We start from the raw sequence: 57,671 nt of genomic DNA, 5'->3' as shown, positions 1-57,671 counted from the left end.
AACTCCGGTGGGTTCGCCAGCCGGTTGTTGATCTCGACGAACTCCTCGTGGCTCATCCCCAGCCCGCGGTCCTCGATCTCGACCGCGAAACCGTTCCCCACCATCTCGCCGCGGACGGTGACCTGGGTATGGGGTGGCGAGAAGATCGTGGCGTTCTCCACGAGCTCGGCGACGAGGTGGATGACGTCCGCGACGGACGGACCGACCAGCGACGCCCGCGGGACCCCGGCGACCGTGACGCGGGTGTAGTCCTCGACCTCGGCCACCGCGCCTCTGAGCACGTCGACCAGAGGTACGGGCTTGCGCCAGCCGCGTCCCGGGGTGGCGCCGGACAAGATGATCAGGCCCTCCGCGTGACGGCGCATACGGGTGGTGAGGTGGTCGAGCCGGAACAGGTCGTCGAGCACCTCGGGCTCGTTGGCCTTGCGCTGCATGCCGTCGAGCTGGGTGAGCTGCCGGTGCAGCAGCGACTGGTTGCGCCGGGCCAGGTTGAGGAAGACCTGGCTTACGCCCTTGTGCAGCTTGGCCTGCCCGACCGCGGCCTCGATGGCCGTCCGCTGCACCGCGGTGAAGGCCCGGCCCACGTCGCGGATCTCATCGGTGTTGCCCAGCGAGATCGGGGGCGCCTCGACCCCGATGTTGACGTCCTCGCCCGTCTTGAGGCGGTCGACGACCCGGGGCAGCCGGACCACCGCGAGCTCCAGCGCGGCGTCCCGCAGGCTCGCGAGCTCCAGGATGATCCGCCGGCCGAAGCGCACGGAGAGGAAGATCGAGGTGATGACCGCGACGAGCCCGAGGAATCCGGCGATGGCGATGCGGATGCCGATGTCGATCGCGATGGTGAGGGAGCGGTCGGCGAGGTACTTCGCCGAGGGGACGTGGATCCGGTCGATCGACTGCAGGACCGCGTCCGCGGTGAGACGCCAGGCGCCGAGCTCCCTGGGCAGCCCGGCGGAGCCGCGCTCCCCGATCGCGTTCTCGACCTGCGAGAACTGCCGGTAGATCGGGGACTCGATCAGCTCGTCGTAGGGGTTGCGGAGTTCGGACTCCAGGGCGGGGATCTCCTGATCGAAGATGTACCGCCGGGTCGCCGTGAAGCCGTCGATCACCGCGGTCTCCGGCAGGGAGAGCCGGCCTTCGATGATGGCGCCGGAGATCAGGGCGTGCTCTCTGGACATGATGTCCCGGGCGCGGTTGAGCTTCGCCAGCGCGTGTGCCTGCTGATACAGGGATATGTCGAGGTTCGGGATGATCTGGTCGGACATCAGGGAGATGGTGTCGAGCATCTTGTTGTACTCGAGCACGGCCTGGAGGCGATTCACACTCCGGGTCTCCACCCTGCTCCGAAGCTCGCTGAGCTTGTCCAGCTGAGAGAACATCTGCTCGACGAAGGGAATGAGCTGCTTGGTGGTCGCGGCCCGGGCGTCCGGGGAGGTGGCCTTGCCGCGGAGGTCGGCCAGCGCGGCGTTGGTCCTGGTCTTCTGGGCGCTCAACTCGTTGTCGGGGAGGAGCGGGGTGCTGAGGAAAAAGGCCGTCAGCAGGCGCTCATTCTGGAGCTCGATACTCAGAGCGGTCGAGGGCTCGGTGAAGTGCTCGTCGAGTCTGCTGATATTGAGCAGCTTTAGACCGTCGCCCAGCGTGACGCTGGCCGCAAATCCCCAGAGAGCGATGAGCGAGGCGAGGGGGACCAGGAGCAGCGCAAAGATCTTGAACCGGATCGGCCGGTTGCCAGAAGCCATACCACCTCGTCCCGGAGCACTTTATGGAGGCTCGCATACCATTGTCATGAAATGCACCTCCAGAGATCGCAGAGAGGGTAACACCGAAGGGGGGTTGTGCGCCCGAGAGACACTCCCTTAAGTGTGGTATCTCGCTCAAGAGGCAGTCTGTGTTGTCGCGAAAATGTCGAAATTATCAGACACTAGCGTCGTGATCCATAGCCGTTTGGTGCTGGAGTCGCCGCCGCCGCTCGGGAAACCCGTCACGATGTGTTGGTTTATCTAGCCCTCTGGATAGTTATGTCCGATATTTGGGCATCCGGGGTCGCGGTGAGCGCGGTGACCACGGCCGCCGCGACGCTGTCCGGGTCGATGTACACCTCGGGCGTGTAGTCGCCGCCCTCCTGCCGCCGGACTTCGCGCTGCATGGGCGTCGCGGTCCGGCTCGGGCTCACCGTCGTCACGCGAACGCCGTACGGACGCTCCTCGGCGCGGAGCGCGTCGGCCAGGGCGCGGAGTGCGAACTTGCTCGCCGCGTACGCCGCCCAGCCCGCGTTCGCGTTGATCCCCGCCGTGGAGTTGACGAAGACCACGGTTCCCCGGGCGGCCCGCAGCGAGGGGAGCAGGAGCCGGGTCAGCTCGGCGGGCGCCTGGACGTTGACCGCCATGGTCCGCGCCCAGGTCGCGGCGTCGGTCTGCTCCGTGGTGCCGAGGATCGCGATCGCCGCGCTGTGGACGAGACCGTCCAGCGGGCCGATGTCCGCTCCGACGGAGTCGGCGATGGCCGCCGGACGCTCCAGGTCGACGATGAGCGCCGCGCTTCCCGGCAGGCGCGCCACGGCGGCCTCGAGCCGCTGCGGTGACCGGCCGGCGAGGATGAGCCGGTCGCCCCGGTCGGCCAGCCGGTCCGCGACCGCCTGTCCGATCCCACTGGTCGCGCCCGTGATCAAATAGGTGCCCATGGAGCATGGCCCTTTCCAGTCTGCCGGCCGGAGTGTCGTCGGCCCCGGTGCCGATGGAATCCGTTCAGGTAACGCTAAGGTCCGGTGAGTATTCTCGATGGCCGTCCCTGCCCCAGACTCCCCGGGTTCCATGACTCAGACAGCCGAGCCACCCGCCGCAGCTGTGCCGGCGCGCCCCGCCAAGGTGCGCGATCCGTTTCTCGACAACGCCAAATTCCTCGCGATCATCTTGGTGGTCTCCGGTCACCTGATCGAGGATCTTCGGGATGTGGAGGCCGCGCGGGCGGTCTATCTCTGGGTGTACATGTTCCACATGCCCGTTTTCATCGTGATAACTGGGTATTTGTCGCGCAGCTTTACGTTTTCGTCGGGTAAGGCGCGTAAGCTCATCACAAACCTGCTCCTGCCCTTCGTGATATTCGAGCTCGCGTACTCGATTTTCAATTGGCTGGCGGGAAACGGCTCGCTCCGGGTGAGCCTGCTGGATCCGTATTATCTGACCTGGTTCCTTATGGCGCTGTTCGCCTGGCGGCTCTCCACCCCGGTGTGGCAGCAGGTCAAGTGGCCCGTCGCGGTGGCCGTGGTGATCGCCCTGCTCTCCGGGACGAGTGAGCTGCCCCGGGAACTGGAGCTCAACCGGGTGTTCGGACTGCTCCCCTTCTACGTCCTGGGCCTCTTCCTCAAACCCGAGCACCTGGAGCTGGTGAAGCGGCCGATCGCGAGGTACCTCGGCATCGCGGTGCTCCTCGGCGCCCTGGTGGTCGCCGCGTTGGTCCACCGCCGGATGAACATCGTGTGGGTCTACTGGCGGCACAGCAACGACTTCCTCGGCGTGAGCGACCTGGTCGGCACACTGATGCGGATGGGGCTGCTGCTGTGCGCCATGATCCTGGTTTTCGCGTTCCTCGCGGTCGTCCCCACCGGGTTCACCTGGTTCAGTTCGCTCGGTTCGGCGACCCTCTATGCCTATCTTTTGCATGGTTTTGTGGTAAAGGCGTTTGACTATTTGGGCTGGTATGACCTTCGGTGGCTGCATACCGAACTCGGAGTGGCCTCATTGTGGATGCTCGGGGTCGCCATCTCCATCGGCTTCTGTACAAACCCGGCCAAACGCGCCTTCGGCTGGGCGGTCGAGCCGAAGATGCCGTGGTTCTTCACCCCGCTCACCAAGCCCAAGCGGAATTGACCGAGGCCGCAGGCACCGCACCCACCCGCGGCGGCCTGGGTTTGACGGCTGAGCCGGCCGCTAAACCCCCAAAATGCCTTTGTCATATAAATACCCGTATATAAGACTCTAAAAGTCTCGTATCGGGTATGTATGGTTTATGAACGCTGTGGGGTACTGGGTGATCCTAGGGCCGATCATCATGGCGGTCGCGATGTTCGTCATGGGGTTCGGGCCCCTGATCGGCCGTCTGCTGGGTCCATGGGGACCCGCGCGAGCGGAACGGATGCGCGGGCCCGCCGTCGGCGGCATCCTGGAGGAGGACAACGAGGCTCAGCGGATGAGCGAGTCGGAGTCCGAGCCCGCCTCCCGTGAGGACGTGTGGGAGCGATCCTGAGACGCCTCACATCCGGTTGACCCCGGTGACGTGCACCACGGCCTTGCCCGCCTCGTCCGAGGCGGCCAGATCGACCTCGGCGTCGACACCCCAGTCGTGGTCACCGGCCGGATCGTCGAACACCTGGCGTACCCGCCACAGCCCGGACTCCTCGGTGATGAGAAGAAGCTTGGGTCCGCGCGCGTTCGGGCCGGTGCCGATGTCGTCGTGCTCGGCGAAGTACTCCTCCAGCGCCTCCGCCCAGCGGTCGGCGTCCCACCCGTTCTCCTCGTCCATCTCGCCCAGCTCCGCGTACCGGCCGAGCGCCGCCAGCTCGACCCTGCGAAACATCGCGTTGCGGACGAGCACCCGGAAAGCGCGGGTGTTCGCCGTGACGGGGGTCGGCTTCTCGTCCAGCGGCGTCTTCGCCTCGTCGGCGGGGTTCTGCAGCTGCTCCCACTCGTCCAGGAGGCTGGAGTCGACCTGGCGGACGAGTTCGCCGAGCCATTCGATCAGGTCCTTGAGCTCGTCGGTCTTGACGTCCTCCGGCACCGTCTGCTGGAGGGCCTTGTACGCACTCGACAGGTAGCGCAGAACCATGCCCTCCGTCCTGGCCAGCTCGTAGTACCCGATGTAGTCGGTGAAGGTCATCGCCATCTCGTAGAGGTCGCGGGCGACCGACTTCGGGCGGAGCGGGTGGTCGGCGACCCAAGGGTGGCTGCGGCCGTAGACCTCGTACGCATGCGAGAGCAGCTCCTCCAACGGCTGGGGGTAGGTGATTTCGCTGAGGAGCTCCATTCGCTCCTCGTACTCGACACCGTCGGCCTTCATCTGGGCCACCGCCTCGCCCTTGGCCTTGTTCACCTGGGAGGCGAGGATCTGGCGGGGGTCGTCCAGGGTCGCCTCGATGACCGAGAGGACGTCGAGCGCGTAGGTCGGGGATTCCCGGTCGAGGAGGTCGAAGGCGGCCAGCGCGAAGGTGGAGAGCGGCTGGTTCAAGGCGAAGTCGGCCTGCAGGTCCACGGTGATCCGGACGTGCCTGCCCTCCTCGTCGGGCTCCGCCAACGTCTCCACGATCTCCCCGGCGAGCAGCGAGCGGTAGATCGCGATCGCCTGCCGGATGTGGCGCCGCCGGGCGGCGGGCTCCTCGTGGTTGTCGGTGAGGAGCTTCTTCATCGCCTGGAAGGCGTTGCCCGGGCGGCCGATGACGCTGAGCAGCATCGCGTGGCTCACCTGGAACCGGGAGCGCAGCGGCTCGGGCTCGGCGCCGATGAGCCGCTGGAAGGCCTCTTCGTCCCAGGACACGAAGCCTTCGGGGGCCTTCTTGCGGACGACCTTGCGACGCTTCTTCGGGTCGTCGCCCGCCTTGGCGAGCGCCTTCTCGTTCTCCACCACGTGCTCGGGCGCCTGGGCCACCACGTAGCCGATGGTGTCGAACCCGGCGCGGCCCGCGCGTCCCGCGATCTGGTGGAACTCCCGGGCCCGCAGGCGCCGTACCCGCGTGCCGTCGTACTTGCTCAGCGCGGTGAACAGGACGGTACGGATCGGGACGTTGACCCCGACGCCCAGGGTGTCGGTCCCGCAGATGACCTTGAGCAGTCCGGCCTGGGCGAGCCGTTCCACCAGCCGCCGGTACTTGGGCAGCATCCCGGCGTGGTGGACCCCGATGCCGTGGCGGACGAAGCGCGAGAGGTTGCGCCCGAACCGGGTGGTGAACCGGAAATTGCCGATCAAGTGGGCGATCGCATCCTTCTCCGCCCGGGTGCACATGTTGATGCTCATCAGCGATTGGGCGCGCTCGATCGCCGCCGCCTGGGTGAAGTGCACCACGTAGACGGGGGCCTGGCCCGTGCCCACCAGCTCCTCGATGGTCTCGTGCAGCGGGGTGAGCCGGTAGGAGTACATAAGCGGTACGGGCCGGGTCGCCGAGGAGACCACCGTCGTCGCCCGCCCGGTCCGGCGGGTGAGGTCGCTTTCGAACCGCGCCACGTCACCCAGCGTCGCCGACATCAGGAGGAACTGGGCCTGGGGCAACTCCAGGAGCGGGATCTGCCACGCCCAGCCTCGATCCGGTTCCGCGTAGAAGTGGAACTCATCCATGATGACCATCTGCACGTCCGCCCGGGCGCCGTCCCGCAGGGCGATGTTGGCCAGCACCTCCGCCGTGCAGCAGATGATCGGGGCGTCCGCGTTGACGCTGGCGTCCCCCGTCATCATGCCGACGTTCTCGGTACCGAAGATCGCGCACAGGTCGAAGAACTTCTCCGAGACCAGGGCCTTGATGGGCGCGGTGTAGAAGCTGCGGTCGTCCCGCGCCAGCGCCGTGAAGTGGGCGCCCGTGGCCACCAGGCTCTTCCCCGAACCGGTCGGGGTGTTGAGGATGACGTTGCTGCCCGTCACCACCTCGATGAGCGCCTCTTCCTGCGCGGGGTAGAGCGTGATGCCTCTTTCTCCCACCCAGGTGGCGAACGCTTCGAACACGGTGTCGGGGGTGACATCGTCAAGGTCGGGGAGTCGATCGGTGAGGTTCACCTCTCCATCTTGCCGGTAGGAGCGTGGTGAGTGGCAATCGTCGGCGCTTGCCCGGGCTCGGCGGGCGCCCGATGCGGCCCACCGAGGGTTTCACCTGCGCGGACGCGGGGAGTTCCCAGATGTCGCCGATCGCGGGGGCGATACGGGAGGCGCGATGGGGGAGTCACGGGGCGATCCGGCGCGCGATGAAGCCGGGCCGGAAGACGCCCCCGATCCGCCGGGCGGACGGCTCGGGCTTCCCGCGGCGACCGCGCTCGTGGCCGGCAACATCGTCGGCACGGGCATCTTCCTGCTGCCCGCCGCGCTTGCCGAGTTCGGAATCGTCGGCATCGTGGCGTTCGGCCTGGTGACGATCGGGGCGCTCACGCTCGCGCTGGTCTTCGGCACGTTGGGGCGCCGCATCCCGCGGGCCGGCGGACCTTATGTGTACGCCAGGGAGGCTTTCGGGGAGTTTCCGGGGTTTCTCACCGCCTGGTCGTTCTGGATCACCTCGTGGGCGGGGAACGCGGGAATCGCCTACGCCTGGACCGGCTACGTCGTCTACTTCCTTGAGGGCCGGAGCCTGTTCGGGCTGTCGTGGACCGGGACCACCGGGCAGATCGTCATCGGGCTGATCGGCATCTGGCTCGTCGCGCTCATCAATCTGACCGGTGTGAAGAACATGGGGCGCTTTCAAGTCGTCACCGTGGTCCTGAAGTTCGCTCCCTTGCTCTTTGTCACGGTCGTCGGGTTGTTCTCGATACGGATGGGCAATTTCGGGCCCTTCAACGCCACCGGGCAGTCGGTGCTGGTGGCGGTCTCGGCCGCGGCGGCGCTGGTCCTCTTCGCCTACTCCGGGTTGGAGAGCGCCACCGTCGCCGCCGAGAAGGTGGCGGATCCGCGGCGCGACATCGGCAGGGCCGGGTTCTACGGCTGCCTCGCCTGCGCCGTCCTCTACCTCCTCAGCACGATCGCGATCTTCGGCACCGTCCCGCACGAGGAGTTGATCAATTCGAAGACGCCGTTCACCGATGCCGTCGAGAACATGTTCGGCGTCGGGATCTGGGGTGGCGTCATCGCCGCCTGCGCCGTCGTCTCCGGGATCGGCGCGCTCAACGGCTGGACCATGCTCGTCGCCGAGATGCCGATGGCCGCCGCCAGGGACGGCCTCTTCCCCCGGGTGTTCACCCGGATGAACCCGAGGAACGTCCCTTACGTGGGAGTCATCGTGGCGAGCGTCCTGACCTCGCTCACGCTGGTGCTGGCGTACGGCGCCACGAACGCCTTCGACACGATTCTGCTGCTGGCGACCTTCACCACGGTGATCCCGTACCTCTTCTCCACGGGGGCGCGGATCTTCTGGCTGGCGACGGGCCGGCGGGAGATCGCGCTGCGGGGGTTCGCCTGGGAGATGACGATCGCCGCCGTCGCCATGGTCTTCTCCTACTGGATGGTGGTCGGCGCGGGCGGGGACGCCGTCTTCCGCGGCACGCTCATGCTGCTGCTCGGGATTCCGGTGTATGTCTGGATCAAAGTGGCAAGAGGCGGGTACGGCGCGCCCGCGACGAACCGGGATCCAAGCTGACACCGATCCTCCCCAAGGGAGTTAAACACCCCGGGCCGCCTAATTAGCCGTTTCGAGCTGATTTATCGGGGCTCGACGAGGCGAGAACAATCCTGGATGGTAAAGCCAACGGTTTATGACCCCACCGTGAAAACGGTCGTTCACCGGTACGTGTTGCCGCCATCCAAAAAAGGGGGAAGGGGAAGACGTGGAGACGGCCCCATTCACCAAAAGGCTTTTCCGTACCAAACCCACAGCACAGATCGTCGCCGAAGGCGGGCACGGTGAGGGCGGCGAGCTCCGCCGCTCGATGGGCCTGGTTCAGCTCACCCTGTTCAGCGTCGGCGCCACCCTCGGCACCGGAATCTTCGTCGTCCTCGGCGAGGCGACCCCCCTGGCCGGCCCCGCGATCGTCGTCTCCTTCGTCCTCGCCGCGCTGACCGCGCTGTTCTCCGCACTCTCCTACGCCGAACTCGCCGGGACGATCCCCGTCTCCGGCTCGTCCTACTCCTACGCCTACGCCACCCTGGGCGAACTCGTCGCCTGGGTGTGCGGCTGGTGTCTGCTCCTGGAGTACGCGGTATCGGTCTCCGCGGTCGCGGTCGGCTGGGGGCAGTATCTCAACCAGTTCCTCGGCAGCACCGTCGGATGGACCATCCCCGAAGCCGTCTCCGGCCCGCCCGGCGAGGGCGGAGTGATCAACCTCACCGCGATGGCGGTGGTCTTCCTCGCGGCCGGACTGCTGCTGCGCGGCGCCTCCGAGAGCGCCACGGCCAACGTCGTCATGGTGTTCGTCAAGGTGGCCGTGCTGGTTTTCTTCTGCGTCCTGGCGTTCACCGCCTTCGACTCGGGGAACCTCGCCCCCTTCGCCCCGCTCGGACTCGCCGGTATCAGCGCCGCGGGCGCCAAGGTCTTCTTCTCCTACATCGGCTTCGACGCCGCGTCCACCGCGGGCGAGGAGGCCAAGAACCCCAAACGCGACCTGCCGCTCGCCATCCTCCTCTCCCTCGGCATCGTCACATTGATCTACGTCGGGGTGGCCCTCGCCGCGGTCGGCGCGGTGCCGTGGATGGAGATCGGCGGCTCCAAGGCCACCCTGGCGGTGGTGTTGCAGTCGGCCACCGACGCGACCTGGCCGGGGATCATCCTCTCCGTCGGCGCGGTCGTCTCGATCGCGAGTGTCGTGCTCGTCGTCCTCTACGGCCAGACCCGGATCCTCTTCGCCATGTCCAGGGACGGGCTGATCCCGCGGATCTTCCAGAAGGTGAACCCGCGCCGGCAGGTCCCGGTGGCCAACACCGTGATCGTGTCCCTCTTCGTCGCCCTGCTCGCGGGGCTGGTGCCACTCGGCCGGCTCGCCGACGCGACGAGCATCGGCACCCTGTTCGCCTTCGCGATCGTCAACATCGGGGTGATCGTTCTCCGGTTCGGACAGCCCGGCCTGCCGCGCAGTTTCCGGACACCCCTCTATCCGATCACTCCGGTCCTCGGCGTGGGCTTCTGCGGGTATCTGATGGTCAAGCTGGACGGGGCGACCTGGCTCACCTTCACCATCTGGACGATCATCGGGCTCATCGCCTACTTCCTGTACGGCTTCCGCCGTTCCCGGCTCGCGCAGCGTGGAGGGACGCCATGAAGATTCAGCGCATCCTCGTCGGCTACGAGCCGGACGCCAGGGGGCATGACGCGCTCGCCCTGGCGGCCGTAATGGCCCGTACCGTCGGCGCCGAGGTGACCGTGGCAAGCGTCCACTCGGCACAGTGGCCGACGCCGAGCAAGGGGCGGGTGGACGCCGAATGGCAGCTCTACCTGCGGGAGAACGCACAGCGGAGCGTGGACGAGGCGGCGGGACTGCTGAGTACGGCCGGGCTCCCCCACCCGGTGGCCAAGGCGCTGGGTGCGCATCGGGGCAGCGGGCGCGGGCTGGTGGAGCTCGCCGGCCGGATCGGCGCCGACCTGGTGGTGATCGGTTCGGCACCTCGCGGGCGGCGGCGCCGGATCTCGGTGGGCAGCACCGCCGACCAGCTGCTGCACGCCTCCCCCGTCCCGGTCGCCCTGGCCCCGCGGGGCTATGCCGGTACCGCGCCTGAATCACTGGAGCGGCTGACCGTGGCCTACCGGCGCGACGCGCGATCGGATGCGGCGGTCGTCCTCGCCGGCGCCGCGGCCGAGCGGTACGGCCTGCGGCTTCGCCTGCTCACCCTGCTCGTCCGGGAACGAGCCTCGTGGCGCGGGCGCACGCAACTGATGTCCGAGTGGCACGCCAGATGCGATTCCGACCTACGGGCGGTCGTCCCTTCGGAGCAGACCGAGTGTGAAGTGGCGCACGGCTCCGATGTGGGCAGGGCCCTCGGTTCGGTCGACTGGCTTCCCGGTGAGTTGCTCGTCTGCGCGTCAAGCGGGCGCGGGCCGATCCGCAAGGTCTTCATCGGAGACGTCTCGTCGAAGATCCTCAGATCGGCCCCGTGCCCAGTCCTGATCTTGTCTGGATAAGCGGGCGTCTCACTACGGATATCGGAGTGCGGTGGCGCGACCGCCGTCGAGCCCCCGGGTCTTCTTCCGCAGGCGGCGGACCAGCCGGATACTCTGATCGCGCTGTTCCCGCGAGTCCCACCACACGTGATAAGCCTTCAGCGCGTCGGCGCGGGCCTCCGTCGCTTCGGCCTGGAGCAGATCAGCGAGGATCTTGAGTTCGTCGCGGTAGCGTTCGAGCTCGTCCATCGCGGTCTGCGATGCGGTCAACCTCTCTTCGGCCTGCTCAAGCTCGGACTCCAGCTCCTGGAATCGTGGCGCAGGCCCTCGATGCCCTCCGAAATGCCACACTATTCACTGATAACGCATGGGGGTGGAGACATGCCAGACCGCGGTCACTAAAAGATCGTCAATGAGTTGGCCAAGCGTGTCCTGGGATCTCGGGGTTCGCCCGGAGAGTGGGTAGCGATGTTACCCACGCCGCGCTCGCGGGCAGGGGTCGAGACATCCGTACTTTCGCGGAGATAGGTGGATCCGATGGAGCTTTTTCCGGCTATGCCGTTGTCGGAGTGGGCGGACACAAAGCTCACACTCCATAAGTTCGCGCAGATCGTCGGGAAGATACGTTTGGCGGCGAGCGTCCGCCGTAACCACTGGTGGAACGTCGCCTACCACGTCACCGGCCGGGGCATCACGACCCGCCCCATGGGCGGGCTCGACGAGAACCCGGTGTTCGCCGTCGACTTCGACTTCGTCCGGCATCGGCTCGTCATCGACACCCTCAACGGCCGGAGCGTTTCGTTCCCACTCGCCGGAAACTCCGCGGCCTCCTTCCACCACGAGATCCTCGCCGCGCTGGACCGTCTCGGCATCCACGTCGAGATCAATGCCGAGCCCTTCGACTTGGTGGGGGACACCACCCCGTTCGCCGAGGACACCGCGCCGGCGCCGTACGACCACACCATGGCCAACCGGTACTGGCGGATCCTCTCCCAGGTCGCGCAGGTGCTGGAGGCCTACGCCGCCGACTACTCCGGCAAAACCAGCCCGGTGCACCACTTCTGGCACACCTTCGACGTCGCCGTCACCCGGTTCTCCGGGCGGAAGGTCCCGACGAACGCCCAGGTGGATCCGGTGACCAGGGAGGCGTACTCGGAGGAGGTGATCAGCGTCGGCTTCTGGTTCGGCGACGACAACATGCCCGAACCCGCGTTCTACTCCTACACCGCGCCCGAGCCGCAAGGGCTCGTCGACGAGCCGCTCCGCCCGGAACAGGCCAAATGGACCGTCTCCCGAGGCAGTCACCTGGCGATCCTGCGCTACGCCGACGCCCGCATCGGCGACGACCCCCGCGCCACGGTGCTGGAGTTCTTCCGGAGCGCTTACCTGGCCGGTGCCCGCCGGGCCAACTGGGACATCGAAGGCACCAGCTGCCCAGGCGGGGTTACCGACCCCCTCGCCTGAATCTTCCTCCTCCGGTACGGGCGTGGGTCCGTGGCCGAAAAGAGGGCTTGGAAAAGTGACCCGCATGCGGGGTGGTGAAGGGCTGTTGCCGATCCAGTGGTTCGTGATCGTGAACGGAGGAGCGGCCGAGCGGGTGCCGATCGCCGCTTTCCACAGTCCGGTACGGCGGGGGCGGCTCAGGCCGTACCGGCTCCGATCAAGCGGGGATATGGCGGATGACCCGTTCCGGGTGGCGGTGGGCGGTGACGGCGGCGATGAACTCCTGGACGAAGTCGTCGGAGACGGTGTCCCCGAGGACCACGCCCTGCTCCACCGAGACGCCCCCGTCGCCCGGGTAGTCGGACGCGGAGCCGATCCTGGCGATGTCCAAGAGTGCCATGGCTGAGCCGAGTACCCCGAGTGCCTTGCCGTGTTTGTACGCCTCCGCCATGAAATGCATGGCCGCACCGTCTTCGGCGAGGAGCTGTACGCCGCCTTCGCCGCCCGGCACCAGGACGGCGTCGTAGACCACGGACGACGTGGTGGGCAGGGGATGGGTCACGGGGATGTGCTCGCCGTCGCCGCCCCGCACGGTGCCGCCCTGCGTGGAGAGCACATCCAGGGTCGCCCCGGCGCCGACGAGCTCGCCGTACAGCCTGGTGATCGCGTCGGCGTCGACCCCGTCCGCGGCGAGCAGGGCGATCCTTCTGGTCAGAACGCTGTCCTTGGCACTGCCCGCTTGGCTGAGCGCCGGAGAGCTCTGCCCGTGGTTGGGGACGCTCGGCGCCTCGGGCGGCGCCACCCCGATTCCGGAGGCGATCAGCACCGCGAGTTCGTGGTCCACGTTGTTGAGGTTCCGCACCACACCCTCGCGAATGTGGTTGTGCCGGACTTTCCCGAGTTCGAAGCGGAACGCGGCGACGATGTGCTTCCGCTCCCATTCGCTCATGCTGTTCCAGAACAGGGTGGCCTGACGGTAGTGGTCGCCGAAGCTCTCACTCCGCTTGCGGATCTTGTCGCCGTCGACGCGCTCCTGATGGTGGACGTACCTGTCCCGATCGGCGAGTGCGGGGAAGCCGCCGCCGAGCGAGTTGGGATGGTAGCTCGCCTGGCCGCGGTGGATGGTCATCTGGTGATAGCCGTCCCGCTGGTTGTTGCGCACCTCGGCGATCGGCCGGTTGACCGGGATCTGCGGGAAGTTGGGCCCGCCGAGCCTGATCAGCTGGGTGTCGAGGTAGGAGAACAGCCGGGCCTGCAGCAGCGGGTCGTTGGTGAAGTCGATACCCGGTACCACGTTGCCGAGATGGAAGGCGACCTGCTCGGTCTCGGCGAAGAAGTTGTCGGGGTTGCGGTTGAGAATCAGGCGGCCCACCGGGCGAACCGGGACGATCTCCTCCGGAATGATCTTCGTGGCGTCGAGCAGGTCGAAATCGAAGGCGAACTCGTCCGACTCGGGGACGAGCTGCAGGCCGAGCTCCCACTCGGGGAAGTCGCCCGCCTCGATCGCCTCCCACAGGTCGCGCCGGTTGAAATCCGGATCCCGGCCGGCGATCTTCTGGGCCTCGTCCCAGACCAGGGAATGAGTCCCGAGCTTGGGCTTCCAGTGAAACTTCACAAAGGTGCCCCGGCCTTCGGCGTTCACCAGGCGGAAGGTGTGCACGCCGAATCCCTGCATCATGCGATAGCTGCGCGGGATCGCCCGGTCCGACATCAGCCACATCATCATGTGGGTGGTCTCCGGCTGGAGCTGCACGAAATCCCACAATGTGTCGTGGGCGGAGGACGCCTGGGGGATCTCGTTGTCCGGCTCCGGTTTCACCGCGTGCACGAAGTCGGGAAACTTGATGCCGTCCTGGATGAAGAAGACCGGGAAGTTGTTTCCCACCAGGTCGTGGTTTCCCTGCTCGGTGTAGAACTTGACCGCGAATCCGCGGACGTCCCGCACCGTGTCCGCCGATCCGCGTGATCCGGCCACGGTGGAGAAGCGGACGAAGACCGGGGTTTTGATCCCGGGATCGATGAGGAATCCGGCGGTCGTCGTATCGGCGAGGGAGTTGTCGTAGGCCTGGTAGTAGCCGTAAGCCCCGGCGCCCCGGGCGTGCACGACCCGCTCGGGGATCCGCTCGTGGTCGAAGTGGGTGAGCTTCTCCCGGAAGTGGAAGTCCTCCATCAGCGTCGGCCCGCGTTCCCCGGCGCTGAGCGAGTTGTCCGTGTCGTCGATCCGGATACCTTGATCGGTGGTGAGCACGGTGTCCTGCGGGTCGACCCGGTAGTCGTCCAGGCGACGATCCTTCGCCGTCCGTTCCTCGCTGGTCATCGGTGCCCCCGCATGATGGTGTCCGTGATCGATCCGCAGGGCTCCGTCGGTTCCGGTACGGCCGCCGCGTCGGCTCTGCGAAGCAGACGTACCCACCCCTCCGCAATGAAACGGACAGGGAGTGATGTGTTTCTCCTTATCCACAGCCTGTGGATAAAAGGGTTGGTCAGGGTCGGGGATGATCGTGAGCCCAGGTGTGAAGTGTGTAGGGGCGTCCCTTTGCCAGGCCCGGAATAGGCGGGTGATCCGTGAGGTGGTACCCGGCGGCCCGGGCCACCGCGTTGCTCGCCGTGTTCTCCGCCTCGATCTCCAGCGTCACCCGGGGCAGGTTCAAGGTCAGATGGGCGTAGTCCGTCAGGACCCGTACGGCCCGGGCGGCCAGGCGCTGCCCCCGGTGTATGGCGCCGATGGTGTAGCCGATGCTGCACAGCGCATCCCCGGGAGCTTGCGCGATGAGCAGCACCTCACCTTTGGGCCGGCCCCCGTCGGTGGTGATGGCGAGCTGAATCCGCAGGTCCAGGACGCGACTCCGGCGCGCCTTGACGAGGTACTCCTCGGCTGCGCCCAGGTCGAACGGCGACCTGAGCGGTGTCCAGCGGGCGATTTCGGGTTCGTCGAAGAGCGCGACCATCTCCGGAAGGTCCGCATCGGTCCATTCGCGGAGTACGAGTCCGGCTCCGGTTAGGCGCAGCTCGGGCGGGAAAACCGGGCGAACCTGTCGATTGATTGCCATAGATTCCCTTTCCCTGATGAACTTTGACGGATTCTATGGAAAGGGACGTTCTGGGTCACGTGTGTCGGATTCTGAGTCCTTGCAGGTCGCGGCTTTGACACCCCTTCCGGTGCCGCGGAGGATGGAAGTAAGGAGGTCAAGGACGGGGGGCTGTCATGATCGAGATCATGAACATCGACAAGCCCGATGAGCGCCGGGACTTTCCGAAGGGACACGTCGAGGTCTACCACTTGCGCGGTCTGGATTTCGGTGTCGCCACCTTCGAACCCGGATGGCGCTGGTCGGATTCCGTGCGACCGATCGTCGGCACCGAGATGTGCGAGATCCACCACAACGGATACGTCACCCGAGGCCGACTGCGCTTCCTGATGGGCGACGGCACCGAGGCCGAGGTGGGGCCGGGTGACATCTTCGTCGCACCCCCCGGGCACGACGCCTGGGTCGTCGGCGACGAGCAGGTCGTCATGTTCGACTTCGCCGGAGGCGCCGCTGAGTACGCCAAGGCGGGCTAGCGGGAACATCGGCCATCAGGCCGGCGGGCTCACCACAGGTCGCCGTCGCGCCAGTCGCAGGTGAGCTCGCCGGACAGATCCAGCGGAATCGCGAGCGGGAGGACGAAGATCGAGTCGTCCTCCTCCGCGGTGCGCAGCACCCCGGCCGGGGTCAAGGCGAAGGATGGGCCTTGCCAGGACTGCCAGCCCCGGGCGGCGTAGAAGGCCGCCGCCGCTTCGGCGGCGCTGAGCGCGCCAAGGTCGTACGCTCCCTGCACCACCCGTTCCACCGCGCCCATCAAGGCCGCGCCGTGCCCGCGCCCGCGGCGATCCGCCCGTACCGCGACGCCTTCCACATACCCGGTGCGCAGTGCCCGGCCGTTGTGGATCATCCGCCGCTGGATTGACGACGCGTGTCCGATCAGCTCGGCGCCTTCCCAGATGAGGGCATGCATACCGCCTAAGGAGTGGTCCCAGTCCTCGTCGGAGAAGTCACCGTCGAAGGCTTCGTCGAGCAGGGCGCGGGCGGCTTCGAGGGTGGTGGTGGGCAGTTCGGCGGTATGGACGACTTGGACCTCAGACACACCGTGAATCCTAATATTTCGCGAGTGGTAGTCATCGAGGGTTTTGGAGCGTTCCAATATCCACCTGGATGAAGAGGGTTTTCGCAAGGCCCGGTCGGATACCGATCGGGTATGGCACTTATGTTGCAGATAGTTAAAAGAATGCCGATTATCGACGTAAGTCTCCACACTCTGGATCGAAAGAGGTGGCACATGCGTCTTGGATTCCTCACCGCCTGCTTGACCCACCGATCCCTTCGGGAGCATGCGGAGTGGGCCTCCACCCACGGGTACACGGCCTTGGAGGTCGCGGCCTGGCCCGCGGACACCGAACGACCGCACACCGCCGGGCACATCGACGTCGCGACCCTCGACCCCGGCGGCGCCGAGAAGGTTCGCGACCTGTTCGACCGGCATGGGCTGGTGCTCTCCTCCCTCGCCTACTACGAGAACAACCTGCATCCGGATCCGGAACGGCGTACCGCGATCAACGCCCATCTCCGGCGGGTCGTGGACGCCGCGGCGCTGCTGAACTGCCCGACCGTGGGCACCTTCGTCGGCCGTGATCCCGGCCGATCGGTCGTGGAGAACCTCGCCGCCGCAGCCGAGGTCTTCCGCCCGATCGTCGACCACGCCGGGCGGGCCGGGGTCAAAGTCGTGATCGAGAACTGCCCGATGGGCGGCTGGCATCCGGACGGCTACCCGGGGAATCTCGCCTACTCCCCGGAACTGTGGGAGTGGCTCGCCGCCCAAGGTCTCTATCTCAACTTCGACCCGTCACACCTGGTGTGGCTGGGGATCGACCCCGTGGCGGCCGTACGACGCCATCGGGATCGCATCGCCCACGTCCAGGCCAAGGACGTGGAGGTCTTCCCGGAGCTGCGCACTCGATTCAGTGTCTACGGCACGGCTCTCAACAAGGCCGACAAATGGGATGCAGGGTGGTGGCGCTACCGGATCCCGGGCCTGGGGCAGATCGACTGGCCGACTCTCGTCGACACCCTGCGGGAGAACGGCTTCGACGGCGTCGTCTCCGTGGAGCACGAGGATCCGCAGCTGAGCGGATCCGACGACCGGGTGGAGGAGGGTCTGCATGTCGCGGCGCGAACGCTCGCCCCGCTTCTCGGCTGAACCGCCTCGCCGTCGGGACCAGGACGGACCGCCGGTAGCCTGATGACAGTCCAGGCGGCGGGAGTGTGCGTCGGTGCGCGGAGCGAGAGGGAGCGGGGTCACGGCGATTCTGCCACGGCTCGTCCTGCTGGCCTGCGTGCTTTTCGGCGTCGGCCTCAGCTACGCCTCCGCGCACCTGTGCGGTCACGCCACGATGTCGGCGGTCTGCGCCCAGACGGATGCCGTACCGCACCACGTCGAGCACATGGCGGTGGCCGGCGCACCGGCCGAAGCCGGGGCGGAGCCTTTCGTGCTCTGCCTGGCCACGGTCGCCGCCACCTTGATCGCTCTCGTCCTGCTGGTGCTGGGTCCCGGGCGGTCGTCCCGGGGATGGCTGATCGAGTCGAATCAGCGGTCTCGGACGCCGGCGGTACGGGGTTCGCCATGGCTATTCGGCTTGTCCCTGCAACGCATCGCGGTTCTGCGCATATAGCGGCCTCCGGCTACGGATGTTGCTATTCGCCCTCGAACCGTGAGTGTCTGATGACTGCCTTCGATCGACGGCTCTTCCTGCGCACCGGCCTGCTCGCCGCCGGAGGAGCCCTGCTTTCCGCATGCGCGAAAAACGAGAACATCACCTTTGTCCAGCCTGCCGGTGACCAGGTGCGTGCGGCCGAGGCCGCCCGCACGCCCGGCACGATACGGGACTTCACCCTGACCGCTCGACCCGGTCACGCCGATCTCGGCGGGCCCACCGTCTCCACCTGGCTGTACGGCGACCGCCTGCCGGGCGAGCCGATCCGGGTCAAAGCCGGCGAGGTGGTCCGGGCGAAGCTCGTCAACACCTTGCCCCAGCCCACCACCGTGCACTGGCACGGTCTGGCGTTGCGCAACGACGCCGACGGTGTCCCGGGCGTCACCCAGCCGGTCATCGCCGCCGGAAGTGAGCGGGTCTACGAGTTCACCGCCCCTCACCCGGGGACGTACTGGTTCCATCCCCACCACGGGCCTCAGCTGGATCGCGGTCTCTACGCACCGCTGATCGTGGAGGATCCGGCCGAACCGCTCACATACGACCACGAGTGGATCGTCGTGCTGGACGACTGGATGGACGGGGTGAGCGGCACCCCGGACGACGTACTGGCCGAGCTCACCTCCATGGCGGGCATGATGGACGGCGGCGGTGGCCACGGCGGCCACGCCATGCCCACGCCGCGGCCGAGCGCCTCCGCCAAATGGCCGTACATGATGATGAACGCGGAGAGCGACCTGCTCGGCGGGGACGCCGGGGACGTCTACTATCCGCACTTCCTGCTCAACGGGCGGGTGCCGGCTTCGCCGGAGACGTTCACCGCCAAACCCGGTGACAAGGTACGGATCAGGTTGATCAACGCCGGGGGTGACACGGCCTTCCGGGTGGCGCTGGGCGATCACACGATGACCGTCACCCATACCGACGGCTTCCCGGTCGAACCGGTGGAGACCGACGCGCTGCTTTTGGGGATGGGCGAGCGGTACGACGTGCTCGTCACGCTTAAGGACGGCGCGTTCCCGCTGGTCGCGTTGGCCGAGGGCAAACGGGCTCTGGCCAGGGCGGTGGTCCGGACCGCCCCCTCCGCCAGGGCGCCGGGAGCCGAGGACCGGCCCGCGCAACTGGAGGGGCGTCTGGTGGGGTACGACCGGCTTGTGCCCGCGGCAGCCGTACGGCTGGCGGCCAAGAACCCCGACCGCACGATCACGCTGCGGCTCATGGGGAGCATGGCCAAGTACGACTGGACCATCAACAGGAAGAAGTACGACCCCAAGGTCATTGAGCCGATCCGCTCCGGGGAGCGGGTCCGTCTCTCGTTCGTCAACCAGAGTCTGATGTGGCATCCGATGCATCTGCACGGTCACACGTTCGCGCTCGCCGGTACAGGCGTTCGGAAGGACACCGCGATCGTCCTGCCCGGCATGACAGTGAATGTCGACTTTGATGCGGATAATCCAGGCATCTGGATGATCCATTGCCACAACATCTACCACGCCGAGGCTGGGATGATGTCCCTGCTCGGGTACCGGGTCTGAAGGGGATCGCCATGATGATCAAAAAGATCGGGCTCGCCCTCCTGCTGACCGGGGCACTCGCCGCCTGCGGCACCGCCCAGACCGCGGCGGGCGGGGAACACGGCACCGAACATCCGTCCGGGGCGCCCGCCGACGCCGGAGTCGGCCACATCCACGGCCTGGGGGTCGACCCCGCCACCGGCAAAACCTTCGTCGCCGGACACTACGGACTCTTCACCGTCGAAGCCGGCAAGCTTGTCCGGGTCGGAGACCGCATCGCCGACCACATGGGCTTCACCGTCGCCGGGCCCGGCACGTTCTACGCCAGCGGCCACCCCTCCTCCGGCGACATCGCCAAGGGGGAGGCACCCCATCTCGGGCTGATCCGTACCGTCGACGGCGGGAAGACCTGGGAGCAGGTGGCCCTTGCCGGGAAGGCGGACTTCCACGCCCTGATGGTCGCGGGTACCACCGTCTACGGATACGACACCCAGACCGGGCAGATCTGGCGTGGCCCGGACGGCGGGAAGGACCTCAAGGCGGAAGCCCGGCTCGACCTGCTGGACCTCGGCGCGGGGGCGGCGGCCCCCGACACGGTGTACGCGACCACCCCTGAGGGTGTGAAGATCAGTACAGACGGCGCCAAGACGTTCACCCCGCTGAAGGGCGCACCGCTGCTCTCCTTCATCGACGTGCCGGACGCAGGCCGCCTGGCCGGAATCGCCCCCGACGGTCAGATCCACCTCAGCGCCGACACTGGCAAGACCTGGCAGACCGCCGGTCGGCTGCCCATGCAGGCGGTGGCCTTCACCGCCGTCAACGCAGACCGATTCCTCGCCGCCACCATGGAGGGAACCGTCTACGAGTCCGTCGACGGCGGAGAGAACTTCACCGTCGTCGCCAAGCCCTGACGAACCGGCTCCCCATCCCATGCCGGGATGGGGAGCCGCCAAGCGCTTATCACGATCATCGAACCGGGGGATCGGTCAGTGGGAGGAGGTTCTCGTCTGGCCCTCTCTGGGCTCAGCAGTGACCCTGGATGAGACCGGTCTCGACTTCCTTGACGTCAATTGGCGGGCCGAAACGCCCGTCGTACAGAATTCCCTTGACAGAATACTGCTTGGTGGTCTCCACATCAGAACATGGCTCTGAGGTTTGTACCCACCGCGTGCCTTGTTCGATATAGTCAATTCCGGCAAAGGCGACCCGTGTATGCGTCCACCCGTCCTTCCGCCGGATAATGACTTCAACACGGTAGTCTTCGCGATTCGCGCAGTCCACCCTGGCCTTACCGACGAGACCGCTCGACCATTGTTCGATGAACACGCGGATTTGGCAGTCGTGTGGTCTCGCTGATGCCGGTGCCGTCGGCAGTGCAAAGGTTGAAATACCCACTGTGAGAGCTGCGGTCAAAGCCGAGATTCTGAGCTTGGTCGTACCCTTGCGCATCTGCGCTCCCCCCATTTGTCGGGCAGTCGGAGAAACTCTTCACCGTCCAGGCGCAATCCACGCCCTTCGGTAAGTCTCCGGCTGTCTTTCGAGTTGACAGGCATACTCATAAGGCCAGGTATATTTGCGGTATATATCTTGACCGGAAACGGCCTGGCCAGCTGGGCTGACCTGTGTCAACGAACGTCTTAGCTGATCAGATGGCTGAACGCGGTCGCCTCGTCGTATAGCCGTTGGCTTGGCGGTGTTCGCGGAGCTTCGCGATCACCGCTTGCGTACGGGACTCACTCCACCAACCGGTTCGCCCGGGGGGACCGGTTCAGGCTACGCGGGTGGCGGCCTTCGGATCAGGTTCGCCGACGAGATCAGGGTGGAGGATGCCGGCGATCGCCTCCACGCCTTCGACCAGGCGTGGGCCCGGACGCACCACGATGGCGTCCGCGTCCAGCGCCCACACCGGGATCCCCGGGAATCTCGGGGCGACGGCCCGGGCCTGCTCGGACGCACCGTCGAGGTGGAAACCGCACGGCGTGACAAGGACGACGTCCGGGGCGGCGTCGGCCAGCGCCCGCCATGTCGTCTCCACCGATCGGGCACCGGGGTTCGCCGCGACCGCTTCCCCGCCGGCCACGTCGACCAGGTCGGGCACCCAATGCCCCGCGGTGAACGGCGGATCGACCCACTCCACGACCGCGACCCTTCGACGGGGCCGACCGGACACGGTGTCCGACACCCGGCTCAGCCGCGCCCGCAGGTCCGCCACCAGGCGCTCGGCCCGGTCCCGTACACCGGTATGCGCGCCCACGGTGAGGATCGTGCCGAGAACCTCGTCGAGTGAATGCGGATCGAGGGTCAGCACCTCCGCCTGACACCCGAGGTGATGCAACGCCTCGGTGACGTGCCCGGAAGGCAGGGCGCACACCCGGCACAGGTCCTGCGTCAAAATCAGATCCGGCGCCAGCCCCGCCAGCGCGTCCTCCCGCAGGGTGTACAGATCGCCACCGGCCGCGAGCTGCTCCTTCACATAGGCGTCGATCTCGCCGGGTGTCATGCCCCGGGTATCCCGGCCCCCGACCACCACGGTCTTCTCGACGCGGGCCGCAGGCGGTTCGTCACACTCGAAGGTCACCCCGACCAGGTCGTCGCCGAGCCCCAAGGCATAGACGATCTCCGTGGCGGACGGCAGCAACGACACCAATCGCATACCCCCATGGTGTCACCGGCCGCTGCGGGGGACGGCCATCCCACGACGATCTCACTCCGGGAGACGAGTGACTCGGCGGAGCCGTACCCCGATCAGACCGGTCTGGGAAGGGCGGCTCTTGCACAACTCCCGCTCGGTGATCCGATCGTCGTGGCCGGTGCCGCAGAACGGCGTCCCTATCCTCGGCATCACTCTTCACCGGTACCTGCTTACACCCTGGTGGAATCAGACTCTTTGTTATTTTATATGCTATTGGTCTATATAAAGGATAATTTGTGAAGAGATTTCGTGATGTTTCTGGGGAACTACAGTCAGAATATTTCCGTTTATTTAGGGACAGTGTCAGGTTTGGGGAGCAGCGGGGGAGAGAAGGGGTCCGATGCCGCAATTCAGTGATCTCCGAAGATCATGGAGCGGGCAGGTGTGGGGACGGTGAGCCGACGGCTTTCCTCGCGTACGGTCACGCTCGGCGCGATCACCGCCTTGTCGGCCATAGTGCTCAGCGGCTGTGCCACGGACCGGCATCCTGAACCTCCGGCCGGCTTGAACAGTCCGTATGCCGAGGACTGGCTGGAATCGGAGGAAGGCGACTACGTAGAGGAAGGCGACCATGTAGGGGGAGGCGACTACGTAGAGGAAGACGACTACGTAGAGGACGAGGTGGTCGCACGCTGCGTACGACGCTCAAGTGAAGGCAACGGCACCTATCAGGTGGTAGCCGACGAACGCTGCGACGGGGCGGGAAAGCACAGCGCCTATATCTGGTACTACGGCGGCAAAAGAGGCAATGGGCGGGTGTCCAAGGGCACAACCATACGTCCACGCGACGCGTTCGTGGTCACCAGCGAAGGTGACGAAATAAACCGCAGGGGGACAATTCTCAGAGGTGGCTTCGGTAACCATTCTGGCGACGGTGTCGGCGGCTAAGCCAAGCGCCACGGCATAGCTGACCGTCGTTCAGGCCATGCGGGCGGCGCGCTTGCTCGGGGCGTCCCAAGCCGCAGGCCAGAGGGCTTCGGTGTATCCGGCCACGGCGATTATCCTTTCACGCTCCCCCTGCTGATGAAAGGATAAGCCGTATCCTTTCATTGCCGGGGTCTTCGTGTAAGGATCCCGGAGTGTCGTCCTCCCCGCAGCTGAGTCCGTCTCCGCTTTGGCCGGGACGTATCTCCAGTGGTGGAGACAGCGGTCATGTCGGGTAATCGATCTAGGCGGCAGCGTGCGATGCCCGGTGCGGACCCCAGGGGTGGGCGGCGGCTCGGCGCGCAACCCATGACCGGAACGCCTGGCTCGGCGCTCGCGCGGTCGGCGTCGTCCCAATGACCGCAAGTCGATCTCCAGTGCCGGGCTCTAGTTTCGTCCAGGGTTCTCGCCCCCGACGCGGGAGGGGGCGGGAACCAGGCGGGTGGGCGTGGGACGACTCCAGCGTCGCCGATCAACACGGCCTGCCTGTGCCGTGAGTACTTGCGGCTCGAGCGGCTTCAGTGCTGGGGGCGGGCGGGTACCGGTCGTCGGGGTGGTGCGTCACGGGTGTCCCACCGCGTACTGGCCAGGCGACGTTCAGTCAGCGTGAGCAGAGCGAACACCTCCCGGGCGAGGTACCCGACGGTGTTTCTTTCCACTTGTTTCGGATGGAGGATGTCGGCTCCGGCGAGTTCCTCCAGCGCTTGGCGGGCGGCCGGGTGGGTGACCGAGAGCAGCCGTTGGACGGTACGGGCGGTTACCACCGGGACCGCCGGGAGCAGATCGAGGAGGCGGGCCACAGCAGAGTCCGCTCGCGGACTGGCCCGCAGCCCTTGAGACTCTCTGAATCGCCGATGACGTCCCAGCCACTCCGTATGGAGCTCGGTGAGTTCGTCGGCGAATATCTGCGCCTGTTCGACCGCTGTGCTTGTCGCGGAGAGGAACACCTCAAGCCAGCTGCTCCGGGCGTCGGTCGCTTCCGGTGAGGACGTGTCCTCGGTATGCCGGTACGCGGTGAGCCCGGCAACGTAGGCGTTGGATTGGGTGAGTAGGACCAGGCTGATTGGCAGGACCGCGTTGCGAGTCAGGCCTCGCCGGGTCAGGACCGTATGGATGAGCGCCCTGCCGACCCGTCCGTTGCCGTCGGTGAACGGATGGATTGTCTCGAACTGGGCGTGCACCAAGGCAGCCTGGATCAGCGGCGAATGCTGGCCGGCGTTGATGTAGGACACCAGATCCGCCATCAAGGCGGGGACATGCTCGGGGGGAGGCGGAACGAACTCGGCGTCCAAGGGGTGCCGATGGCTGCCCCCGATCCAGTTCTGGACTTGTCGCAGGCCGTGATGCCTGTCGTCGGGGAGCAGTATGCGGTGGAGGCCGACGATGTCGTCGACGGACACGGTATCGGTGGTGACCAGGTCGGTGACAGCCTGCCGAAGGGCGGTGACGTTGTTGGCCACCAAACGCGCGGTGGCGGTGAATCCCTTGGACACCCCGACGTCCTGGTCGGAAAGTTCAGCCAGGGCCACTTGCTGGGGGGAGGCCTGCAGGCCCTCGATCCGGGAGGAGGCGATCGCCTCGGAGCGGAGTAGGAATCTGGCCAGCCCGTCCACACCGTGGCTCGCCGGGTGGGTGACCAGCTGTTGCACCAGACTCTCGACCCGGGAGGCTTCCTGAGCCGCCTCCGGCGATACGCCGATTGTGCTGCCGGTCAGGTGATCGGGGAGGTACGGGCGGTACGTCCCGCCCCTTCGATCACGCTTGCTTGGGGCGTCCCAAGCCGCAGGCCAGAGGGCTTCGGTGTATCCGGCCACGGCGATTATCCTTTCACGCTCCCCCTGTTGATGAAAGGATAAGCCGTATCCTTTCATTGCCGGGGTCTTCGTGTAAGGATCCCGGAGTGTCGTCCTCCCGGCAGCCGGTCCGTCTCCGCCTTGGCCGGGACGTATCTTGCGGCATCCGCGGCCTCGTGCCGGCTGTGTCGGTGCCGACGGCAACGTCTCATACAGTGCTGCTCAGTCAGTTGAAGTCCCTAAGGCCCAGTGCCCTGAGCGCCGGATGTCCCCGATTCCAGGAGGCTGCCCCCGTTCCAGCTCACCCCGACTTGCCGGAAGTAGCCGCCGATGATCTCGTCTACGGTGAGTGCCGCCAGTTCTTCGGTGGGCGCGTCGAACAGGGTGAGTTCGGCGTCGCCGGCCCACGGCTGCCCGCCTTCGAAGGAGGCTCCGGATGTGACGATCAGTTCGTCCAGGGCGAGTTCTCCGTCTGTCTCGATCGATGGGAGCCAGCGGTGGTGGAGCATCGGGTGCCCGTTGACGAATCCGTTGTTCGCGCTCGGCTCGCGCAGCCGTACCGCGGCTTGGGCGAGGCGCCGGTCGGCGGCGGCGAGGGTGGCGCCGAAGAGCCCGCCTTCGCCGATGCGCGGTGCCGCCTGCCCGTACGGGTGCGGCCGGGTCAGGTGGATCGAGCCGAGTTTCTTCGGGTAGCCCTGGTGGATGCCTCGGGCGATCGCGAAGTCCTTGTCCACCCAGATGTATACGCAACGGGAGAAGGTCCGCCCCTGATAGGAGCAGCGGACCACGACGAAGCACTCCTTGTACTGGGAGCGCACCGGGTCGAGCAGCTCCTCCCCGCCTGTGGAGCACGATTGCCAGTCGGCCCAGATCACGGCCACCGCGCCCGGATCCTCGTCGGCGAGCCGTAGCGGCTCGGGCAGCAGCTCGGCCACGCGGGCGGGATCGGTGCGGTACTCCACGGTGAGGAGGTCGCCGGAGTAGTACCAGGGCGGGGCGGGGATCAGCGAGGAACGGCCGGTGGCCGTCTTCGGGACGAAGAAGCCGCGCACTGTGGACACCGGTCCTCCCACGGGCGAATTTCATTTGGACCCATACGATACACCGTGCAGCCCAAGCTCGTTCGTGTACAAATGAGGGAACGCAGCGTCGAAAGGGGGGCCGGGGTGCCTTCGTACCACTCGTTGTCGGAGACGGAAGAGGCGGTCAAACGCCAGCTCGGCCCGATCCCCGTCCAGATGGAGGCGCTCGCCGCCGTCTCCAACCTCCACCGGGCCGCGGCCGCCGTACGGCAGCATCTGGAGAACTCGGCGCTGCGCGCCGCCGATCTGACCTGGAGCGCGTTCGTCGTGCTCTGGGTGGTGTGGATCTGGGAGGAGATGGAGACCCGGCACGTCGCCGCCGAGGCGGGGCTCTCCAAGAGCACGCTCACCGGCATCGTCAAGACGGTGGAGTCGCGCGGTCTTCTGACGCGCCGCCAGCACCCCGACGACGGACGGCTCGCCCTCCTGCGGCTTACCCCGGAGGGTGTGGCGCTGATGGAGAGCCTGTTTCCCGCGTTCAATCAGGAGGAAGCCTTCGTGGTCGACCCGCTCGGGAGTGAAGGCACGCTCCAGTTGGCCCAGACCCTCCGTCAGATCATCACAAACCTGGAGGACCACGGCGAGGAACGGCGGGAGACGCTTCGCGGACGGACCCCGTTCCCCCCGCGCCGGAGTGGCCGCCGCCGCGCCACCTGACCAGGAGGGGGTACGGCGTGCCGCACGGCTTTCGCCGTACGAGGACTGGATAAGGCTCCTCCTGCAAGGGCGGCGGAGTGAGCCGGCCGCGGGCCGTACCGGATGCAATGACCGGGGTCGGGTTAGGTGAGCGGCCCGGGGATTTGTGCTGGGACGGCCTGCGGGCGTCAACGTGGCCTCGCCCGGCCGAGACGGCGGTATTGACCGGTCGAGGGCGGCGGAGTGAGCCGGCCGCGGGCCGTACCGGATGCAATGACCGGGGTCGGGTTAGGTGAGCGGCCCGGGGATTTGTGCTGGGACGGCCTGCGGGTGCCAATGTGGCCTCGCCCGGACGGGACGCGGTATTGACCGGTCGTCGACGAGCCGCCTAAGTTGTTTGGATACAAACGACTTGGAGGAGTCGATGGTCACTGTCGCCGGAGTCCACGTGGACGGCGATCATTGGATCGGAGGCGAGCGCTCTCCCTCCCCCCGCACATTCGACGACGTATCCCCCATCGACGAACAAGTCATCGCGCAGATCGCCCGAGGTGGTGCGCACGAAGCCGACGCGGCGGTACAAGCCGCGACGAAAGCCTTTCCCGCCTGGGCCCGGACACACCGCGACGAACGGGCGCGCATCCTCCACGCGATCGCCGATCAGGTGGAGAAGCGACTCGACCGGCTCGCGATCGTGGAGACCGTCGACAACGGCGCCCTCCTCCGCTCCCACCTGCACGGTGTGATGCCGCGGGTCGCGCACAACTTCCGGTTCTTCGCCGACTGGCTGCTCAACCTCGGTCGGGACGACTTCGAGACACGCGGCCACCGCAACCACGTCTCCTGGGACCCCGCCGGTGTCTGCGCGCTCATCACCCCCTGGAACGCCCCGCTGATGCTGGCCACCTGGAAGATCGCCCCCGCACTCGCGGCCGGAAACACCGTGGTGCTCAAACCGGCCGAGTGGTCTCCGCTGACCGCCTCGCTGCTCGCCGGCATCACCGTCGAGGCCGGGCTGCCCGACGGGGTGTTCAACGTCGTCCAAGGGTACGGCGAGGAGGCCGGCGCCGCGCTCGTCGCCCACCCGGGCGTGCACAGGATCGGCTTCACCGGTTCGGTGCCGACCGCCCGGCGGATCGCTCAAGCGGCGGCCGGGAACCTGACCCCGCTCTCCCTGGAGCTGGGCGGCAAGTCCCCGCTGATCGTTTTCGCCGACGCCGACACCGAACTCGCCCTCGACCTCGCGGTGCGGCAGTACGACAACGCCGGGCAGGTCTGCCTGGCCGGAGTCCGCCTGCTGGTGGAGGAGTCGATCGCGGCCGAGTTCACCGAGCGCCTGGTCGACGAGGTGGCCAAACTCCGTCAGGGTGACCCGCGCGACGCGGCCACCGATGTGGGGCCGCAGATCCACCGCGAGCATCTCGCCCGTATCGATGGTTTCGTCCAGCGGGCCAAACAGGCGGGAGCCACCGCCCTGATCGGCGGTGAGCCGGGCGGCGGCCTCCATTACCGCCCGACCCTGTTCACGGGAGTCGCCGCCGACAGTGAGATCGTCAACGAGGAGGTCTTCGGGCCGGTCCTGACCCTGCAGACCTTCCGCGGGGAGGACCAGGCCGTCGAGCTGGCCAACTCCACCCGGTTCGGGCTCGCCGCCACACTGGTGACCGGCTCGCCGGAGCGGGCGAAACGGGTCGCCGGGCGGCTGGTCGCCGGGACCGTCTGGGTCAACTGCTTCTTCGTCCGCGACCTCCGTGCTCCGTTCGGCGGTGCGCGCCAGTCCGGGATCGGCCGTGAGGGCGGCGACTGGAGCTTCGACTTCTACTGCGACGTCAAGAACACGGTGTTCGCGCCAGGGGGCTGGAATGGGTGAGATCGTCGGCGCCGGCCTGCTCGCACACGCGCCGACGATCATGCTGCCGCCGGAGACGCGCAGAGAGTTGAACGACGGCAAGGAGATCAGTCTGGTCCCCGGCCTGCACCGGCTCCGCGAGGAGATCTTCGAGACCGTCGAGTACGACACGGTCGTCGTGTTCGACTCCCACTGGGCGACCACCGTGGAGTTCGTGGTCTCGGCGCAGGACCGCCGGTCCGGCCTCTTCACCTCCGAGGAGCTGCCGCGCGGCATGCGGCGCATCCCCTACGACTATCCCGGGGACCCCGAGCTGGCCCATCTGATCGCCTCCTACCAGGAGAAACATCGCACCTGGATCACCGCGATCGACGATTGTCACCTGCCCGTCTTCTATCCCACCGTCAACCTGTGGACGTATCTCGGAGTGCCGGGCAAACGATGGATTTCCATCGGTGTGTGCCAGACCGCGGAGACCGAGGACAACCTCCGGCTGGGCCGCGCGGTGGGCGACGCCGTCGCCGCGAGTGACCGCAGGGTGCTGCTCATCGCCTCCGGAGCGCTTTCGCACACGTTCTGGCCGTTGCGCGAGCTGCGCGCCCACGAGTCCAGCGACCCCGCGCACATCCGGACCCCGCAGGCGCGTGCCGCCGACGAGGAACGCATCGCGTGGATGCTCGGCGGTGACCACGCCCGGGTGCTCGACACGATGGACGACTTCTCCAGGTATAAGCCGGAGGCCCGGTTCGGGCACTATCTGATGCTCGCCGGCGCGCTGGGCGAGCAGGATTTCCGTGCCCCCGGGCAGCGGTTCGGCGACTACGAGAACGCCGTCGGGACCGGGCAGGTCCACATCTGGTTCGACCGGCCGAGCGGTGGCTTCGCGCCGCCGCACCCCACGGACGGATCCGGCGACCCCTATCCGTACCCGTTCCGGCTGAGGGGACCCGCCGATGGCTGAGTACCGAAGGATCCTGCTGGACGGCGCCGAGGTTCGGGTCCGCCGCGAAGGTGACGAACTGGTCGGCGCGGACGGCCGGGTCGTCGCCGCCGACACCGCGGTCCACCTCCCGCCGACCGTGCCAACCAAGATCATCGCAGTGCATCTGAACCATCGCAGCCGGGTGGAGGAGTTCATGACCTCCCTGCCTCCCGCCCCCACGTACTTCCACAAGCCGGTGTCCGCGCTCAACGCCCACAAAGGCGCGGTCGTACGGCCGGAGCGCTGCAAGTACCTCAACTACGAGGGCGAGATCGCGATCGTCGTCGGCCGGACCACCCGCAACGTCTCGCCGCACGAGGCAGGCGACCACATCGCCGGCTACACCGTCGGCAACGACTTCGGCCTGCACGACTTCCGCGACACCGACGCAGGATCGATGCTCCGGGTGAAAGGCTCCGACACGCTCTGCCCCCTCGGGCCGGGCCTCGTCACCGGCTGGGACTTCCGCGGTAAACGCATACGGACTCGAGTCAACGGTACTGTCGTTCAGGACGGCACGACCGACGAGATGGAGTGGGACATGCACTACCTCGTCGCCGACATCGCCCGCACGATCACCCTTCACCCGGGAGACGTGGTGCTTTCCGGCACCCCCGCCGGCTCCCGGCCGGTCCAGCCCGGTGACCTGGTCGAAGTCGAGGTCGAAGGCCTCGGCACCCTCGTCAACCCCATCGTGTCCGGCCCGGTTCCGATCAGGGAGGACGTCGGCGCCCAGCCCACCGAGTCGGAAGAGGTCCTGTCCACCGCCTTCGGCGGCGACTGGGAGTTCCGCGGTGTCCGTCGGCCCAGGCCGTTCCGTTGAAGGTCGTCGCCGCCGAGCGGAACACGGCGACGACGACCACCGCATCCGGCCGTCGGGCATGGTTCGGCGGCCGGCGGGCCTGACCATCGGTCAGTCGTTGACGCGGATCAGCGGGAAATAGGTGTCGAGGTCGCCGACCGCGTAGGTGCGGACGAGATTCGGCACGGACTCATAGGTCCAGGGCTCGCCGATCGCTTCGAGGGGTGGGGCCCAATCCCGCCGTTCCGCGAAGTCCACCGCCTCCAGGACTTCGCTGCGCCGTGCGTAGTGGGTGTGGATGTGCTGGTGCCGTTCGATGCATTCGATGGCGCGGACGAAGGTGGTACGCAACCCTTCCCGCCAGCCGGCCGTGGTGACGACGCCTTCCCGGGCGAGGGACTTGAGCGTCGCCCGCAGCGTGGTGGCACCCAGATAGTCCACGAAGATCGACACCCCCATCCCGTCCGTTGTCTCCCGGACCAGCCGCAGGAATGTCCGCTCGGATTCCCGATAGCGTTCCACGTAACCGGGTTCCTTCGCGTGTTGCTCGTCGAATGCGATGTCGGGGAATTCCCTCCGGTCCACCGCGACAAGCCCATGGGATTTGGCCAGGACCATACGGCTTTCCCGGGAGGTGATGATGGCGGCTTCGGCACCGTGGTGCCGGGCCAGGGTCAGCTGGGCGAATGTGGTGCCCCCGCCCCACCCCCAGACGTAGGGCGAGGCTTGGTCCTCCTCGGTGACCTGGAGCCGCCAGGTGCCGTACGCGACACGCCAGTTGGCGTAGGCGGTGACGTAGCGAATGGAGAAGGCCGCCCACTGCTCCGGGGAATGGCGGGTTTCCGGCGGCAGCGGGACCAGGCAGGTTCCGTGGATGTTGGTGCGTTTGGCGAGGAGCCCCACGGTTCCGGGGGCGTCGTAGCCGAAGGCCCCGCCGTTCATGCCGTAGCCGAAACGGTCGGGTTTGCAGTTCGCCTGAACCATGCAGACATCGCCTTCGCGCAGGTTGTCGACGTTGCCGGAGCGCGGTGGGCGCAGCACGCGGACCACACCGCTGTTGCCGACGACGATCTGTGATTCGCCCCGCGCCCGGCAGACGTCGAGTGGCCGGCGTTGCACCGCGTGGTAGCAGTTGCCCTCCCAGCCGACGAGCAGCGGCTCGACCAGCGCCTCCGTCGGCTCGGGCTCCGGCAGGGAAACGGTGCCGAGCTGGAGCTCGCCGGGGGGCGGCTGCTTTTCCGGGCCGACGGGCAGGATCCAAGCCTGGACCTTGTTCAAAATCCGCTCCTAGACAGTGCCGTCAAGGTCGTTCACAAAGGCGTGCAGCACGGCGGACATGTCGGCCGCGAATCGCTCCATGTCGTCGGTGGCGATGGCGCCGGCCGCGTATCCGAACGAGAGGCGGAGGCCTCCGTCCGTTTCCTGCACCACGAGGAGAAGGTCACGTGAGAGCGGGTAACCCCCGTGACGGGGCAGCGGGGTGATTTTCGCCGCGCCCAGACGGGTGGGCAGGTCGACGGCCGGCAGATAGTTCATGGAGACGCGGAAGGGGATGTCCGCGGGTGGCACACCCTCCAGGTGGTAATGCTGGGTGATGGACAGGCCCTGTTCCTCGGCCGCTTCGAGGACGGCGTCGCGGACTCGGACCAGGCATTCGCGCCGGGTGGGCTCGCCGGAGAAATCCGCGGCCACCAGCCGCGACTTCGACAGAAAGCCCAGCATCCTTTCGAGGTCGGGCCGTTCGCGTGCCGACGCGCTGATGGGTACCGCGAGTCGATCCTGGCCGGAGTGGTGCCGGAGGGTGAGCAGGAACGCGGCCAGGACGACGATCGGCATCGTCGTCGCGGTGGTGCGGGTCACCTCGGCCAGGTCCGCGCAGACGGCTTTCTCCACCGCGGTCGTGACGACCGACGCCTCGCCGGCGGCGGCCCCGGTCCGGACGAATCGGAGGTCGGGTGCCTGCGTCCGGCGGAGTTTGCGCCGCCAGTACCGCATCCGCTCGTCGAGGTGCGGCCCCGAGTAGCGCGCCCGCTCCCAGTGGGCGTAGTCGACCAGGCGTAGCGTCCCGGGTTCGAGGCCGTCCGGCCGCCCGGCCAGCCGTGCGTCGTACGCCTGCACGAGATCTTGGAAGAGCACACCCTGGGACCAGCCGTCGGTGATCAGGTGGTCGAGGACGACACTGAGGACGTGCCTGTCCTCGGCGAGCTTGACGAGGCCGAATCGGTACAAGGGCCCCTCGAACGGCTTGAAGCCGTCCTCGACCTCCTTCAGCCAGGCCGGTAGATCAAGATCACTCAAGGTGAGTACGGCCGCCGGACGGTCGGCCAGGATCTGCCGGGGCTCGTCCAGGTCCACGAAGACCGTCCGCAGTCCTTCGTGCACCTCGAACAGGCGTCGCACCGCGTGGTCGAGAGCGGGCACGTCGAGCGGCCCCTCCAGCAGCAGGTGCTGGGCGACGATCAGGTCGCGCCCCTCGTCCAGCACCCGCCGCTGATTCATCGTGAGCGGATGGTCGGCCGATTCGGCCCGGACGAGCTCCATCGTCTCTGCCCCGCGGGACGGGGTGGAGTCGAGCAGCGCCTGGGTGAACCCCTTGATGGTCGGGTTCTCGAACAAAAGCCGGAGCGGGATCTCGCGAGCCAGGTTCGACCGCAACTCGTAGAGCATCTGGGCGGCCATCAAGGAGGTGCCGCCGAGCTCGAAGAAGTTGTCACCGGGGTTCACGCCGGGCACGCGGAGCACACCGGCGAAGGCCGCGGCCACGGCGTCCTCCGTCGACAGGGGGGCCGCCGCCGCGCGCCGTGCGGGAATGGGCGCGCCGGGGGAGTCCAGGGCCCAGCAGTGTTCGCGCTGCCAGGGGCCCGACGGCAACGACGTGACCGGCGGCTCGGCGGTGAAGAGCCGCCGCAGATCGGGCCGCCCGCCGTACACGTGCAGGGTGCCGACGGCCTCCAGCAGCGCCTCACGATCGTCGCGCTTGCGTGCCAGCGTGCCGAAGGCGTGGCCGCGATCGCCGAGAGCGTCCTGAACGGGGACGGTGAGGACGGGGTTCGGGCTGATCTCCAGGAAGAGCCGGTACCCGTCCTCGGCGAGTCGCTCGATCGCCGGGTGGAAGAGAACGGTCCGCCGGAGGTTGCGCCCCCAGTAGCCGCCGTCGAGTTCCTCCCCGCGCACCGGGCCGCCGGTGACCGTGGAGTACAGCGGCACCGCGGTGGCGCTCGGCCGCAGGTCGGCGAACTCGGCGGCGACCGCACGCGCGGCCGGGTCGACCACCGGGGAGTGACCCGCCCCGCTCGCCCGGACCATACGGCAGAAGACGTCGCGTCGTCCCAGTTCGTCCAGGAGGTGCTGGAGCGCGTCGGCGTCGCCGGAGACCACCGACAGGGACGGGCCGTTGGCGGCGGCCACGTGCAGTCGCCCGTCGTAGGCGGTGAGCTCGGCTGTCACGGCGTCCAGGGACAGCGCGACCACGGCCATCGCGCCCTGTCCGTGCAGCACCGCCAGCTCGCGCGCCCGCAGGCAGCTGAGCCGGGCGGCCTGGTCGAGGGTGATCGCGCCCGCGATGTGCGCGGCGGCCACCTCGCCCATGCTGTGCCCCACGACGGCATCGGGTTCCACACCCCAGGAACGCCACATCGCGGCCAGCGACACCTGAATGGCGAAAAGCAGGGACTGTACGACTTCGTCGCGATGGAGCTGGGAGGCCTCCTCATCCGCGTTCAGCTGATCCTGCAGTGACCAGTCGAGGTAGGGACGCATCGCGCGCTCGCAGCGTTCGAACATCGAGCGGAACGCCGGTTCGAAGGAGAGCAGTTCACGGGCCATGCCCACGTACTGGGATCCTTGACCGGGAAACACGAAGACCAGACGCGGCTCCTCGGCCGCCCGCCCCGTGACCCAGGTCCGGTGGTGCGCCAGCCGCTCCGCCAGCTCCGCGGTGGATCGCGCGGTCACCGCGAGCCGGTGTTCGTGCCGGGTACGGCGAAGCGCCGCCGTGTGGCAGAGGTGCGCGAGGGACGCCGAGCTCTCCGGCAGGAAGGCCACGACGCGTTCGGCGAGCGCGGCCAGCGCGGCCGGGGTACGCGCGGACAGCGTGAACAGGTGCGGCCGCCCGTCGTCCGTCGGAGCCGCGCGCCGTACCGGGGCCTCCTGGAGGACCACGTGCGCGTTGGTCCCGCCGACGCCGAAGCTGTTCACCCCGGCGATCTTCGAGCCAGCCGGCCAGGGGCCGAGCTCGGTCGGCACCCGCAGGCCGAGCGCGTCCAAGTCGATGTGCCGGTTGGGGGTGTCGAAGTTCAGGTTCGGGGGGATCCGCTCGTGGTGGAGGGCGAGCGCCACCTTCGTCAGCCCGGCCACACCCGCGGCCGGTTCCAGGTGCCCGATGTTGGTCTTGACCGAGCCCACGGCGCAATGCCCGCCCGCCAGCACGGCCCCGAGCGCGCGGGCTTCGATGGGATCGCCCAGGGCGGTGCCCGTACCGTGCGCTTCGACGTACCGCAGGTCCTGCGGCGACAGGCCGGCGTTGGCGAAGGCCTGGTTGATCACCCGGGCGTGCGCTTCGGGGTTGGGCGCGGTCAGCCCGTTCGAGGCGCCGTCCTGGTTCACCGCGCTGCCGCGGATGACGGCGTAGATCCGGTCACCGTCGTCGATCGCCCGCCGGAGCGGTTTGAGCACCACCAGGCCCACACCCTCGCCCCGGACGTACCCGTTGGCACGGTCGTCGAAGGTGTGGCACCGCCCGTCCGGGGACAGCGCGCCGCCTTGACAGAGCGCGATCGTGGTCTGCGGGGAGAGCATCAGGTTGACGCCGCCGGCCAGGGCGAGCTCGGCTTCGCCCGTACGCAGACTCATGCAGGCCTGGTGGACGGCGACCAGTGACGAGGAGCAGGCCGTGTCGAGGGAGATGCTGGGTCCGCGCAGGTCGAACGTGTAGGAGATGCGGTTCGACGCCATGCAGAACACGTTTCCGGTGCCGGAGTACGGCCCGGTGTTCAGCCCCGCCAGCAGCTGCAGCTGGGCGTAGTCGCTCGTCGTGATGCCGACGAAGACCCCGGTCGACGATCCGGCGAGCTGCCCCGGGATGATCCCCGCGTCCTCGAACGCCTCCCAGGCGATCTCCAGCAGCAGCCGTTGCTGCGGGTCCATGAACCGCGCCTCGCCGTACGAGATCCCGAAGAAGGCCGGGTCGAAACCCGACACATCACCCAAAAAGCCACCTCGTCGCGTGTACATTTTGCCCGGCATGGGCTCGCCTGCCTGGAAGTACGGCGTGGCGTCCCAGCGGCTCTCCGGCACGTCCCGGATCGCGTCGGTCCCGCCCGCCAGCAGCGACCAGTAGCCGGTCGGGCCGTCGGCGCCGGGGTACCGGCACCCGATCCCGACGATCGCGACGGGCTCGGCCGAGGGGGCGGCGGCCTTGGCGGACGTCGGGTGCTTCGGTGCGCTGAGGCTCCGGGCGAGCAGCCCGACGGTCGGATGTTCGTACAGCGCGGTGGGCGGCACCTCGCGGCCCAGCCAGGTCCCCAGATCTCCGGACAGCGCGACGGTGTCCTGCGACACCAGGCCGTAGCTCTCGAACGACCGGTCGATCGAGATCTCCCGGGGATCGAGATCCGCCAGCAGCGCGACCTGCGCGATCAGCCAGGACTCGATCTGCTTGCGGGTACGGGTGCCCTGGGTCGCCCGCCACGCGTGCCGGACCGTCAGCCCGTCGCCGAGGAACCGCGTGCGGCACTCACCTCGACGGATCTTCCCGCTGCTGGTCTTGGGGATCGTGCGCGCCCGGACCAGCGACACCGCGTGCGCGTCCAGTCCGTGCTCCTCGGCGATCGCCCGTCGCAGCGCGGCGACCACGGTGGAGGCGTCACCGGTGAAGGCGTCGTTCAGCTCGGCGACGACGACCAGCCGCTCCGCCACCCCGTCGTCCACGGCGAACGCGGCCGTACAGCCGGCGCGCACCGAAGGGTGGGCGCCTTCCACCGTGACTTCGACGTCCTGCGGATAGTGGTTGGCTCCGGCGACGACGATCAGATCCTTGATCCGCCCGGCGATGTGCAGCCCGCCGTCCCGGAAGAAGCCGAGGTCGCCGGTGCGCAGGTAGGGGCCGTCACCGTCGTGCAGCCGGGCCTGAAACGTCTCCCGGGTTTCCGCCTCCCGGTTCCAATAGCCGACGGCGTTGCTCTGGCTCTTGACCCAGATCTCGCCGAGCTCGCTGCGCCGGCGGCTGTCCGGGTCGACGACGGCGATCTCGGTGTCGGGGTCCGGCCGGCCGCACGACAGTCCGTTCGGCGGCTCCCCCTTGGGGACGGAGGTGACGAACAGCGTCCCCTCCGCGAGTCCGTAGCACGGTGAGAACGCCTCGCGCCGGAACCCGGCGGTGGCGAACCGCTCGGTGAACCGGTCGAGTGTCGCCGCGCGTACGGGCTCGGCGCCGTTGCCCGCGATCTCCCACGACGACAGGTCCAGCCCCGCAGCCTCGGCGTCGGAGCTCTTGCGCGCACAGAGGTCGTAGGCGAAGTTGGGCGCGAGACTGAACGTGCCGCGATAGCGCGAGATCGCCTCAAGCCAGCGGAGCGGTCGCTGCACGAACGCCAAGGGCGAGAACAGCGTGGTCGTCGCGCCCAGGATCAGCGGGTACAGCAGGCCCCCGATGAGGCCCATGTCGTGGAAGTGCGGTAGCCAGGACACGAACTGCGAGTGCCGGCTCTGGTCCCAGGCCGCCTGCTGACTGCCGATGTTGTGCATGAGGCCGGCGTGGGTGACCATCACCCCCTTGGGACTCCCGGTCGAGCCCGAGGTGTACTGCAGGAACGCCACGTCGCCGGCTACGCGCACGTCCGGGACGCCCCCGGTCAACGCGTCGGTGGCGATCCAGTCGACCCCGGCGGATTCGGGGGGCTTCATGCCCTCCGCGCCCAGCACCAGACCCGCGCCGCAGTCGGCGATGATCCCGGGCAGTCGTGCCGCGGAGCTCACCGGTACCGCGATCACCCCGGCCTGCATGCAGGCGAGGAAAGCGGCGATGAATTCCAGTCCGGGCGGATGGAGCAGGATGACCCGAGCCCCGTGAGGCTCCCGCAGCAGGGTGGACGCGATGGCCCGTACCCGCTCTTGCAGGTCGCTGAAAGTCAGCTCATGAATAGGACCGGAAAGGTCTCCGGTCTCAAGAAAACGATAGGCAATTTGCTTTGGGTGTGCTGCCGCGTGATGGGAGAGAACGGCGGGCAGGCCCGCAGACATATCAATCAATATGGACCCCCGAGATCCTTCGATCAATCTGCGGCCTTCATGCTAGGGGTTGGCCATTTTGCCGTCAATGCAGCTTGGGTGTGGATTTATATCTTTCGGGAGGGGTGTAGAATGTCTATTTCCTAAATCTAAATTAGACTAGATTCTCTGCGGGAATGTCGCTGGTCTGCGCGTTTGTGTTCCGGGTGTGACCGTGTTCCGGGCCCCGGGGTTCTCGGTCGGTGACTGACGGTGAGCCGATTCAAATAGCTGTCTGATGGGATGGGATGTCGCGCCCGTCAAATTTGAAGCGTGTTGTTTATTCAGCGCGACAGATGCTCTCAGGTTGTTTGCAGTGCGCCTAGAGGAATCAAACAGTGTTCATGTGTGCCTGAGGTGATTCGGAATCTCGACGATCCGTATGAAACCGTCCGGGCCATCGAGTCTCGGGTCGCCGACCTCGGCCGAGGCGGTAAGCGGCCGTCGCCGGTAGCCGGGGCGGCCGGACGACTCACGCCGCCCTCGCCGCGAGACCGTGCCAGTGATCGGCAAGTCGTTCCCCAGTACCGGTCCTTACCCTCATCCGGGGTCCCGGTGCGGGGCGGGTTGGCGGGCGACGACAAGGAGTGAGATCTCATGCAGTCCGGGGGCGGCCAGGCGATCGCCGAGGCGCGGATCGAGGAGTGCCTGCGCGAGGGGTCGACCACACTCGACCTGTCCAGGCTCGGCCTGGAGGCGGTGCCCGAGTCGCTCGGTGCTCTCACCCAGCTGACCACGCTCAACCTTGGTCACAACCGGCTGACCGCCCTGCCGGAGGCGGTGGGGAACCTCACCGACCTCGTCAAGCTCTACGCGCCTGACAACAGGTTGGCGGGCCTGCCTGAGTCGGTGGGGAACCTCACCAAGCTCACCGGGCTCGACCTGAACCGCAACCGGCTGACCGCCTTACCCGCGTCATTCGGGGAGCTCGCCGCCCTCGCCTGGCTCGACTTGCGCCGCAACCAGCTGGTGTCTTTGCCCAAGCTGGTGGGAAACCTCACCAACCTGACCACGCTCAACCTGGGTTACAACCGGTTGATCGCTTTGCCCGAGTCGGTGGGGAACCTCACCAACCTCACCGGCTTCTACCTGGGTCACAACAAGCTGGCCATCCTGCCCGAGTCATTGGAAAACCTGACCGCCCTCACCAAGCTCACCGAACTCGACCTGAGCCGCAACCAGCTGGTGGCCTTGCCGGAGTCGGTGGGGAACCTCACCAAGCTCACCCTGCTCTACCTGAGTCACAACAAGCTGACCGCCTTGCCCGAGTCGGTGGGGAAGCTCGCCGAACTCACGTGGCTTTTCCTGAACCACAATCAGCTGGATGTGCTCCCCGACTCCATCGGAAGCCTCACCAACCTCGATTGGCTCTACCTGGACTACAACCGGTTGGACGTGCTCCCCGAGTCGGTGGGAAACCTCACCGCCTTGGTCAGGCTCTATCTGAGTCACAACAAGCTGACCGCCTTGCCGGAGTCCATGAAGAACCTCACCTCCCTCGGCAAACTCGACCTGGGCAGCAATCGGCTGACCACGCTGCCGGACTGGCTGGGGCAGCTCGTCAACCTCACCGAGGTCGACCTGCGGGACAACCGGCTGACCGCCCTGCCCGAGTCGGTGGGAAAGCTCACCCACCTCACCTCGCTCTACGTGAACCACAACCAGCTGGTCGACTTGCCCGAGTCGGTGGGGAACCTCACCAAGCTCACCCTGCTCTACCTGGGCAACAACCGGCTGGAGTCGCTGCCCGGGTCGGTGGGGAAGCTGACCGCCCTGGTCAGGCTCTATCTTGAGCACAACCGGCTGGTCTCCTTGCCCGAGTCGGTGACGAACCTCACCGGTCTCGTCGAGCTCTGCCTCGATCACAACCGGCTGACCGTCCTGCCCGAGTCGCTGGGGCAGTTCAACGTGTCCGGTCTGGAAGATCAGATTTGCCGATCTTCCAAGGCCTGAACAGCCCCTTGGCGGCGCCACCGCCGCCGATCGAGTGGAGTCGGCGGCACCACGGCGCCGCTCCGATGCGCCCATGAGCTTCGCCTTCGCCATGGCGGACAAGTCCAAGGGCGTTCCGGTCATCGGCAAGTCGTTCACCAGTGCCGATCCCTAGATTCCTTGCGGGTCCCGCCCCTGGTGCGGGGGGCGGGCCCAGACAGGCCGGGGCAACGTGAGGGGCGGGATCCGACGGAGTCCGGGGGTGGCGAGGCGATCGCCAGGCGCGGATCGAGGAGTGCCTGCGTGAGGGGTCGACCACGCTCGACCTGTCCAGGCTCGGCCTGGAGGCGGTGCCCGAGTCGTTGAGGCACCTCAATGCGTGATCAGGGCGGTCGATCGCCTTCGCCACGGTGGACACGGCTGGGGTCGTCCTAGTGAGTGGTAAGTCGTTCCCCAGTGCCGGTCCCTAGCCTCGTTTCGTTCCGCCCCCGGTGCGATGAGCCGGGAGTCGGGCCCGGACATCGCGACGGGGGCGGGATCTTGATCGAAGGTCGGGGCGGTTCATCGCCATAACTTTCCCGGCATATGGGCCAAAACTGACTTTCGCCCCTACCGGAAAGGTCCTGGCAGGAGAAGCATTGATAGGGGAGAGCTCCCACTCGCTGTGAGCGAGGGCGTGCCGGGGGGACGTGACGGAGATGTTCGCCAATCGTCAGGACGCCGGGGCACAACTGGCCGAGCGGCTGAGGAGTCAAGCCGGCGCCGCGAACCTCGTCGTCGTAGGGCTGCCCCGGGGCGGGGTACCGGTGGCCTTCGAAGTGGCCCGAACCTTGGGCGCGCCCCTCGATGTGATCCTGGTCCGCAAGCTCGGCGTGCCGTACCAGCCCGAACTCGGATTCGGGGCGATCGGGGAGGGCGGGGTACGCGTCCTCAACCAAGACATCGTGCGGCTGGCGGGCGTGACTCAGCAGCAGATGGCCGCGGTCGAGGACCGGGAGCGACCCGAGCTGCAGCGTCGTGCCCGCCGATTCCGCGGTGACCGCCCGCCACTGGACCTGGCCGGACGGACGGTGATCGTGGTGGACGACGGAATCGCCACCGGGGGTACCGCGCGCGCCGCCTGTCAGGTGGCCCGTTCCCGAGGCGCCGCACGGGTCGTCCTGGCCGTCCCCGTCGGACCGCCGAGTACGGCCGCCACCATGGCGGACGTCGCGGACGAGGTCGTCTGCCTGCAGACTCCCCCCTTCTTCCACGCGATCGGCGCCTGGTACCGCGACTTCGCGCAGACCGGCGACGCCGAAGTGGTCGACCTGCTGCGACGCGCCGCGGCGTTCGCGCACAAGAACGAGACAGGCCATCACCTCCGGGAGGTGGAGGTCGACGTCGGCGGTGTACAGCTACCCGGGCAACTCGCCCTGCCTGAGGACGCCACCGGGATCGTGGTGTTCGTCCACGGAAGCGGCAGCGGCCGGCACAGCCCGCGCAACCGCCACGTGGCCGGCCGGCTCAACCGCGCCGGGCTCGCCACCCTCCTGTTCGACCTGCTCACACCGGAGGAGGAGCTGGACCGGCGCAACGTGTTCGACATCGGGCTGCTCTCCCGCAGGACGGTCGAGGCGACCGGGTGGCTGAACCGGGTACCCGAGACGGCGGGACTTCCGCTCGGCTACTTCGGCGCCAGCACCGGAGCCGCGGCGGCCCTGTGCGCGGCGGCGGACCTGGGTGACGACATCGCCGCCGTCGTATCACGAGGCGGTCGCCCCGACCTGGCCGAGCCGCGACTCGACGCCGTCCGCGCCCCTACGCTGTTGATCGTGGGCGGGCGCGACGAGCTGGTTCTTGAGCTGAACCGGGCCGCTCGGAAACACCTGCGCTGCGAGAGCGGGCTTGAGATCGTTCCCGGCGCCACCCACCTCTTCGCCGAGCCGGGAGCCCTGGAGCAGGTCGCCGCCCTCGCCCGTGACTGGTTCGCCGGCCACTTCAGGCCCTTGGCGGCGGCCACCCGTTCACGCCGCCCCAGCTGACGCGGTGTGGCGGGCTCGCCCGTCCGGGAGGCCAAGAAGGTCAACAAGCCCTTAAAAGACGGCGAAGTCATTGCCGGTGAGCCGCTCGGGAGACGCATCGGGCACCGCGGGGAAACCACGATCACGGTACTGCGGGTTGTGATCCGAGCGTATCCGGGGGGCTGTGGTGATCGGTGGCGGGTTCGGCCGGAACGGCCGGGTGGTGGGGACGGCCGTCGTGGCCGGGCTGGCGGTCGCCGGGGGGTTCCTCGCGGGTCCGCTCATGGGCGGTTCGACGGCCTCAAGTCATTGGGACGCGCCGCTGATGGTGACCGACCCGCAGGTGGACGCGACGGACCTGTACGCCTTCACCAGCCCGGACGCGCCCGAGACGATCACGGTGATCGTCAACTACCAGCCGTTCGAGCTTCCCCGCTCACCGATTCCGTACCGTTTCGCGGTCGACACGCACTACGACGTCAACGTCGACAACACCGGCGACGGAACACCGGATCTCGTCTATCGGTGGACCTTTCGCGACGAGGACAGGCGTGGGCTGCTGCCCTTCGTGACGGGCCCGGTGACCTCGTTGACCAGCCCGCACCTGCGGTTCCGTCAGCACTACACCCTGGAGCGGCTCCGGCCGGGGAGCCCGCCGGAGACGCTGGTACGGGACGCGATCGCCGCACCCTCACACCTCGGCCCGCCGCTGATGCCCGACTACGACAAGCTCCGCCGCGAGGCGATCCGGCGGCTGCCCGGCGGCGGCCAGACCTACGCGGGGCAGGCCGCCGACCCCTTCTACACCAATCTGAAGGCGACCGCCCTGATCAGGTTCGGGGTCCCGGTTCCACCGATCAACGTCGGCACTCCGCTGAACGTGTCGACCATGGTCCTGCAGGTGCCCAAGTCCGAGCTGGCGCTGCGCGGTGACTCCGGGCGCAATCCGGTGGTGGGGGTGTGGGCCACCGCCGCTCGCCGCAGCGTGAACGTGGCCGGTGGGTCGACCAGGTACGTCCAGGTGTCGCGGGTGGGCAACGCCACGTTCAACGAGGTGTTCGTCCGCTGCCCGGTGGCGCTTCCGTGCGGGGCGAACGACCGGTACAACGCCTCGGCGCCGGTGACCGACCGGTCCACGCCGGAGCTGTACGAGGCGGTGCTCCACCCGGCGAGGCCCAAGGCGATCGAGCCGTTCACCGGGGTGCGGGCTCCGGCCGAACCGCGCAGGGACCTGGAAGAGGTCTGGCTGCGCGGAATCACCGGCCTCAACTCCCACGCGCTCAACAGGGACGCCGGCCCCGCGCAGCCGGTCGCGGCCGAGGAGTTGCGCCTCAACATGGGCACACCGGTGTCGGCTCGGCCCGCCCGGCTGGGATACCTGGCCGGGGACCGGCAGGGCTTCCCCAACGGACGGCGGCTCGACGACGACGTCAGCCCGATCGTCCTGGGCATTCTGGAGGGCGCCCTGACCGGGCCCGGGCTGCCGGGCGTCGGCGCCGGCGTCCAGGGTGGCCGTCCGACCAAGCCGGTCACCTCGACCTTCCCCTATCTGGCGACGCCGCTGTAGCCCCCAGGGTCGTACGGCGCTTCGCAGGTGTTCTGTCTCTCCCACCTAGGACCTCACTCACATCGCTCAAGGAGACCCGTCATGCGTTCCAAGCGCGCGTTTCTCGCCGCCGTCGTCGGCACGGCTTGCGTCGCCGCGGTCGTCACCGCTGATCCCGTCCACGCCGCCGCTCGGCCGCACCAGGCCGGCAAGGGATGCCTTGCCCCAGGCCAGATCGGGAGCTACCTCTCCAAGGAGGGCGAGGCGACGCTGACCTTCTCCAGGGAGTTCCTCTCCGGAGTGGCCAAGCAGGGTGGCCACCTCAAGGGGATCGCCCCCGTCCAGGTCATCAACAACGGGACCGCGGCCACGATGCCCATCGGGGAGCGGTACGACAACATCGAAATCCCCAGCGGCCGGGTCTGCTACCCGGGCGGAATAGCGTGGACCAACCCCGCCACCGGTACGACTTACGAGATCGACGACTTCTGGATCGTGTTCGCGGCGGTCGGCAACAGTACGGTCCTGGCCACCCCGAAGATCAACGGCATGCCGCGGGCCGGCGGAGAACTCGTCTTGGCCACCTTCAGCGTTCCGCAAGCCCTCACCACCGGCCAGTTCGTCCCGCACAACGGCGGTATCGGCCCGAGACGCGTCGAGTTCACCGTGACCAACGCCTGGGCACGGGACCTCAACACGGCACTGGGCACCGACTTCACCGGCGGCACGCCCTGGGCCACGCTCGACATCGTCTGGAGGGGCGCGCCGTCCCGGGCGATTCCTTCGGGGTTCTCCGTAGGGCTCCTGGGCGTGAACCTCCTCGCCAAGGCGATCAGCGACGTGGCCGCCGCCGCGGGCGGCCTGGGCCGCCGCTAGCCGAGGAGACGGCCCGGCAGACCATGACGAAGCGACCGGTACGGCTGCTCGGTACGGCTGCCGCGATCGCGGGCGTGCTCGGGCTTACCGGCCCGGGCGCTCCGCTCACGATCTCGGCGGCGGACGGCCACGTCTCCGCTCCACCGCCCGCCCAGGACGGGACGCCCGAGGCGTTCGTCGCCGCGGTGCAGGCGTACCTGCGCACGCACCCGGACGACGCACGGTGGTGGGCCGCGCTCGCCGACGGCTACCTACGGCAGGCCCGGTCGGGCGCCGACCCCGCCTACCATGCCCGGGCGCGACGGGCCGTCGAACACTCCCTGCGGCTGCAGCCGGCCGGCAACGTCGAGGCGTTGATCACTCAGGGGAACCTGGCCATCGCACGGCACGACTTCCGGCAGGCCCGACGGAGCGCCCGCCAGGCCCTGGCCCTGGATCCGGCGAGCGCGGCGGCCTACGGGGTGCTCGCCGACGCCCATCTCAACCTCGGCGCGGTCGGGGAGGCGACGACCGCCACCCAGCGCATGCTCGACCTGCGCCCAGGGGTGGCCTCCTTCGTCCGGGCCGCCAACCTGCTCACCTATCGGGGTGCTCCGGGCCGGGCCGCCCGGGTGCTGTCGAAGGCGCTGGCCATGGCGTCGGCACCGGAGGAGACGGCGTCCTGCGAACACCGCCTGGGAGAACTCGCCTGGTCGAGGGGACGGCCCCGTGAGGCGCTCGCGGCCTACCGCCGGGCGCTGTCGGCCGATCCGGGGATGACCGCCGCGCTGGTCGGCGCGGGTCGGGCCGAGGCCGCACTCGGCCGTACCGAACAGGCGCTGAACAGCTACCGGACCGCGGTGATTCGACATCCCGAGCCCACCGCTCTCCTGGAACTCGGAGAGTTGTACACGGCGCTGGGACGCCACGCCGACGCACGGCGGCAATTCGCGGTACTCGCCGCGCACCTGCGGCTGAACACCGCCGACGCCCTCACCGCGGGGCGGTACCACGCCGACCACGGTGACCCCGGTCTGGCCGTACGGTACCTGCTGGCCGAATGGCGGCGGCGGCCCGCGGCGACGGTCGCCGACGCACTCGGCTGGGCTCTGCACAAGGCGGGCCGAGACACCCGGGCTCTGCGGTACGCGTCCCACGCCGGCACCGGAACGGCCCTGTTCGTCTACCATCGGGCGGAGATCGAACGCAGCCTCGGCCGCTTTGACCAGGCCCAGATCCACCTGGGCCGGGCGCTGCGGCTCAACCCTCACTTCTCCCCGATCCACGCGCCTCGGGCGCGCGCGGCCCTGGCGAAGCTCAACGCCGTCCGCTGACGCTTCCGAAGGCGGGCCCGGCCGACGGCCGTACACACCTCAGGTCGTCGATCGACACCGATGCCCCTGACGAAGGCTCACCCGCTTCCGTGGCGTACCGCATGCAGGCCGTGACAATTTCCGCGGTATTCGCCATGTCCAATCCCGGTGGGTTGCGACAACACAGCCGGTGGAATAGTCGGCCGGTTAAATTCGAAAGATCGATTCTTGATAGGGGATTATTTCTAAAATCGGATCGAAAGAGTTGTGTGCGATCCGATCCTTGCAGGAGAGGCCCAAGGTAAAGGATTGTCGAAGTCGCAGCTGACAATATGTCCGTCTCAAATGTTGAGAGGATTCTGTCCCATATGGAAGCCCTGCGCTATCGTCATCGTCTGTGGTCAATGGACTGGTGATCCCGGTCGACCTTGATCCACAGGTGCCCTTTGGCTCGACGGAAGCCAGGCGTTGGGCACTTGTGATTCAGTGGCGATTTTCCTCTTTTGTTCTTCTCGTGCTTTGACGCACGATGCCCTCGCCGAGGTCGCCGAGGGATTCAGGCGGGCCGGTCTGCCACCTGCATACCCCGGCAAAACCAGTTTTATTTCGGTGAGGTTCCAGGCCTTGGAGCAACTGTCGGTCATTCACGCCCCATTGACGTTCGGTCAGCTTTCCCTATGGCGGTCGATCCAGCGACTTCCCCCGGAGGTCTGCAACCTGCCCCAGATATGGGCGCTTCCGGACGGCGCGAGCCTCCCCTCGGTCGAGCAGGCGCTTGAGGCGCTCGAGGAACGTCACGAGTCGCTGCGCACCCGTTACGAGCCCGACGGCGCGGGCGGTCTGGTCCAGGCGATCTGGCAGCCCGCCTCGGTCTGCCTGGAGCCGGTCGAGGGGGGCGACGACCCCGCCCGGACGGCGGAGGAAGCGGCGGAGCGGACCGCGGCCGACCCATTCGACCTGGTCAAAGACCGGCCCTGGCGCGCCTGCGTGATCACCTCCCAGGGGGCGCCCGTCCGCCTCGTCATCTGCTTCCACCACATCGCCGTCGACGCGTGGGCCATCAACCAGCTGCATCGGGAGTTCCGCGTACTCGTGGACGGCATGCGACTCCCCGAGCCCGCGCCCACCTGCCGCGAGCTCGCCGCCGAACAGTGGTCGGCGGCCCGGCAGAACCGGCGCAAGTCGGCGCGGAAGTTCTGGGGGGAGATCTTTCAGGCCGCCCCCGCGATGGAACGGGAGCCGGGGCTGGACGGGCCAGAGGGCGCCGCGGCCCTGTCCACCCGCTGGGCGCAGCTCGGTTCCGAGGAGGCGGCCGAGGCCGCCAACCGGATCGCGGACCGGCTGGAGGTCTCGCCGCCGTCGGTGGTGCTCGCCGCCTTCTGCCTGGCCGTCCACCGCCGCACCGGCCGGGACCGGCTGCTGGTGGCGGTCTACACCAACAACCGCACCGACCCCCGCTGGGAGACGCTGGTCGCCGCCCAGAACCAGGTCGTCCCGCTGGTGGTCGCGCCGGAGCCCGGGGAGGACTTCGACACGCTGGTCCGCCGGGTCCACTGGGACTCCTTCCGCGCGTACCGGCACGGCGCCTACAACGTGGACGACGTGCTTGAGCTGGGTCGCGAGTACGGCTACCGCGGCTCGGTGAACGGCTGCTTCGACGGATCGGTCAGCGGTTACTTCCGCTACTTCTTCAACTATCTCGGCGAGTACCAGCAGGAGCACACATCCGCCGATCGACAGCTGCGGACCGGCACCGGGGGACGCAACATCGGGGCCCCCTTCTACCTCCAGGTGCAGGACGGGAAGGCACTCACCTGCACCCTGCGCGAAAACTCGGTCGGCACCGGTTTCGACGAGGTCACCGGGCTGCTGCTGCTCCTGCGAGACATCGTGATCGCCGCCGGGGGCCCGGGGTGAGCCCGTAGGCGGCCCGGCCGTCCACAGCCAGATCGTCGTTCGCAAGCCACCCGCGGGGAGGGGCAGTGCCCGACCATGTCATCGTCATCCACCGATGGAGCGACCGTTACGCGGACTACGCGTCCTACGTCGACCACGAGGCGTGCCGCGTCAGCTATGTGACGAGCGAGCGCGCCGCCGGGTCCCTGCCGGAGCAGGCCACGGCGGTGCGGACCGTGCGGAGCACGGAGGACGGCAAGGAGGTACGGGCCGCCGTCGCCTCCCTGGTGGAGGAGTTCGGCTGGCCGGCCCGGATCGTCGCGCTGCACGAGGTCGACCTCGACCTCGCGGCCGAACTGCGCGGAGAACTCGGCGTTCCCGGCGAAACCCTGAGCGAGCTCGCGCCCTTCCGCGACAAGCTGCTCATGGCACGGCGCCTGGCCGCGGCCGGTGTCCCCGTACCGGCCACCGAACCCGCGCCGGACCATGCGGCGGTCGCCGCCTTCGCCGCCGTCCACGGCTGGCCGGTACTGGTCAAGCCGGTGCGGGGCACCGCGAGCGCCGGAGTGACCCGGCTCGGCTCGCCCGAGGAGCTGGACGCGTACGTCTTCCCGCGTGAGAAGCCGATGCTGGTGCAGCCGTACCTGCCGCATGACATCCTGCACGTGGACGGCGTGGCCACCGGGACTGGCCTGGGCGCCTGGCGGGCGTCGCGCTACCTCAACACCTGCCTGGAGTTCACCGAGGGGACGGCGCTCGGCTCGGTGGAGCTGGACGATCCGCGGCTGACTCAGGCGATAGGCGGGTTCACCGCCGGTGTCGTGCGCGCGCTGTCCGCCGGTCCTTGGGTGTTCCACCTGGAGCTGTTCCTGTCGGGGACGCCCGAGGAGCCGGAGCTGCAGGTCCTGGAGGTGGGAGCACGCGCGGGCGGCGCGGAGGTGCCCTTCCTGTGGCAGGAGGTGCACGGCGTCGACCTGATGGCGGCCGCCTTCGCGCTCCAGATGGGCGAACCCCTGCCCGACGCCTGCCGTACCGGGCTCGGCGCGGAACACGGCGGCTGGCTGCTCATACCGACCGCGACCGCCCGGCCGTGCCGGGTCGTGGCGGCGGGGTGGCGCACGGACGACGGTGACACGGCCGGCCCGCCGGTGTACGGCGAAAGCGGCGGCCCCTACGCGCAGCGGGTGCCCGTGGTGGGCCAGACGCTGGCCGACCTTTCCGGCTACGAGCACTCCGGCGCCCGGTTCCGGTTCCGGGGCCGGAGCACCGCCGAGGTGGAGGCGGCGATCCGCCGTACGATCCAGGGGTTCGACTTCCGCTGCGCCCCGGTCGATCCGGACGCGCCCGAGCGGGTCGTGCTCGTCGGCAGCGGCGGCCGGGCCTACCGGGAGTACGCGCTCGCCGACGCCGCGGCCCGGTGCGAGGTGGCCCTGGTCGATCTCGCCGAGCCCACCTGGCAGTCGGGTTACCTCGCCGGGCACCGCAGCGCGGCGGACTCCGGGGTGGACGCGCTGACCCGGGCGGTGGCCGAGTGCGTCGGCGACGCCCCGGGCCGGGCCGGGGTCTTCACCTGGCACGAGGTGCTGCTGGCGGAGACCGCCGCCGTGGCGGCGCGGCTGGGCCTGCCGCACATGTCCCCGGCCGCGGCGGGCAACTGCCGCGACAAGCTGGCGACCCGCCGGCTGCTGCGCGAGGCCGGGCTCCCCGGGGTCGGGTTCGCCCATGTGCGGGGCGAGGAGGAGGCGCTGCGCGCGGCGGAGGCCATCGGCTACCCGGTGGTGGTCAAACCGCGGTCGCTCGCGGGCAGCGTCGGCGTGGTGATCGCGCACGACGCCGACGACCTGCGCGGCCTCTACCACCATGCGGCCGAGGCGGCCTACCCGGGCCTGAACCCCCTGGACGGCCTGCTGCTGGAGGAGTTCCTGTCCGGGCCGGAGATCAGCGTCGACTCCGTGGTCGGCGACGGGGACGTGCGACCGGTGAACGTAGCCCGCAAACGGCTCGGCTTCGACCCCTTCTTCGAGGAGGTCGGGCACCTCGTCTCGCCTTGGCGGCAGGAGCCGTGGGCGGACGACCTCGTCGACCTGGTGATCGAGGCCCACCGGGCGCTGGGCGTGCAGACCGGCGTCACCCACGCGGAGGTACGGCTCACCGCGGCCGGACCGCGACTGGTCGAGCTCAACGGGCGCCTCGGCGGCGACTTCATCCCCTATCTCGGCAAGCTGGCGACCGGTGTCGACCTGACCGCCGCCGCGATGGACCTGGCGCTGGGCCTGCGGCCCGAGCTGAGACAGCTCCGCGACATCCACGCGGAGGTGAGGTTCCTCTACCCACCTCAGGACGGCGAGGTCCGCGCGCTCGACGTGGCCGCCGCGGCGGCCGTACCCGGCGTGGTGGAGGTCATCCGGCTCGCCGAGCCGGGGGACCGGCTGCTGCTGCCACCGCGAGGCGTGGTGCCGCGGCTGGCCGCCGTGATCGTCACCGGGGAAAACCCCGGCGACTGCCGCCGGGTGCTGGACCGGGCGTGCGCGCTGGTGCGCTCGGAGATCGAGCCGATTACGGGGGGTGCCCGATGACCGGCAAGTGGGATGCGCTGCGGCGCCTGCTCAGCAGCTACACCCTGCCGAACCGGAGCGGGCGGATCATCGTGGCCGCCGTCGTGGTCTACGCCACCGGCAGTGGCCTCTTCCTGGCCGGCGGCACCGTCTTCTTCGTCAAGGGCATCGGGCTCAACGCCGCACAGGTCGGGACCGGTCTCACCGTCGCAGGGCTGGCCGGGTTCCTCACCACGGTGCCGGTGAGCATGCTGGCCAGGCGCTTCGGGCCGCTGCAACTGCTGCGCATGGTGCAGGTCTGGCGGGCGGCCTGGCTCGCCGCCCTGGCCTTCGCGGACAACGTCTGGACGTTCACCCTCTTCGCCTCCCTGTTCATGATCTCGCAGGGACCGGTGCTGCCCATGGTCCAGCTGGTGGTGAGCGCCGTTGTCGGGGAGCGCAACCAGACCCGGTCGCTCGGGGTCATCGGCTCCGTCTCGAACGTCGGCATGTGCCTGGGCGCCTTGGCCGCGGCACCGCTCCTGAGCTTCGGCAGCATCGGGATGTCCCGGTCGATCCTGCTGCTCGGCGCCCTGTGCTGCGTCGTGTCCGCCGGGATCCTCGGCCTGCTCCGCGTCGAGGTGGCCGCCCCCGCGGACCGGCCCGCCCGCTGGCACAAGGGGCTGCTGCCGGTCCTGCGCGACCGCCGCTACCTCGCGCTGACCACGGTGAACGGCGTGCTGTTCCTGCACACCGTGCTGCTCGCCATCGGCCTGCCGTTCTGGCTGGTGGAGTCGACCGACGCCCCGCCCGGCCTGCTCAGCGTCCTGATCACGGTGAACACGGTGCTGGCGATCGTCCTTCAGGTGCACGTCGCCAAGCGCGTCGGCGACTCCCGCAGCGGAACCCGGGCGCTGCGCGTCGCCGGATTCACGCTGGCCGGGTTCAGCCTGGCCCTGGTCGCCTCGTCGTACGCCTCGACCTGGCTGACGATCGGGGTGCTGGTCGTCGCCGTCGTCCTGCTGACCTGCGGTGAGCTGCTCCAGGCGGTCGGCGGCTGGGAGCTGTCCTACCGGCACGCACCCGCGGACCTGCGCACGGAGTACCTCTCGGTGTTCAGTCTCGGCGGGGCGGCCGTGGGCATCGTCGGCCCGGCGCTCCTGGCCGTGGTCCTGAGCTGGAACACCCTGGGGATGATCGGCCTGGCCGCCCTGTTCCTGCTCACCTCGGCCGCCGCCACGCTGGTCGGGGCGCGGCTCGCCCGTGCGGAGCGACACGACGCGCCGGAGCCGGAGCCCGATGAGGCGGCCGCCGTGTAGCCGCGGCCTCGCCGCCCCGCCACGGGCGGCGCCGGAGCCGACCGCTTTCCCAAACAGCCTCGGGCAGGACCCTCCACAAGGACGTGACGGGGACGCGCCGGGTGCGGGCAGGACGTCCCGTGCCCGGTGCCGCGGTGCCGTGCCACGGCATCGCGCGCCGCCTGCGGCCGCAGGAAGTCCGACCGTCACAAGGAAAGGCCGCTGCCATGCAGGACCGACTACTCGCGTTGATCACAGGCGTCGTCGAGGAGCTCAACGAGCGCAGGACCGAGAAGATACCGACCGACGACCTGCCCGGCGTGGTGCTCTACGGCGATGAGGGCGTGTTCACCTCCATGCACCTCGTCAACTTCCTGGTGCGGGTGGAGGAGGTGCTGGAGGACGAGTTCGACGTGGAGATCTCGCTGACCTCGGAGAAGGCCGTCTCCCGCCGGGTGAGCCCGTTCAGCAGCGTCAAGCGGCTGATCGGCTTCATCGAGGAGGAGGTACGGCTCGCCGAGGGCGACGTCGACGACGTGCCGGGCGCGGACGCCGTACCGGCGCTGCTGGGCGGCTGAGCCGATGCACAGGGTGGGTCGCACCGCACCATGATCATCATGATCACCGGCACCCGGACCGGCATCGGCAAGGCCCTGGCCGAGCACTTTCTCGGCCGCGGCCACCAGGTGGTGGGATGCAGCCGCAGGCCGTCCACCATCGAACATCCCGGCTACCGCCACCACGAGGCGGACCTCACCGACAGCAAGGCGATCAAGGCGATGTGCCGGGCCGTCCGGGCCGAGTACGGGTACCTCGACGCGGTGGTCAACAACGCCGGGGTCGCGAACATGAACCATTTCATGATGACGCCCGAAGACGTCGCCCGGAGGATCTTCGACGTCAACTTCTTCGCCGTGCTGAACTGCTGCCGCGAGAGCGTCAAACTGCTCCAGAAGAGCGGCGGCTCCCCGGCCGTCCTCAACGTCTCCACGGTCGCCGTGCCCTGGGCGCTGGAAGGGCACCTGGTCTACTCGGCCAGCAAGAGCGCAGTCGAGCAGCTCACCCGGGTGATGAGCAAGGAGGTCGCCGACCTCGGCATCCGGGTGAACGGCATCGGTCTCCCGCCGGTGCACACCGTCCTCACCCGGACCGTGCCCAAGGAGAAGATCGACGGCCTGATCGGGCGGCAGACCCTGAAACGCATGTGCACGATGGCCGACATCACCGGGCCGGTCGAGTTCCTGATCTCTCCGGAGTCCTCGTTCGTCACCGGGGAGACGCTCTTTCTTGGGGGTGTTCACTGAATGCGGGACATGATTCTCGGGAGATTCGACGAACTCGGCGACCGCACCGCGGTCGTCGACCCGGTCGCGGCGTACAGCTACCGGGACCTGGCGGACGAGATCCGCAGGCTGGGGACGACCATGGCGGAGCACTGGGTGCTCCCCCACGACGTGGTGATCCTCAACGGCGACTTCTCCTTCCCCTCGATAGCCGCTCTGCTCGCGCTCTACCTCAACCGGAACGTCCTGGTGCCCGTGGTGAGCCTCACCGAGGCGTCGCTCGCCACCGTCACCCGGTCCTGCGCGCCGCAGCACCTGATGCGGGTGGGCGCGGGCGTGGAGATCGAGGCGATCCCCGGGGCGTCGCCCGCCGCCGGCACCTACGACCGCCTCGTCGCCGCCGGGGCGTCCGGCCTGATCCTTCTCAGCAGCGGCAGCACCGGTGAACCCAAGGCGATCCTGCACAACCTCGACGCGATCGTGGCGGAGAAACTCGGCACCCGGGTGCGGGCGGCGGGTCGGCCCGCCAACATTCTGATGTTCCTGCTCTTCGACCACATCGGCGGGCTCAACTCGCTGCTCGGCGCCCTGCGGTTGGGCGGGACCGCGATCGTGCCGCAGAGCCGTACCCCGGAGGAGATCTGCGCGCTCATCGAGCGGCACGGGATCAGGCTGCTGCCCACCAGCCCGACGTTCCTGAACCTGATCCTCATCGGCGGCTACCACCGCGAGTACGACCTGAGCAGCCTGCGCCTGATCACCTACGGCACCGAGCCGATGCCCCAGGAACTGCTGGCGCGGGTCAACGCAGCCTTCCCCAAGATCAGGCTGCTCCAGACGTTCGGTACCAGCGAGACCGGGATCTCGACGACCGTCAGCGAGTCGTCGCGCAGCACGTACTTCCGGATCGACGACGCGAACGTGCGATACCGCATCGTCGACGGCGAGCTCCAGCTCAAGAGCCGAACCCAGTTCCTCGGCTACCTCAACCACCCGAACGACGTGGTCACCGAGGACGACTGGTTCCGTACCGGCGACCTCGTCGAACAGAACGCGGACGGCTACATCACCGTCAAAGGCCGCGCCAAGGAGGTCATCAACGTCGGCGGTGAGAAGGTGCTGCCGCTGGAGCTGGAGTCGATCCTGCTCGGCAGCCCCCTCGTCGACGACTGCGTGGTCTACGGCAAGCCCAACGCCATCACCGGCCAGACGGTGTGCGCGGACATCAGGCCGCACGGCGAGATGACCCGGGCGGAACTGCGCAGGCACGTGGTCGACTACCTGACCGGCAAGGTCGACGCGTTCAAGATCCCCACCAAGGTCAACCTGATCGACTCGGTCACCGTCTCCGATCGGTTCAAGAAGAAGCGGGTGCTGCCATGACGGACGGCGGTCTCGTCGTGATCGGAGCGGGGACGTTCGCGGTCGAGGTCACCCGGTACCTCGACGACCTCGTGGCGGCCGGACACGACGACCACCGCGTGGCACGCCACCTGGCCGTGGCCGGGGAAGCGGTGCACCTGCCCGCCGAGGCGCTGGAGAAGTCCCCGCCCGAGCCCGGCACCCGCGTCGTGCTCGCCCTCACCGACCCGGTCGAGCGGCGCCGTCTCATCGACGGTCTCCTCGCCGAGTACGGGCTGGACGCGATCAACGTCGTGCACCCGGCCGCCCGGGTCGACCCCGCGCAGCTCCTCGGCGTCGGCAACATCATCGGGCCGGACTGCTACATCGGTACGGACGCCGTCCTGGGCGGATTCAACGTCATCCACTACCACTGCTCCGTCGGGCACCACTCGCGCGTCGGCTCGAACAACTTCTTCGCGCCGAACTTCCACTGCGGGAGCGACGTCCGGATCGGCGACGACAACTTCTTCGGCCTGAGCTGCACCGTCGCCCCCGGAGTGGACACGGGCGGCGGCGGCAGGTTCCAGGCCGGCCTCACCCTGTTCGAGAACGTACCGAGCGGCCACACCCACCTGGCCCCCAGCCGGATCAAATCGATCAAGACGTCCTGAGGAAGGCGACAATGAAGCGAGCGAAAGTCACCGTGATCGGGGCCGGCCCGGCCGGCTGTGTGGCCGCCCTCACCCTGCACAAGCTCGGCCACGAGGTCGTGGTCTACGAGAAGGGCCGTTTCCCCCGGTACCGGGTCGGCGAGTCGTTCCTGCCCGGAACGCTGTCCATTCTCAACCGGCTCGGCCTCCAGGAGAAGATCGACGCGGCGGGCTTCGTGGAGAAGCCCTCGGCGACCTTCCTGTGGGGCCAGGACCAGGCTCCCTGGACCTTCTCCTTCGCCACCCCCAAAACGGCCCCGTGGGTCTTCGGCCACGCCATCCAGGTCAAGCGTGAAGAGTTCGACGCGCTCCTGCTGGGCGAGGTGCGCGAGCGCGGGATCCCCGTCTTCGAAGACGCCGCCGTGACCGATGTGGACCTGTCCGACCCGGACCGCGTCACGCTGAAGGTGCTGTCCGGCGTGGTGGAGAGCGATTACGTCATCGACGCGGGCGGCTCGGGCAGCCCGCTGGCGCGCCGGCTCAAGGTCCGCCGCTACGACGAGTTCTACAAGAACTTCGCGGTGTGGTCCTACTTCCGGTGCAAGCAGCCGTTCGAGGGCGACCTCAAGGGCACCACCTTCTCGATCACCTTCGAGCACGGCTGGGTCTGGATGATCCCGCTCAAGGGCGACGTCTACAGCGTCGGCCTGGTGGTGGACCGCTCAGCGGCGGCCGAGGTCAAGAAGCTGGGCCCGGAACGCTTCTACCGCGAGACCCTGGCCAAGGCCGTACGGGCGACCGCCATCCTCGGGGACGCGGAGATGATCGACGAGGTGCGCATCGTCCACGACTGGTCCTACGACTCCGAGCGGTTCTCCGGCGACCGCTACTTCCTGTGCGGTGACGCCGCCTGCTTCACCGACCCGCTGTTCTCCCAGGGCGTGCACCTGGCCACTCAGTCCGCGGTCTCCGCGGCGTCCGCGATCGACCGGATCACCCGGCACGAGGACGAGCGCGACGAGGTCCACGCCTGGTACAACCGCAGCTACCGGGAGACCTACGAGCAGTACCACGAGTTCCTCGCCTCGTTCTACACCTTCGCCTCCTTCACCGAGCCGGAGTCGGAGTTCTGGCTCAAGCGCCGGATCAGCGAGTCCGACGACGCTCGGCTGAACCGTCTCAAGTGGTTCGACCGGCTGATCCAGGACGACCCCGAGAACCCGACGGCGTCGGTGGCCGACTTCCGGGACCGGGCCTCGACGATGATCGCCATCGGCCGGCATCAGCGGAAGGAGCTGAGCGACGAGTTCTCCGAGAAGGAGCTCAACGTCGCCCGGGTGCGCTGGATCAGCGATCTCACCAAGCAGCTGAACCGGATCACGCGGCTGAAGTGGACCGGTGACGAAGTTCTGCTCAAGCCCTACTACAAGGTGGAGCCGCTGAGTTTCCGCCTTGAGCGGAAGCAGGTGCTGGCCAACGAGGACGGCCTCGACATGATCAAGTTCCCGGTGGAGGAGGAGCAGCGCGAGATTTTTCAGCTTGTCACCAAGGAGACGGTGGGCTACAAGAGTCTGATCAAGCAGCTCAACGACTCAGGGAAGCAGGAGGTGAGCTCACAGATCGTCATCCGGCTGATGGAGGCGGGGCTGTTGTCCGGCTACGACAAGGCCGACAATCGTGTCATCATCCAGGATCGTCTACGTTTTGACGGCGTCGGCGTCGAGTATGAGGTCTAAGCATGGAATTCACGAACGCTTCCCTGGTGTTTCTCGCCGGATACGACAACTCGGGTCCGGACCACTGGCAGGCCATGTGGCACGCACGGTTGCCGGGAAGTGTCTGGGTGGAACACAGCTCCTGGGACAACCCGGTTCGCGACGTGTGGGTACGCGAGTTCGAGGAAGCCTTGTCGGCGATCCAAGGCCCCAAGATCCTTATCGCGCACAGCCTCGGCTGCGCACTGGTGTCGGAGTGGGCCGCCGAGCGCGGCGACGAGGACGTGGTCGGCGCCTTCCTGGTCGCCGTGCCGGATGCGCACGGTCCCGACTTCCCCGCGGGCGCACAGGGTTTCGACGCCCCGAAACATCAGCGACTGCCGTTCAAGACGGTCGTGGTCGCCAGTGAGGACGACCCCTACGGCTCGCTGGAACACGCCGTCAAGGTAGCCGGGATCATCGGCGCCGACCTGGTGAACATCGGCCGCAAAGGCCACATCAACGCCGAATCAGACCTCGACGACTGGCCCGAAGGCTGGAGGCTGTTCACCGGCGCGTTCGCCGAGTAACCATGTCCCGGGGTGGTCCGTGCCGTGCACCGTTTCTGCCCGGTGGAGTCCGGCGAGCGTCATGGCACCATCCCGGTTCACCCTGTGCCGGTTTCAGCAGGCCACTCGAACCATGCCAACTAGCATGCTAACTAGCATGGTTCGGCCCTTGTGTGAAGGGACCACTGCGTTGGGGGCGGCTCGGCGAGAGCGGCCTCCGGGTGATGGTCACCAGGTCACGGGCAGGGCGGCCGGTCCGCCGGTGAGCGCGTCGTTGAAGGTCAGCTCCTCCACGTCCACGTTCAGTCGCAACGTGGGGAAACGGGCGGTCAACTGGGTGAGGACGACCTGCAGTTCGATGCGGGCCAGCGGGGCGCCGATGCAGTAGCGGGGGCCGTGCCCGAAAGCCAGGTGCCCGGCCGTGCTGCGGGTGATGTCGAGACGGTCGGGGTCGGTGAAGGCCGTGGCGTCGTGGTTGGCCGAGCCGGAGTCCAGCAGCAGCAGATCTCCGGCCCGCACCGGCACACCGGCGACCTCGATGTCCATTCGGGCGTAGCGGATGTTGCCGCCGCTGCCGCCCACTTGCTGAGCACGCAGGACCTCCTCCACCGCATTGCCGACGAGGCCGGGGTCGTCCACCAGGGCCTGCCATTGGTCCAAGTTGCCCAGCAGCCACATCACGCTCTGGCCGATGGCGACGACGGTCGTCTCATGCCCGGCGAACAGCATGAGCATGCCGAATTGGGCGGCCTCGTCGTCGCTGACGCCGTCGGTGGTGGCCAGGCGGCTGATCACGTCCATCTCTTCGCGGTCGCCCTCGATGTGGCCGTCGGCGCGTTTGCGTGCCACGAGCTGCCTTCCGTAGCCGTACAGCTCGCCCAGCGCGGTCTCGGAACGTGCCCGGTCGGTCACGTCGCCGACGGCCTGCGTCCATGCCCGGAACCGGGCCCGGTCGGCGAACGGCACGCCGAGCAGCTCGCAGATCACCGCGATCGGCAGCGGCAGCGCCAGCGCGTCGTGCAGATCCGCCGGAGGTCCCGCCTTCTCCATGTCGTCCAGCAGAGCGGCGGTCAGCTCCTCGACACGGCTGCGCAACGCCCGCATGCGGCGCGGGGTGAAGTGCGGCTGCAACATCGACCGTACCCGGCGCTGGTCTTCGTGCTCGGTGGCGAACTCGCCGTTCGGCCCGCCGAAGATCGCCGACTCGCCCATCCTGCTGGCCTTCTCAGGCTCAGGGTGGGAGCGGCCGAGCCGCTC

General features: G+C 68.2%; 43 protein-coding genes and 1 pseudogene (2 of these 44 running past the window's edge). 30 read left to right on the top strand and 14 right to left on the bottom strand.

Annotated elements, in window-relative coordinates; translation table 11 throughout:
• Together RUR_RS34480 and RUR_RS34475 are read right to left on the bottom strand one after the other, a co-directional pair.
• Positions 1–1,739: the 5' portion of a sensor histidine kinase gene (locus tag RUR_RS34480; RefSeq protein ID WP_283139425.1), read on the bottom strand. 652 nt of this gene lie to the left of the window's left edge; the window shows 1,739 of its 2,391 coding nt (coding positions 1–1,739); the start codon lies at positions 1,737–1,739; its stop codon lies off the left edge, out of view.
• Positions 1,740–1,996: 257 nt separating this feature from the next.
• Positions 1,997–2,680, bottom strand: coding sequence for an SDR family oxidoreductase (locus tag RUR_RS34475; protein WP_283139424.1), 684 nt, complete (start codon positions 2,678–2,680; stop codon positions 1,997–1,999).
• Positions 2,681–2,810: 130 nt separating this feature from the next.
• Here RUR_RS34475 and RUR_RS34470 point away from each other — a divergent pair, with 130 nt between their 5' ends.
• Positions 2,811–3,866, top strand: coding sequence for an acyltransferase family protein (locus RUR_RS34470; RefSeq protein ID WP_283139423.1), 1,056 nt, complete (start codon positions 2,811–2,813; stop codon positions 3,864–3,866).
• Between the two features lie 139 nt (positions 3,867–4,005).
• Positions 4,006–4,242 (top strand): hypothetical protein, encoded by a 237-nt coding sequence (locus tag RUR_RS34465; protein ID WP_283139422.1) that lies wholly within the window; start codon positions 4,006–4,008, stop codon positions 4,240–4,242.
• Positions 4,243–4,248: 6 nt separating this feature from the next.
• Here RUR_RS34465 and RUR_RS34460 read toward each other — a convergent pair whose 3' ends face one another.
• Positions 4,249–6,753, bottom strand: coding sequence for a DEAD/DEAH box helicase (locus tag RUR_RS34460; RefSeq protein ID WP_283139421.1), 2,505 nt, complete (start codon positions 6,751–6,753; stop codon positions 4,249–4,251).
• A 154-nt stretch (positions 6,754–6,907) separates the two neighbouring features.
• Here RUR_RS34460 and RUR_RS34455 point away from each other — a divergent pair, with 154 nt between their 5' ends.
• The 3 genes from RUR_RS34455 (at position 6,908) to RUR_RS34445 (ending at position 10,789) form a co-directional block, all read left to right on the top strand.
• Positions 6,908–8,317, top strand: a complete 1,410-nt coding sequence (locus tag RUR_RS34455) for an APC family permease (protein WP_283139420.1) — start codon at positions 6,908–6,910, stop codon at positions 8,315–8,317.
• A 187-nt stretch (positions 8,318–8,504) separates the two neighbouring features.
• Positions 8,505–9,932 carry an amino acid permease gene (locus RUR_RS34450; protein ID WP_283139419.1) on the top strand — a complete coding sequence of 476 codons (1,428 nt, stop codon included), beginning with the start codon at positions 8,505–8,507 and terminating at the stop codon, positions 9,930–9,932.
• On the top strand, positions 9,929–10,789 hold the full coding sequence (locus RUR_RS34445) for a universal stress protein (protein WP_283139418.1): 861 nt from the start codon (positions 9,929–9,931) through the stop codon (positions 10,787–10,789). The genes RUR_RS34450 and RUR_RS34445 overlap by 4 nt, the downstream gene beginning before the upstream one ends.
• Positions 10,790–10,801: 12 nt before the next feature.
• On the opposite strand, the gene RUR_RS34440 is transcribed toward RUR_RS34445, so the two are convergent.
• Positions 10,802–11,038 carry a hypothetical protein gene (locus RUR_RS34440; protein ID WP_283139417.1) on the bottom strand — a complete coding sequence of 79 codons (237 nt, stop codon included), beginning with the start codon at positions 11,036–11,038 and terminating at the stop codon, positions 10,802–10,804.
• A 267-nt stretch (positions 11,039–11,305) separates the two neighbouring features.
• Between RUR_RS34440 and RUR_RS34435 the strand changes: the two genes are divergently transcribed.
• Entirely contained in the window at positions 11,306–12,232 is a 927-nt protein-coding gene (locus RUR_RS34435) for a DUF5996 family protein (RefSeq protein WP_283139416.1), read from the top strand.
• Positions 12,233–12,428: 196 nt separating this feature from the next.
• Here RUR_RS34435 and RUR_RS34430 read toward each other — a convergent pair whose 3' ends face one another.
• Positions 12,429–14,528: a catalase gene (locus RUR_RS34430; protein WP_283139415.1), complete on the bottom strand. Its 2,100-nt coding sequence runs from the start codon at positions 14,526–14,528 to the stop codon at positions 12,429–12,431.
• Positions 14,529–14,694: 166 nt separating this feature from the next.
• Positions 14,695–15,261, bottom strand: coding sequence for a GNAT family N-acetyltransferase (locus RUR_RS34425; protein WP_283139414.1), 567 nt, complete (start codon positions 15,259–15,261; stop codon positions 14,695–14,697).
• A gap of 155 nt (positions 15,262–15,416) precedes the next feature.
• Here RUR_RS34425 and RUR_RS34420 point away from each other — a divergent pair, with 155 nt between their 5' ends.
• Entirely contained in the window at positions 15,417–15,773 is a 357-nt protein-coding gene (locus RUR_RS34420; protein WP_283139413.1) for a cupin domain-containing protein, read from the top strand.
• Positions 15,774–15,802: 29 nt separating this feature from the next.
• Here RUR_RS34420 and RUR_RS34415 read toward each other — a convergent pair whose 3' ends face one another.
• On the bottom strand, positions 15,803–16,345 hold the full coding sequence (locus tag RUR_RS34415) for a GNAT family N-acetyltransferase (protein ID WP_428847058.1): 543 nt from the start codon (positions 16,343–16,345) through the stop codon (positions 15,803–15,805).
• Positions 16,346–16,528: 183 nt separating this feature from the next.
• Between RUR_RS34415 and RUR_RS34410 the strand changes: the two genes are divergently transcribed.
• From RUR_RS34410 to RUR_RS34395, 4 genes are all read left to right on the top strand, one after another.
• Positions 16,529–17,446 (top strand): sugar phosphate isomerase/epimerase family protein, encoded by a 918-nt coding sequence (locus RUR_RS34410; protein WP_283139411.1) that lies wholly within the window; start codon positions 16,529–16,531, stop codon positions 17,444–17,446.
• 73 nt (positions 17,447–17,519) lie between these two features.
• Positions 17,520–17,918 carry a hypothetical protein gene (locus RUR_RS34405; protein ID WP_283139410.1) on the top strand — a complete coding sequence of 133 codons (399 nt, stop codon included), beginning with the start codon at positions 17,520–17,522 and terminating at the stop codon, positions 17,916–17,918.
• A 50-nt stretch (positions 17,919–17,968) separates the two neighbouring features.
• Positions 17,969–19,492 carry a multicopper oxidase family protein gene (locus tag RUR_RS34400; protein WP_283139409.1) on the top strand — a complete coding sequence of 508 codons (1,524 nt, stop codon included), beginning with the start codon at positions 17,969–17,971 and terminating at the stop codon, positions 19,490–19,492.
• Positions 19,493–19,503: 11 nt separating this feature from the next.
• Complete coding sequence (locus RUR_RS34395; protein ID WP_283139408.1) at positions 19,504–20,382, top strand: F510_1955 family glycosylhydrolase; 879 nt, start codon at positions 19,504–19,506, stop codon at positions 20,380–20,382.
• A gap of 112 nt (positions 20,383–20,494) precedes the next feature.
• Here the strand turns inward: RUR_RS34395 and RUR_RS34390 are convergent, their stop codons facing one another.
• Both RUR_RS34390 and RUR_RS34385 read right to left on the bottom strand, forming a co-directional pair.
• Complete coding sequence (locus RUR_RS34390) at positions 20,495–20,920, bottom strand: hypothetical protein (protein ID WP_283139407.1); 426 nt, start codon at positions 20,918–20,920, stop codon at positions 20,495–20,497.
• Between the two features lie 319 nt (positions 20,921–21,239).
• Positions 21,240–22,124, bottom strand: coding sequence for an ABC transporter substrate-binding protein (locus RUR_RS34385; RefSeq protein WP_283139406.1), 885 nt, complete (start codon positions 22,122–22,124; stop codon positions 21,240–21,242).
• A gap of 432 nt (positions 22,125–22,556) precedes the next feature.
• Here RUR_RS34385 and RUR_RS34380 point away from each other — a divergent pair, with 432 nt between their 5' ends.
• The gene (locus tag RUR_RS34380; RefSeq protein ID WP_283139405.1) at positions 22,557–23,051 is read left to right on the top strand and encodes a hypothetical protein; all 495 of its coding nucleotides are present in this window, start codon (positions 22,557–22,559) and stop codon (positions 23,049–23,051) included.
• A 554-nt stretch (positions 23,052–23,605) separates the two neighbouring features.
• Here the strand turns inward: RUR_RS34380 and RUR_RS34375 are convergent.
• Both RUR_RS34375 and RUR_RS34370 read right to left on the bottom strand, forming a co-directional pair.
• Positions 23,606–24,901, bottom strand: coding sequence for a Fic family protein (locus tag RUR_RS34375; protein ID WP_283139404.1), 1,296 nt, complete (start codon positions 24,899–24,901; stop codon positions 23,606–23,608).
• 218 nt (positions 24,902–25,119) lie between these two features.
• Positions 25,120–25,941, bottom strand: a complete 822-nt coding sequence (locus RUR_RS34370; RefSeq protein WP_283139403.1) for an acetoacetate decarboxylase family protein — start codon at positions 25,939–25,941, stop codon at positions 25,120–25,122.
• A 105-nt stretch (positions 25,942–26,046) separates the two neighbouring features.
• Here RUR_RS34370 and RUR_RS34365 point away from each other — a divergent pair, with 105 nt between their 5' ends.
• From RUR_RS34365 to RUR_RS34350, 4 genes are all read left to right on the top strand, one after another.
• Complete coding sequence (locus RUR_RS34365; RefSeq protein WP_283139402.1) at positions 26,047–26,619, top strand: MarR family winged helix-turn-helix transcriptional regulator; 573 nt, start codon at positions 26,047–26,049, stop codon at positions 26,617–26,619.
• A gap of 403 nt (positions 26,620–27,022) precedes the next feature.
• Positions 27,023–28,468: an aldehyde dehydrogenase gene (locus RUR_RS34360; protein ID WP_283139401.1), complete on the top strand. Its 1,446-nt coding sequence runs from the start codon at positions 27,023–27,025 to the stop codon at positions 28,466–28,468.
• Positions 28,461–29,408 (top strand): DODA-type extradiol aromatic ring-opening family dioxygenase, encoded by a 948-nt coding sequence (locus tag RUR_RS34355; protein WP_283139400.1) that lies wholly within the window; start codon positions 28,461–28,463, stop codon positions 29,406–29,408. Before RUR_RS34360 ends, RUR_RS34355 begins: the two co-directional genes overlap by 8 nt.
• Positions 29,401–30,252 (top strand): fumarylacetoacetate hydrolase family protein, encoded by an 852-nt coding sequence (locus RUR_RS34350; RefSeq protein ID WP_283139399.1) that lies wholly within the window; start codon positions 29,401–29,403, stop codon positions 30,250–30,252. Before RUR_RS34355 ends, RUR_RS34350 begins: the two co-directional genes overlap by 8 nt.
• Positions 30,253–30,342: 90 nt before the next feature.
• On the opposite strand, the gene RUR_RS34345 is transcribed toward RUR_RS34350, so the two are convergent.
• Positions 30,343–31,509: an MDR/zinc-dependent alcohol dehydrogenase-like family protein gene (locus tag RUR_RS34345; protein WP_283139398.1), complete on the bottom strand. Its 1,167-nt coding sequence runs from the start codon at positions 31,507–31,509 to the stop codon at positions 30,343–30,345.
• Positions 31,510–31,518: 9 nt separating this feature from the next.
• Complete coding sequence (locus RUR_RS34340; protein WP_283139397.1) at positions 31,519–37,470, bottom strand: type I polyketide synthase; 5,952 nt, start codon at positions 37,468–37,470, stop codon at positions 31,519–31,521.
• Between the two features lie 624 nt (positions 37,471–38,094).
• Between RUR_RS34340 and RUR_RS34335 the strand changes: the two genes are divergently transcribed.
• The 14 genes and pseudogenes from RUR_RS34335 (at position 38,095) to RUR_RS34270 (ending at position 56,435) form a co-directional block, all read left to right on the top strand.
• A complete protein-coding gene (locus RUR_RS34335) occupies positions 38,095–39,450 on the top strand; it encodes a leucine-rich repeat domain-containing protein (protein ID WP_283139396.1) in 1,356 nt (451 codons plus the stop codon).
• 677 nt (positions 39,451–40,127) lie between these two features.
• Positions 40,128–41,453, top strand: a complete 1,326-nt coding sequence (locus RUR_RS34330; RefSeq protein ID WP_283139878.1) for a phosphoribosyltransferase family protein — start codon at positions 40,128–40,130, stop codon at positions 41,451–41,453.
• Positions 41,454–41,616: 163 nt separating this feature from the next.
• Positions 41,617–42,999: a DUF4331 domain-containing protein gene (locus RUR_RS34325; RefSeq protein WP_283139395.1), complete on the top strand. Its 1,383-nt coding sequence runs from the start codon at positions 41,617–41,619 to the stop codon at positions 42,997–42,999.
• An 81-nt stretch (positions 43,000–43,080) separates the two neighbouring features.
• Positions 43,081–43,854, top strand: coding sequence for a hypothetical protein (locus RUR_RS34320; RefSeq protein ID WP_283139394.1), 774 nt, complete (start codon positions 43,081–43,083; stop codon positions 43,852–43,854).
• Between the two features lie 23 nt (positions 43,855–43,877).
• Positions 43,878–45,167 carry a tetratricopeptide repeat protein gene (locus RUR_RS34315; RefSeq protein WP_283139393.1) on the top strand — a complete coding sequence of 430 codons (1,290 nt, stop codon included), beginning with the start codon at positions 43,878–43,880 and terminating at the stop codon, positions 45,165–45,167.
• A 498-nt stretch (positions 45,168–45,665) separates the two neighbouring features.
• Positions 45,666–47,063, top strand: a complete 1,398-nt coding sequence (locus RUR_RS34310) for a condensation domain-containing protein (protein ID WP_283139392.1) — start codon at positions 45,666–45,668, stop codon at positions 47,061–47,063.
• Positions 47,064–47,128: 65 nt separating this feature from the next.
• Positions 47,129–49,618, top strand: coding sequence for an ATP-grasp domain-containing protein (locus tag RUR_RS34305; RefSeq protein WP_283139391.1), 2,490 nt, complete (start codon positions 47,129–47,131; stop codon positions 49,616–49,618).
• The gene (locus RUR_RS34300; protein WP_283139390.1) at positions 49,615–50,895 is read left to right on the top strand and encodes an MFS transporter; all 1,281 of its coding nucleotides are present in this window, start codon (positions 49,615–49,617) and stop codon (positions 50,893–50,895) included. Before RUR_RS34305 ends, RUR_RS34300 begins: the two co-directional genes overlap by 4 nt.
• A gap of 206 nt (positions 50,896–51,101) precedes the next feature.
• A complete protein-coding gene (locus RUR_RS34295) occupies positions 51,102–51,452 on the top strand; it encodes a hypothetical protein (protein WP_283139389.1) in 351 nt (116 codons plus the stop codon).
• A 39-nt stretch (positions 51,453–51,491) separates the two neighbouring features.
• Complete coding sequence (locus tag RUR_RS34290; protein WP_283139388.1) at positions 51,492–52,178, top strand: SDR family NAD(P)-dependent oxidoreductase; 687 nt, start codon at positions 51,492–51,494, stop codon at positions 52,176–52,178.
• Entirely contained in the window at positions 52,179–53,540 is a 1,362-nt protein-coding gene (locus RUR_RS34285) for a fatty acid--CoA ligase family protein (RefSeq protein ID WP_283139387.1), read from the top strand.
• Positions 53,537–54,172: an LbetaH domain-containing protein gene (locus RUR_RS34280; RefSeq protein WP_283139386.1), complete on the top strand. Its 636-nt coding sequence runs from the start codon at positions 53,537–53,539 to the stop codon at positions 54,170–54,172. Before RUR_RS34285 ends, RUR_RS34280 begins: the two co-directional genes overlap by 4 nt.
• A gap of 26 nt (positions 54,173–54,198) precedes the next feature.
• A pseudogene (cmlS, locus tag RUR_RS34275) lies at positions 54,199–55,887 on the top strand (chloramphenicol-biosynthetic FADH2-dependent halogenase CmlS); the annotation flags it as partial.
• A 2-nt stretch (positions 55,888–55,889) separates the two neighbouring features.
• Positions 55,890–56,435, top strand: a complete 546-nt coding sequence (locus tag RUR_RS34270; protein WP_283139384.1) for an RBBP9/YdeN family alpha/beta hydrolase — start codon at positions 55,890–55,892, stop codon at positions 56,433–56,435.
• Positions 56,436–56,642: 207 nt separating this feature from the next.
• On the opposite strand, the gene RUR_RS34265 is transcribed toward RUR_RS34270, so the two are convergent.
• Positions 56,643–57,671: the 3' portion of a cytochrome P450 gene (locus RUR_RS34265; RefSeq protein WP_283139383.1), read on the bottom strand. Its footprint extends 156 nt past the window's final position; only the last 1,029 of its 1,185 coding nucleotides appear in the window; its start codon lies off the right edge, out of view; the stop codon is at positions 56,643–56,645.

Origin of the sequence: Rhizohabitans arisaemae, from assembly GCF_025996515.1 — a bacterium.
In the GTDB taxonomy this organism is placed as follows: Bacteria; Actinomycetota; Actinomycetes; order Streptosporangiales; family Streptosporangiaceae; genus Rhizohabitans; species Rhizohabitans arisaemae.
Note: the sequence above shows the minus strand (reverse complement) of the source record. Positions and strands in the feature narration are given on the sequence as shown.

What these genes read in the sequence shown, in the direction of transcription:
- RUR_RS34420 (WP_283139413.1), top strand. Translation starts at nt 15,417, where the DNA reads ATGATCGAGATCATGAACATCGACAAGCCCGATGAGCGCCGGGACTTT.
- RUR_RS34465 (WP_283139422.1), top strand. Translation starts at nt 4,006, where the DNA reads ATGAACGCTGTGGGGTACTGGGTGATCCTAGGGCCGATCATCATGGCG.
- RUR_RS34280 (WP_283139386.1), top strand. Translation starts at nt 53,537, where the DNA reads ATGACGGACGGCGGTCTCGTCGTGATCGGAGCGGGGACGTTCGCGGTC.
- RUR_RS34300 (WP_283139390.1), top strand. Translation starts at nt 49,615, where the DNA reads ATGACCGGCAAGTGGGATGCGCTGCGGCGCCTGCTCAGCAGCTACACC.
- RUR_RS34435 (WP_283139416.1), top strand. Translation starts at nt 11,306, where the DNA reads ATGGAGCTTTTTCCGGCTATGCCGTTGTCGGAGTGGGCGGACACAAAG.
- RUR_RS34425 (WP_283139414.1), bottom strand. Translation starts at nt 15,261, where the DNA reads ATGGCAATCAATCGACAGGTTCGCCCGGTTTTCCCGCCCGAGCTGCGC.
- RUR_RS34445 (WP_283139418.1), top strand. Translation starts at nt 9,929, where the DNA reads ATGAAGATTCAGCGCATCCTCGTCGGCTACGAGCCGGACGCCAGGGGG.
- RUR_RS34295 (WP_283139389.1), top strand. Translation starts at nt 51,102, where the DNA reads ATGCAGGACCGACTACTCGCGTTGATCACAGGCGTCGTCGAGGAGCTC.
- RUR_RS34315 (WP_283139393.1), top strand. Translation starts at nt 43,878, where the DNA reads ATGACGAAGCGACCGGTACGGCTGCTCGGTACGGCTGCCGCGATCGCG.
- RUR_RS34475 (WP_283139424.1), bottom strand. Translation starts at nt 2,680, where the DNA reads ATGGGCACCTATTTGATCACGGGCGCGACCAGTGGGATCGGACAGGCG.
- RUR_RS34285 (WP_283139387.1), top strand. Translation starts at nt 52,179, where the DNA reads ATGCGGGACATGATTCTCGGGAGATTCGACGAACTCGGCGACCGCACC.
- RUR_RS34335 (WP_283139396.1), top strand. Translation starts at nt 38,095, where the DNA reads ATGCAGTCCGGGGGCGGCCAGGCGATCGCCGAGGCGCGGATCGAGGAG.
- RUR_RS34385 (WP_283139406.1), bottom strand. Translation starts at nt 22,124, where the DNA reads ATGCGATTGGTGTCGTTGCTGCCGTCCGCCACGGAGATCGTCTATGCC.
- RUR_RS34360 (WP_283139401.1), top strand. Translation starts at nt 27,023, where the DNA reads ATGGTCACTGTCGCCGGAGTCCACGTGGACGGCGATCATTGGATCGGA.
- RUR_RS34395 (WP_283139408.1), top strand. Translation starts at nt 19,504, where the DNA reads ATGATGATCAAAAAGATCGGGCTCGCCCTCCTGCTGACCGGGGCACTC.
- RUR_RS34410 (WP_283139411.1), top strand. Translation starts at nt 16,529, where the DNA reads ATGCGTCTTGGATTCCTCACCGCCTGCTTGACCCACCGATCCCTTCGG.
- RUR_RS34390 (WP_283139407.1), bottom strand. Translation starts at nt 20,920, where the DNA reads ATGCGCAAGGGTACGACCAAGCTCAGAATCTCGGCTTTGACCGCAGCT.
- RUR_RS34355 (WP_283139400.1), top strand. Translation starts at nt 28,461, where the DNA reads ATGGGTGAGATCGTCGGCGCCGGCCTGCTCGCACACGCGCCGACGATC.
- RUR_RS34330 (WP_283139878.1), top strand. Translation starts at nt 40,128, where the DNA reads ATGTTCGCCAATCGTCAGGACGCCGGGGCACAACTGGCCGAGCGGCTG.
- RUR_RS34430 (WP_283139415.1), bottom strand. Translation starts at nt 14,528, where the DNA reads ATGACCAGCGAGGAACGGACGGCGAAGGATCGTCGCCTGGACGACTAC.
- RUR_RS34290 (WP_283139388.1), top strand. Translation starts at nt 51,492, where the DNA reads ATGATCACCGGCACCCGGACCGGCATCGGCAAGGCCCTGGCCGAGCAC.
- RUR_RS34270 (WP_283139384.1), top strand. Translation starts at nt 55,890, where the DNA reads ATGGAATTCACGAACGCTTCCCTGGTGTTTCTCGCCGGATACGACAAC.
- RUR_RS34350 (WP_283139399.1), top strand. Translation starts at nt 29,401, where the DNA reads ATGGCTGAGTACCGAAGGATCCTGCTGGACGGCGCCGAGGTTCGGGTC.
- RUR_RS34470 (WP_283139423.1), top strand. Translation starts at nt 2,811, where the DNA reads ATGACTCAGACAGCCGAGCCACCCGCCGCAGCTGTGCCGGCGCGCCCC.
- RUR_RS34320 (WP_283139394.1), top strand. Translation starts at nt 43,081, where the DNA reads ATGCGTTCCAAGCGCGCGTTTCTCGCCGCCGTCGTCGGCACGGCTTGC.
- RUR_RS34340 (WP_283139397.1), bottom strand. Translation starts at nt 37,470, where the DNA reads ATGTCTGCGGGCCTGCCCGCCGTTCTCTCCCATCACGCGGCAGCACAC.
- RUR_RS34400 (WP_283139409.1), top strand. Translation starts at nt 17,969, where the DNA reads ATGACTGCCTTCGATCGACGGCTCTTCCTGCGCACCGGCCTGCTCGCC.
- RUR_RS34455 (WP_283139420.1), top strand. Translation starts at nt 6,908, where the DNA reads ATGGGGGAGTCACGGGGCGATCCGGCGCGCGATGAAGCCGGGCCGGAA.